This is a genomic window from Roseibium sp. RKSG952 (assembly GCF_009711355.1).
Map to the genome: position 1 here is coordinate 1 of NZ_SMMF01000935.1, position 49351 is coordinate 49351.

The following is a 49351-nucleotide window of genomic DNA, read 5'->3' on the forward strand; positions in this document are numbered from 1 at the left end:
CTATGCGACCTGGTGGATTCGTCAGGCGATTACGCGCTCCATCGCGGATCAGGCCCGTACCATCCGTATTCCGGTTCACATGATCGAAACGATCAACAAGTTGGTCCGGACCGGCCGTCAGATGCTGCACGAAATCGGCCGCGAACCGACACCGGAAGAACTGGCCGAAAAGCTGCAGATGCCGCTGGAGAAGGTTCGCAAGGTGATGAAAATCGCCAAGGAGCCAATCTCGCTCGAAACGCCAATTGGTGACGAAGAAGACAGCCAGCTGGGCGATTTCATCGAGGACAAGAATGCCGTGCTGCCACTGGACAGCGCTATTCAGGAAAACCTCAAGGAAACGACCACACGGGTTCTGGCCTCACTTACTCCGCGTGAAGAACGGGTTCTGCGGATGCGCTTTGGCATCGGCATGAACACCGACCATACGCTGGAAGAAGTTGGTCAACAGTTCAGCGTGACCCGCGAGCGTATCCGTCAGATCGAGGCGAAGGCGCTCCGCAAGCTGAAGCACCCCAGCCGGTCGCGCAAATTACGATCTTTCCTGGATCAGTAAAAACAAAGGCGCCTCATCTGAGGCGCCTTTTTTTTGTTGGCCAAACACCAACATGTGGCCATCTGTGACATCACTTTGGCGAGATTTCACAAGGCATTGAGTTGTCCCGGTTTTATGTCTCTCCTGTCCACTCATGGGGCTGGCCGGGGCGAGGCATTCTAGCTGATGACCCCCGGTTACCGTTTCGACACATTGATGGGGTGGCTAACCCGTTTTTTGAATGTGCTCGGTGCTTGTCCAGTCCACCGTTTAAAGGCATTCGAAAACGCTGCTTGATCAGCGTATCCAAGCGAGTATGAGATCTCGGACAATGTCATTCCGTTTTTGATAAAGGTTTGAGCCAGATCGCATCGCAGGTCTTCTACGACCTCGCGATAGCCGGTCCCCTCGGATTGCAGGCGGCGTGTCAGTGTTCTCGGGCTCATTCCCAAGCGGGCTGCTGCTTCTTCGGCGGGAATGACATGACCCGGCATTGAGCGTGTGATCAGACCCTCGACTTGTGCACGTACCATGTTCTTGGTCGATTGGCTTTCGGCAAGCAGGCGTTCCCCGTAGTCCAACAGATGCGCGCGCAAGCTGGGGTCATATGTGGGAATACCAATGTCGAGGGCAGAGAGCGGTAGGACAATCTCCATTTTTTCCGCACCAAACACCACCGGGAAGCCGTCGATTTTTTGGTAAATCGCTTCGTGATGTCCGATCTCATGCTGAAAGCGAATCTCAATCGGGTAGATTTTAGATTGTGTGAGCGTGCGCATGCGCGCCAGCGCAGCAAACATCAGAAATTCAGTTCTCCGATGATACCGGGCAAAGCTCGGGTCTTTCCAGTCAGCCTCCAGCGATGCGAAGTTCCCTGAAACACGCAGGCTAAAAACAATGGCCGGATCAATGAACTTGTGAAACCGGCCTGCATTCTCCATGGCCTGGCGAAGATCGCGCGAGTATTTGCTGATATAGGCTGTCAGGCTGGAGGAGGAGGAAACCAACAAACCAGACCTGGCGCCGAATGTAATGTCATCCAATGCATCGCATGCGTATCGGACAAACAATGCTTCGCCATGGGCGCTGTAGACAGTTGCGGGTGGGGCAATGTCTTCCTGTTTCAGGCCACTGTTTTTCATGACCTGACTAATAAGTGGCCGATCCTGCGCCTGCTCATTCAGCGCCTTGATCAGCATATGGATTCTGGAAACATCGACATCCATCGTGAAGTCTGAACCCTGTTTAACCAGATATCATATTAGCAAGTTTGAAAAATTTGGACACATGGCTTTGTTGGAGGTGGTTTTTCCTCCCTCTGAACCGCAGAACGTCAGCCTCGGTAATCATGCGTCTGCGCCATTTTGACCGATACTCACAAATCATTGTCAGTTTCGAGAAAGAGAATCCACGGGCAGGTTCCTAAATGACAGGATGTGTCGGGTCGGTGCCTTTTGGGGATTAGGCTGAGCTCTGGACATCACCGGTCCGAAGCTCCCCGACACGTCTCCACTCTGAAAGAAACAATGCCTTGGCAGCCCTACTTGTCGCATTGCCGGGTGCAGACCGGCGTGGCAGTTTTGACTGAGTGTGTAGTGCAGCAGAGATCAGGATTGCCGGAAAGTTCATCTCTCATAACGGGTTATGAAGACGACCTCATCGTATTCGATGGCGAATGCGTTTTGTGTTCGCGCTTTTTCCGCTTCATGCTGAATCATGACCGGAACCAACGGTTCAGCTTTGCCACGGCGCAATCCCCGGTTGGACAGAAACTCTATTCAGAGCTCGGCTTGCCAATGGATGATTTCGAAACCAATCTCGTGATCGTTAGGGGCGTTGTTTATCAAAAGCTGGATGCATTTGCCGCTGCCATGAGGGTTCTGCCGGGCCCTTGGCCGGTGCTTTCTATTTGTCGCTTCTTGCCGTCAATTCTCAAAGATCCATTGTATAATTTCATTGCCCGAAATCGTTATGAGTTCTTCGGTCGATACGACGCCTGTATGGTGCCCGATCAGGCGATCAGGTCCCGATTTTTGCCGCAAGGGTTCTGAAGAATGCCTGATCCGTTTCTAGTGTCTCTTGCAACAGGAGAACCTGTCCCACCTGCCGTCAGACAATTGCACAGTGGGGCGGGCGCTTATGTTGGGCGTTGCCGGATTGAACGTGGTGAGAGGGGGATGATCTCACTATTGCTCAGACTTGGCGGTTTCCCGGCAGCATCAGAGGACGCGCCAGTCTCACTCGAGGTTGTAAGCAAGGAAAAGAACTGGATCTGGGAGCGGAAGTTCGGCACGCATTTAACCCGATCTCAGCTGACCTATGACCCACGCCTTGACTGTGTGCATGAGCGGATCGGGGCTTTGTCTATCTGGTTGAAGCCCGTCATGCGTGGTGAGAAACTGAGTATAGAAATTCTGCGTCTTCACGTTCTTGGGGTGCCGTGTCCGCGATTTCTTCTGCCGCGCTCCAATACTGTTGAATGGCAAGATGATGAGGGACGATTTCGGTTTGATGTTTCAGCCGATGTGCCCGGATTGGGCATGCTGATAAGATATCAGGGATGGTTGTCTCCGGTTCACGCGGAACTGGTCGACGTTTGAAATGATTGTGAACTTCACTGTCCTGATAATTGCGACATACTAGTCTTTGTTTCAGGTCAACATAGGAAAGATGTTAATGATGAAACAGATTGTTAGAGTTTCAGTTCTCACAGCGGTGGCGCTGAGCGCAGCTATCGAGGTAAGTGCAGCCCCGAACGGTTATCGGACCGAGGCGATCAACAGCACCGATTTTGAAGTTATTCCAAGAACTCGAAGAGATGTGGATGGCTATTGGTGTGCTGCCGCTGATTTCGCACGGCGAACCCTAGGTGCCGGATGGCAGCAGAGGATATACGTACTGAGAGGTTACGGCCCCAGTGTTACCACCGGCCGCCGCACGGCTGTTCAGTTTACGCTTAAGGCCCCAACTGGTGGCACACCTCAACAGGGCAGTTTCGTCTCTGCCGGTTTTCAACCCGGTGACAGCATGTCGGTACAAGGGGCAAACGGGCGTTGCAATCTCCGGCCCTTCATAGACAGATAAATCATTGGTAAAAGGCTGAAATGCAGACCGAGTTCATTGTTCAAACGCGCGGTTCAAGACTCTATGAGTTTACTGCGGAAATTCGTGCTTGGCTGGACTCGGTCGGTGGGGACGGGCTGTTGACGCTGTTCGTCCGCCATACTTCGTGTTCATTGCTGATACAGGAAAACGCTGACCCTGAGGTTCAGACGGACTTGAAGGCATTTTTTGAGCGTCTGGTCCCGCCTTCGGATCATCCTTCAATGTCTTATCTGCGGCACACCTATGAAGGTCCTGATGATATGCCCGCCCATATCAAAGCGGCAATGATGCCGGTTTCGTTGTCGATTCCTGTTGTCAAAGGGCAGCCGGTATTGGGCACATGGCAAGGCATCTATCTGTTTGAACACCGCAGCGCACCTCATGCGCGCAAGGTGGCAGCGCACCTCGCCTGACCCCTTTATCTTGCGTTGAAAAATTCCGACTACCCAAATCCTAGCGGGTCGCCTATAGTTGTGGATAAGTCAGCCGTAGTGCTTACAAAAAGAGGCGGAACAAGGGACGAGGAGACGGCGGATGCGCTGCCCGTTTTGCGGAAATATCGATACTCAGGTCAAGGATTCACGCCCGGCAGAGGATCACGTCGCGATCCGCAGGCGCCGGTTCTGCCCCGCTTGCGGAGGCCGCTTCACGACCTATGAACGCGTTCAACTGCGCGATCTGGTTGTGATAAAAACAAACGGTAAGCGCGAAGATTTTGATCGCGACAAGCTGGAACGATCAATCCGCATTTCCATGCAGAAACGCCCGGTTGAGCCGGACCGGATTGATCAGATGATCTCTGGTATCGTGCGCCGTCTTGAAAGCATGGGCGATACGGATATTCCATCCAACAAAATCGGTGAAATCGTCATGGAGGCGCTGGCGCGGATCGATACCGTAGCCTATGTTCGCTTTGCGAGTGTCTACAAGAATTTCCAGGCGGCCGATGACTTCGAGGAGTTTGTCCACGAACTGCGTCCGCCGCAGCCTTCGACGGACGAGTGAGCGAAACTGATAAGCGATATATGGCGTTGGCCCTTTCATTAGGGCGGCGCGGGCAAGGCACGTGTTGGCCCAATCCGTCCGTCGGGTGCGTACTCGTTCGTGATGGTCGGATTATCGGACGTGGTTGGACGCAGCCAGGTGGTCGTCCACATGCCGAGACCGAGGCCTTGGCACAGGCGGGCGAAGCTGCGCGTGGTGCAACCGCCTACGTCTCACTCGAGCCCTGCTCGCATCATGGACAGACACCTCCCTGTGCGCAGGCCCTGATTGATGCTGGGGTGGCGCGTGTTGTCTCTGCCATCGAAGACAGTGATCCGCGTGTAGCCGGGCAGGGCTTTACGATGCTACGCGATGCTGGCATCGAGGTCACAACGGGCGTCTTGATGGAGCAAGCCGCATGGGATCTTGCAGGCTTTTTCCTCAAGACCGAACAGGGGCGTCCGTTCGTCACGCTAAAACTGGCAAGCAGCTTTGACGGCAGGATCGCTACCTCCACTGGTCATAGCCAATGGATCACCGGACCTCAGGCCAGGCGTGCCGTACATGCGATGCGTGCGCGGCATGATGCTGTGATGGTTGGTGCGGGGACTGCTCGTGCGGATGACCCGTCGCTGACGGTGCGTGATCTCGGCGTGTCTCAGCAACCCGTGCGGGTCGTGGTTTCACGGCATCTGGATCTGCCTTTGATGGGACAACTCGCTCGCACAGCCAAGGAAACTCCGGTCTGGTTATGCCATGGGCCGGCACCTGATGCTGAACGCGCACGTGCATGGGAAGGGCTGGGCGCACGTCTGATACCCTGTGCTCTGAGCGATCATCACATAGATGCCTCTGATCTCTTGCAACAGCTCGGGCAAGCTGGATTGACCCGATTGTTCTGCGAGGGTGGGGCAGCGTTGGCCGCGTCTCTACTGGCTGATGACCTTGTCGATGAGTTGGTCGGTTTCAGCGCTGGTTTGACCATCGGTGCAGAGGGTCTGCCTGCGGTCGGATCACTCGGTCTGGAGACGCTTGAAAGCGCCCCTCGCTTTGAGTTGATTGAAACACAGGCAATCGGTGGGGATATCCTGCATCGCTGGCGGCGCGCATCGCGCTGAGCACCAGTTTAGCGCCAGATATGCGCGTGTGTGGCCATTGCACCCTGTAGCTTAGACAGAAGCCGGTTCAGCGGACCTGCCTGAGGCGAATGTCCTTCTGCAAGATGATCCACAGCCACCTCGACAGGGCACGGTTGACGGGTAACGGGATCATAGTAGCGCGGATAGTCGATCAGGGATGCATGAACCAACCCCATTAAAGAGGGACGAGCACCTCGTCGGGCGGGAACTGATCCAAGATCAGTTGTAAGACCCCAGCCAGCGTAAAATGGAGCGCCCAAAGTTGTCACCTTGACGCCGCGCAGTAACGCTTCGAACCCCAACAGCGAGGTCATGGTCCATACTTCGTGAACCTCGGGCAACAATAACGCCGGATCGACATCGGTCGCGATAACATCCGCCCAATCATGAGCTTCAACTTTTCCGTCGCGCAGACCAGCCTCAACGTCGGGATGGGGTTTGTAGATCAGGACCGCATCAGGGTTCGCTTCGCGCGCAGTGCGCAGCAGATCTAAATTTGTGCGTACTGTACTGGTGCCCAGCAGAATGGATGCGTCATCCTCCACTTGACCCGCCACAAGAATGCGATGCCCTTCGGGCAATGAAGGAATTGAACTGCCGATGTTGTATTTGCTTAAGCCCAATGACGTCAGGCGGGTGATAAGCCGCTCAGCGCGCTGTTCTTGATCCGGGCGAAGCGTTTCCCGGGCGGATATCAATTCTTCAAGCCGGCTGGGCCGGGTCGGGTCGTAGTAGATGCCAAGATCATCTGTGACCAGAGAAAGGGGGGGTACAAGACTGGCACCCAGACCGCGAGATCGCAGAAAGCCATCTTCGATGCGAACGATATCTTCTGCATCACGATCCTGACTGGCCCAAACCATATGCGGCTTTTCGGAAGATCTAGTTGGACCGCTGGTGAAGCGAAGCTTGTGGTACCGTCCAAACATCTTTTGGAGGTGTTTACGCTTCCACAGTCTCATTCCGGACGCAGTCCAGCCCTTGTGGTCTTGCCGCCAGGCACCTGTTTGCGCCTCCAGTGTGTTCAATACGGTTTCGATTTCGCAAAGCTGGTCCCGATAGGGATCGTACCAGGTCGGGTACAAAATCATGGCCGCCGCAAATAGCTGCGCTCGAGTCAGAGTGCGTCGGCGGTTCGGTAAAGTATCCTGATCCTGTGTCAGTCCCAAACCGGCGTAAAACGGCTGTCCGAATACGCGGGGCTTATGACCGGCCAGTATTGCTTCGAAACCGAGTTGAGAAGAAAGGGTGTAAACCCCAACAGCACCTTCCAGCAGTGACCATGGGCTAATTGGATCGCGTAACAGCGACACGCGATCAGACAGATCCTGATCCGAGAAATACCCCGTGCGATGTCCAGCAAGTGTTTCCGGGTGTGATTTGATGATCACGCGCGCACCGGGGTTCTCCTCTTGAGCGATGACCAGCATTTCGCGAAACTTCGCGTGATCACCTCCGCTCGCAGTGACAGCTGCATCGCCCTGCGTCTGGTCCACAACCAGAACATAACCCGGGGCAGGAGGGGCGAGGTTCAGGTCAAAGGCTGAATACTTGCTAAGATGAAACTCACCTATTCTCTCCATCGCCTCGCGTGCACGATTAAGCAGGGCCGTGTCATCAAGCGGGTGTTTTGATAACAGGTTTTCGAGATCAGACGGGCTGGTTGGATCAAAGTGCACGCCTTCTCGGTCAAGCAGCAAACCAAGTGGAGCTTCTCCGTCTCGTCCCGGATGCAGTGACCTGAGAAAGGCATCCTCAACACGGAGAATTGGGCTTGTGTACTTTTGCGCGACATTCAATCCACGATACGCGGTCGGGCTGTTGCCCCAAACACCTACCATATCGCCGTCTTTTGGCAGGCCCAACCGAACATCGTATCCTGCCAGTGCCAGTATTCGGCGAACCCGGCGTTGCTTCAGAAAGCCGCCATTATAAACAAACAACCGAGAGCGTTCACTCCCGGCCGACTGTTCCAACTCTGGGTGCATCCATCAATTACCTGTCAGCGTTTTAACATTCGCCAGCGGCGTCAATCCACCTGCAATGAGTGAGATGGATTTGGTCCACTGTGCATAAGGCGCTTCGGTTACATAGATGGTGTCGTCGTCGCGAATTACGAAATCGCGTGCAACAAACAGACCATTGGGTGCTGTCAGATTCAGCAGGTAGATCATGCGTTGCTCTCCCTGCAGGTCGGGTCGTCCCATAACTTTTCGTGCGATATCCTGACGTTCGTCTCGCAAGACAAAGATACCGGTTGGGTCAGAAGACAACGATTGCAGACCGCCGACCTGTGCCAGAGCTTCCAGCGCGGACAAATCCTGACTTTCAAAGGCAACGCGGGACTGACCGCCGGTCGCACCCAAGGCAATGTACGAACGGGAATCCTGTTCAACAAGAATACGATCACCGCCGCGTAAGGCGATATCGCTCTTGGGGTTTCGGAACAGGTCATTATACCAGATGGTACCGCGTTGATTGCCGCGGATCACGGTGACCAAGGCAATGTCTGAGGCGACTGCCACGCCCCCTGCCTGCGCCAGCATACCCGACAAAGTGCGGCTCGGGCGCTCGATCGGGTAGATGCCGGGCGCACCGATCGTTCCCGACAAAGATACCGTTGATCCGTCGCCTGCAATGCGGCGTACCTGAACCTGTGGATCTGGTGTTTGTTCATCCAGTTTGCTGGAAATCAGGGCACGCAGCTGCTCGGGCGTATTGCCCGCTGCACGGAGACGGCCTGCGTAGGGGACAAAAATGAATCCATCGCTGTCCACCTGAACCTGATCGAGGATGGTTGCCCCGCCCAGATCGCTGGTCAGCAAACCGTCGTCGACGTTTTCCCAGATTGAAAGCCCCAACACGTCACCGGGACGAACTGTATCTGCGGTAAGACTTTGCGCGCTTGTAAATGTGGAAGAAAAACCAAATTGCGGGATTGCAGAAGTTGCTTCCGCGACCCTGTCATCCACTTCGACCACAAATGCATTTCCACCATTTGCAGTGGAGCCCGCTAGGATTTCATTCTTGTTTGGACCTGACTTTGGAAGCTGGCACGCCGCCAGCAAGCCACATACGGCGACAAAGGATACTCCCCGTACCCAACGGATTGCAAAGCGCTGCACTGCCGATATTCCTCAAACGTCTTTGGTTGCCTGTTTTGGGCAGGCTAACTGTTTCAGCCCACAACATCCAGCGACAGGTTGCCAATGTCACTCAACGATTTTCAACTGTGGCGTCATGGCCGCTGTATCGTTCATCATGGATTGATATGGGTCGTTTGCGCGCAGCATCATATCTGTGGCGCGACGCAGCAACTGTCGCCGACCGCGCCGGGAGTAGAAGCCACCCGGCACCTGGCTGGTTTCCAAAAGAAACTGTCGATAACGCTTGTATGCATCGCTGTCAGGAGCTGCGGGGGTCGCAAAGAACTCTGCCACTGACTGCTGAGATACAAACTCGGGCTTGTCATAAACGGACCGGCCAAAGATGCGTAACGGAATGCCGCGCCACAACACCTGTTGCCCGGCGGTCGAGTTGACAGTGACTGCCGAACTTGCGTCATCAAGCAGTTTGGCGAGCTTGCCGCCCGGCACATAATGCACCCGGTTGGATATGCCATGTGCTGTTGCCATTTCGCGAACGCGTTTTCTCAGCGGTTCGCGGTGGTTTTCCAAAGGGTGCTCTTTGACGACCAGGTGGTGGTGAAGCGGGGCACCTTCTGCGAACCCGGAAATGACCTGCTCAAGAAAATCGGACATGCCAGAATAGTCTGAATGCGCTTGAACCGAGCTGTCGTGCCCCAGTTGCAACAACACGAGGTGATAGGGAAAACCGCCTCGCCTGACACGGGCAGTCGCCCAGCTGCGCTGTAAGCGATGAATGGGCATCAGGGCCAGGCGTTTGAAATATAACCTGAATTCTTTGGATACAGGCAGTTCGCGATGCGGGCGAAAGCTTCGGTACCTGTGATTCAGGAACATGACTAATCCATGGTACAAAGCACCGTAAAAGATGTGCTGGCGCATGTCCCCCCAATGAGAAGGCGGCGGGGGCGTCTGCGTGTCGGATTGTTCAAGAGCGAGCTGCATCTGTTCGACGCTCAGGTCCATAAGGCGCGAATTGCCGTTCGATCCACCTCGCTCATAAGTTATCCACCAAGGGCGTAGGTACCCTTCTTCGAAAACGTGAACGGTTATGCCCCGTGACTTCGCAGTTTCGATAGCGCGTGCGTGAATGGGACGGATGTCGCCATATAGAACAATATCAGTCACGTCATTCGCGATGATGAGATCCGTCAACGTCGCGGGCCAGTCTTCGGGTGGGTTCCGGTATGGGATGTAGGTATCTCGATCAAACCAGAATGCCTCGTCACCCGCGTTGAATCCGACACGTAACACTTTTGCACCGGTGGTACGCAGCGATCGTCCAAGCTTGCTGAAAAACGGACCATGTGGTCCCTGCAAGAACAGAAACACGCGGCTGTCCGGATTGATCTGTGCAAAGGGCATTTCTGCTGCTCGAACTCTGATCTTTTCGTGTTTATTAATAAAATTATGCCTGTTTACGGCATTCCGGGCAAGCCGGGGCTTGCTCAGTGCGTGCCATGGCCTTACCTCGGCGTTGATATCGGGAACAAGCTAGGCTCAGAGGGTTAACAGAATGTTTACAGGGATCGTCACCGACATCGGTACAATCGTCGAGCTGGAACAGCAGGGCGATCTTCGAGCTCGGATCCGAACCGACTATGACACGGCAACGATTGATATCGGCGCGTCAATTGCCAGCGATGGCGTCTGTTTGACTGTCATCGCACTGGGTGATGACTGGTACGACGTGCAGATCAGTGCCGAAACGGTTTCAAAAACCAATCTCGACAAATGGCAGGTTGGAAAGCGGGTAAACCTCGAACGCGCCCTGAAGGTTGGCGACGAACTTGGGGGGCATATCGTTTCAGGCCACGTGGACGGCGTAGCTGATGTGGTGTCGGTAGAGGACGAGGGGGACAGTACACGGGTTGTGCTGCGGGCCCCCGCTGATCTGGCCCGCTTTATCGCCCCCAAGGGATCTGTGGCGTTGAACGGAACATCCCTTACTGTGAACGACGTGGAAGGCCGCGAGTTTGGCATCAACTTTATTCCACACACCAAAGAGGTCACAACCTGGGGCGATGTCGCGGTCGGTGATCGGATCAATTTGGAGATTGACACTCTGGCACGTTATGTCGCGCGGCTTGCAAGTGCTAACGCAGGCGCAGAATAATACCTTTTGGTCAACGCGTTGGCGAGCCACCAGCACGCCAACGCGATTATCGCTCCGAGATAGCCATCGACAGCATAGTGCCACGCTAGGTGGACCGATCCGATCTGGATCATGATGGCGAAAATCGAAAATGCCCAGCCCAGCCAGCGCGAATATTGGAATGCGAAAAGCGCCATTAGCACGCTGGATGCCACGTGCATGCTGGGCATGGCAGATATGCCCTTTATCACGCCCCCACCGCTGAATTCGGCCAATAATCTTTCCTGAACCTGCAGGGCCCAGACGGGGCTTATCCGATCAAGGTCATACAGATTTTGCATTTGCTGGACGTAGGTGTCCCCAAATCCGAAATGCTCGTAGTAGACTGGACCGACTGATGCAAAGACTGTGGCCAGCAAGTTGCCTCCAACAATGAACACCAAAGCAAAGGCCACCAGATAGGTCATTCCGCGCTGAGTGTCGCGCTTGTCAAAACAGGCGGCAAACAAGGTCAGATAGATCAGCGCGAACCAGAGATGATAGGCGACATTCAGCACCGTCGTCAGAGTGGTGTTCCCGAACACCGGCCACAACAGCAGCCAAACGTCATAGCCACCGTGCAGGGTTCGATCCAGTTCAGCAAAGAATGGGTCCCACGAAAACGGGTTTATCAGGACGATGATGTTTTTCAGGCAGGTGAAGCTGGTAATCAAAAAGCCGATGGACAAAAAACACACGGTGCCGTCGACCAGAGTTATGTTCCTTGCGATGTACTTGCGTGTATCCTGCATCATCCATTGAATGGGTTTTGCGGGTCTGATCCAAATCGCGGCGTATACGAACCTGAAGACAAAGAATATGGCCCCAATAACGATGGCATATTTGATCAGGCGTCCCACGATCTCGACAAGACTAAAGCCCAATACGGTCCAGTAGGGCAGGCCTGCAAAGTGGCTTATGACGGCACCTCCGATGACGTGGAGGGCTATTATGATCAATAGCAACCTGTTCCGCAGGATAGATGAGAACAGACCATTTGCCTGAGATGGCTGGTTAAAGACATCAGCACTATTCATCTATTATGCCCACACATGACGACCGAGTTTGAACGCCTGCCTAAGGTGCGTTCATACTTTGGCCCGGCGAGGGCCAGAGTTGGGCTATTCTGGGGCATGCGAGAACGCTGTGTTTCCATTTCGAACACAGTACTGCGGGCACTAGCTATTGCACCCAGAGTATTTCATGCGTCGCCAATTCTGGGTTGAGACATGTTTCAGTACGCGGTTGCTATTTGCCGGGACTGTTCCGCTTGTGGGGTGTTCGGCTTGTCCGGTGGGGGCCTGTCCGATGCCCATGCCTCTGGTCGCGTGATGATGGCATCGGTTGGAAACAATGATCATATGCCGCCGTTGCGTCTGTGGTCTGGTGTTTGGCGCCGTACTGGTCTATCCCGCGCAGCAACACCTGCTCTGCGAAAGGCTGCCCAATGAGCTTTGAAACACCCGGACCGGTCGAGGCCCAGCTGCGTGATGCGATCAGCCCGATCGAAGAGATCATCGAAGAGGCACGCAAAGGCCGTATGTACATTCTGGTCGATCATGAGGATCGTGAGAACGAAGGCGATCTGGTCATTGCCGCAGAGTTTGCGGATGCGGATGCCATCAACTTCATGGCTACCCATGGCCGGGGGCTCATCTGCCTGCCGATGACAGCGGAGCGGATTGATAGTCTGGGATTGCCGATGATGGCTGTGAACAACTCGTCGCGCCATGAGACCGCGTTCACCGTTTCCATCGAGGCCCGTGAAGGCGTGTCTACGGGCATCTCGGCTGCCGACCGGGCGCTGACTGTTGCGACCGCCATCAATGAGCAGAACACCATGGCTCAAATCGCAACGCCCGGACATATTTTCCCGCTTCGTGCCAAGCGGGGCGGGGTACTGGTTCGGGCCGGACATACCGAAGCTGCGGTAGATATCTCGCGGCTGGCGGGGCTGAACCCCTCGGGTGTGATCTGCGAGATCATGAAGCCTGACGGCACCATGGCGCGTTTGCCCGATCTGGTTGCTTTTGCCAAAGAACACGACATGAAGATCGGCACGATCAGCGATCTGATCAGCTATCGGTCCCGCAACGACAATCTCGTGGTTGAGACATCGCGTGAGATGGTGACCTCGGAATATGGCGGCGAGTGGGAGATGCGGCTGTTCACCGATCAGACACACGGCATTGAGCATGTGGTCATGATCAAGGGCGACATCACCACGCCCGAGCCGGTACTGACCCGGACACACGCGCTACATGAAGCGCCGGATATTCTGGGGCTCGGGCCGAAATCCCCGCAGGAATTGCCGCGGGCGATGGAAAAGATTGCTGCCGAAGGCCGCGGCGTTGTTTGCCTTTTCCGCCAACCGCGCAACTCGCTCTATGCAGCTGATGACGAAGGACCGCGCACTATCAAACAAACCGGTCTGGGTGCGCAGATTCTGTCGAAGATGGGCATTCAGGAACTCGTATTGCTGACCGACTCGCCGGAAACCGTATATCTGGGCCTAGATGCCTTTGGGCTGTCGATTGTGGGGACCCGCTCAATTCTCAAGGATGACTGATCGTGGCTGAACAAGACAAACACGGCGTGCTGCCGACACCAACATTCGACAAGCCGGTGAAACTGCTGATCGTTGTGGCACCGTTCTATCGTGCTGTTGCGGACAATCTGGTAGCTGGTGCCAAGGCCGAGATCGAAGCGGCAGGCGGCACATGCGAAGTGGTTGAGGTGCCCGGTGCGCTGGAAATCCCCACTGCCATCGCGATGGCTGATCGCCAGTGCAACTTCGACGGCTATGTCGCGCTGGGCTGCGTCATTCGCGGTGAGACCACGCATTACGAGACGGTCTGCAACGATTCTAGCCGTGCGATCCAGTTGATGGGTCTTCAGGGGCTGTGTATCGGCAATGGTATCTTAACCGTCGAAAATGACGATCAGGCTGAAGTCCGCGCAAATCCTAAAAAGATGAATAAAGGTGGCGGAGCCGCTGCTGCGGCCTTGCATCTGATCGCGCTCAGCCGTAAGTGGGGCTCTTCCAAAAAGGGCGTCGGATTCAAGCCGCCGTCCGAGTCCATCCTTGTGGCGGGCGATAGCAACGGACCCACGACAGCATGACCCAGACAGACGCGCCGAAGCCGGCCAATCAGAAACGACTTATGAAGTCTGCCGCGCGGCTCTATGCCGTGCAGGCCCTGTTCCAGATGGAGCAGTCCGGGCAAACGATCGAGCAGGTTGTAAACGAGTTTCTGGATCACCGGTTCGGCGCTGTCTATGAGGGTGAGGAAATGCTGGATGGTGACATCAGCGTTTTCCGCAAACTCGTGGATGATGCAGTGAACTATCAGGCGCCGATCGATCAGATGACCGACCGAGCGCTGGTGGCGAAATGGCCGATTTCCCGGATTGATCCGACTTTGCGCGCACTGTTCCGGGCAGCCGGGGCCGAGCTGACACAGAGCGACACGCCCCCCAAGGTAGTCATCACCGAATTCGTCGACGTCGCACGCGCGTTTTTCCCTGAAGGGAAAGAGCCGAAATTCGTCAACGCAGTGCTGGATCACATGGCGCGTGAGGCGCAACCCGAGGCATTCTGACGCCTTTACCCGAACCAGATATGCGCTAACCTGAATGTCATAGCGCAATGAGGTTCATCATGCCCAAACTGATCCGCCTATACATCACGCAAGTCGCCTGGGGTTTTGTTATCTCGGCTGTGTTTGTCGGGGTGCTACTGGCCCTGAACGTCGCAAATCTACGCCACCTGATCACCAGCTCTGAAATCGGCCTGATCGCGTTGGCGATGATCTGGTTCATGAACGGGATCGTTTTTGCTGGCGTTCAGTTCGGCTACAAGATCATGAGCATGGCCGAAAAGCCCGGCGGACCGCGTCGTGGATCGCCTGTTGTGCACAGCTTTGAACCGGCTGTCGTCAAACAAGAGGCGAAATCAGCGCGCTGATTTTCAAGGAAAATGTGGCGGGACCACCAGTCAACCGTGGGGCTTTGATTCCCGAGGACCTGTATATACAGGTGGGCGCCAGGTAATCAGGCCAGGACCTGAACAGAGCCAGCTCCCTCGGAATTGCTTAAGGCCACCGGAATGCTGCCTGTCACGAGAAGGGCAGAACCCGCCACGCGCCTAAGTAGGGTGTGCGGCGGGTTTGCACAAGGGGTCACGCATCAACGGTTTCGTGTAGGGCAGTGCGCATTTTGACGAAATGCTCATCCCAGCCACTATCCAGCGACAGTATCAGACCAAATGCGTCTGCGCCCTGAGGCAGACCTTCGTGCACCAATCCTAGGCGCGTACCTCCAGCCACGGGCTCCAGTGTCCATTTGACGGTGCTAACGGCGTCGCCCATCGGTTTAACTGTGAAGGTATATTCCAGATATTCGGGCGGTCGCGCCTCGCGTACTTCACCCCAAATCAGAAGGTCGCCGCTGGTTGTTCCGTACATCTCAAGCTTTTGTCCTGTCGCAAGTGGGCGCTCCGGTTTGTGAAACCACTCGGCCAACCGCTCGGGCTTTGTCAGATAGTCCCATACCGTTTCCGGAGTGGCGCGTAAAAAGATCGATTTCTGCAATACTGCTTGGGTCATTTCTGGGTTCCTTCAATAGCTTTCTTGAGATCGGCCAGGCGTTCATCCCAGAACTGGTCAAAGTAGCTGAGCCAGTCCAGAACAGGGGCCATGCCCTTTGGTTCAAGTCGGTTGATGCGTTCCCGGCCTCTTGCTTCAACCGAAATAAGCCCGCCGTCCGACAGTACCGTCAGGTGCTTTTTGACAGCGGCACGGGTCATATCGAAACGATCTGTCAGTTGCGCGATGGTCATATCCTCGACCGCAAGCATCTGAACTATGTCCCGACGGGTTGGATCGGCAAGAGCGCGGAACGCGTTTTGGGTCTGTGTATTCATGGTAAACCTCATTGAGATACCATTTGGTATCATATTAATGAGATACTAAATGGTATCATGTCAAGAGGGTGTCGAGACTTGATTTTTGTTCACTAATTGTTCACATTCGTGGGATGATGCTAGATCTGCAACCCGGACAAAAACTGGCCCGAGGTGTTTCACGACACCTGACGACCCATGGTTATGTTTCGATTGAAGAATTCGTTCCTGCCCGCGGCTTGCGCGTGGACGTAATGGGCCTGGGTCCCAAAGGCGAGCTATGGGTGATTGAATGTAAATCCGGTCGAGCTGATTATCAGTCGGATTCCAAATGGCAGGGCTATCTGGAATGGTGTGACCGATTCTTTTGGGCCGTCGATACCGAGTTTCCGGTGGACCTGCTGCCGCCTGAAACAGGTCTGATCATTGCGGATGCCTATGACGCAGAGATAATCCGTATGGGACCAGAGGCCAAAGTGGCCCCGGCGCGCCGAAAGAAAATGATTCAGAAGTTTGCAACAGATGCGGCACGCAGGTTGCAAACACTGCGAGATCCCCGCGTCTAAGAGGTCAGTCTTTAACGGCCCGCGCTGCCTGAGCAGCCGCACGAATTTCCTCGGCGATTTCTTCGGCCTCTTCGGGGTCGAAATCCATGGGGATTTCAAGATTGTCCGCTTCGATGAACAGGCGCACCATGCCATGGTCAGTTGGACCAATCTGCAGGTTTGCTTCGATGTCGCGTTCGGTGTTGATGCTCATGTTCGCCTCCGGGGACTGAGCGTTCCTGCTAGCGCGCAACGGGTTGAGAATCAAGCGGCCTATGGGGTCTGATGGGAACATGGATGACATCGTACTCAGACCATTTCGTGCCGATGATGCGCCTTGGCTGGTTGAAAGGCACGGCACGCTTTATGCGCAGGATGAAGGATTTGACCATACATTCGGTCCGCTTGTTGCGCGTATTCTGGATGAGTTCATTGCAGATCATGACCCCAAGCGAGAACAAGGATGGATCGCTGAGCGGGCAGGGGAGCGGCTGGGCAGCATTTTCTGCGTCGCACTCGGTAAGAATACCGCGAAATTGAGGTTGTTCCTTTTGGTTCCCGAAGCGCGAGGATTGGGTTTGGGTAGGCGCCTGCTGGAGACCTGCATGAGATTTGCCCGACAGGCGGGATACCGTGAAATGGCCCTTTGGACACATGAAAGTCACCGGGCAGCTTGTGCATTATATAGGGCGAATGGTTGGCAGCTGATGGAGAGCAAACCGGTCCATTCCTTTGGTGTCGATCTTGTCGAACAAAGCTGGAAAATTCAGCTTTAATCCTCTTGCATTCCCCGTGCGCGTTGGGTACATCGCCCCTCACAAGTGCCGCCTTAGCTCAGTTGGTTAGAGCGCTGGATTGTGGATCCAGAGGTCCCCTGTTCAAGCCAGGGAGGCGGTACCATCTCACATATATCAACACTCTCACAAAGCTTCGTGGCTTTGATCGCTACAATTCTGCTTTTAGAGGGATTTGTGGGTGCTGCCTGATTTTCGAGGCAACGAATTACCGCGCCGCATCCTTGGATACGACGCGGTTGATGATGCATCAGACGAAACTGACGCCGTTTTCTGCCATTGGCAGGTTGGTCACCTGCACGCCTGACAGTTTAGCGATGGCATTGGCCAGAGCTGGTGCAGAAGGTGGAGTGCCCGGTTCTCCTACGCCAGTAGGAGCTTCGGCTGATGGGATAATATGCACGTCAATTGCAGCAATATCACCAATCCGCAGAGGCTCGTAATCAGGGAAGTTGAACTGATCCACAGAACCACCTGTCAGGGTGATTTGATCACGCATGACATGGCCGATTCCGTATCCGATGCCACCTTCCATCTGGGCACGCACGACATCAGGATTTACCGCGATTCCGCAATCGACGGCACAAGTCACTTTTTCGATGCGAATGCCTTCTTCCGCATCGCCAGAAACCTCGACCACCTCGGCGACATAAGAACCAAACGACTTATGCACGGCGATGCCCTGCGATCGCCCTTCGGGAACGTTGCCCCAATCGGCTTTTTCCGCTGCCAGTTTCAGGACACCAGCTTTGCGTTGCTGATCGGCATCACCGCTATCCGTCAGATGGGACAGACGGAATTCAACCGGATCACGGCCGGCCGCGTTTGCTGCCAGATCCATCATGGTCTCCATCACATAAGCTGTATGCGTGTGGCCCACCGATCTCCACCAAAGGACCGAAGTCGCCTTTGGGGTGTCGGTCAATCCCAACGCCATTCCGGGGATCTGATACGGGCTGTCTGCGATACCCTCGATCGAGCTGTGATCCACGCCGTCATGTACCGCGAACGACTCGAATGCGGTTCCTTTCATGATGGACTGTCCGGCGACCTGATGCTGCCATCCGACGATGTTCCCACCTTCATCAAGGCCGACGCGAACCTTATGGCCGAAGGCTGGGCGATAGTACCCGCTCCGGATATCGTCCTCACGCGTCCAGACGAGCTTGACCGGGCGAGAACGGTCGGTGACGACGAAAGCCAGCGCCGCTTCGACCTGGTAGTCCGCATCCGGCGTCGCGCGCCGGCCGAACGATCCGCCAGCCAGCATCGTATTGATCTGGATTTTCTCCGGCGGCAGACCAAAGATCTGCTGATACGCCATATGAGGGCCTGTCGGCATCTGGCTGCCGTCATGCAGTACGATGTTACCATCTGCAGTCTGTTCGATCGTGCAGTTGAGCGGCTCCATCGGTGCATGAGCCAGAAGCGGAAAGTAGAAGGTCTTTTCGACAACTGTATCCGCGCCATCAATGGCGGCTGTAACAGATGCTACATCAACGTTGTTCACATTGTAGGTTGGCTCGGCATCCAGTGCCGACATGATCTCGGCCTCAATCTGATCCGAGTCGCGCGTTTCGGCAGCGGATAAATCCCACTCTACTTCCAGCGCGTCTCGTGCCTGAATGGCGGCCCAGGTGTTTTCGGCGTAGACTGCAACACCGGCCTGATTGGGAAGCACAGCAGCGCTGATGTAGCCGTTAACATCTTTCGATGCACTGTCGTCGAAGCCGGTGACAAGACCACCGCGCGATTCCGGACGTTTGATCATGGCGACCATCTGATTTGGCAGATGAACATCCATGGCATACATCGCCTGACCGTTACCTTTGATCGCTGAATCCTTGCGGCGCACAGCTTCGTTCCCGATCAGTTTGAATTCTGTCGGGCCCTTCAGACGAGGTTCGGCCGGTGGCTCCAGCTGAGCTGCCGCAGCAACGAAGTCACCAATCGGGGCTGACTTGTCTCCTGCCTTGATGATGCCTTCCTCGATTGTGATGCCGGATGCATCGACGCCCCAATCGGCAGCAGCGGCAGCGATCAGCATTTCACGCGCTGCAGCGCCCGCCTGGCGATATTGCAACCACGAATTGGCCATCGCGGTTGAACCGCCGGTGCCCTGGAAGGGGCCGAACAGCAGGTTGTTGTAGACCTCGGGGTTGGACGGCGCGAATTCGTATTCGATCTGGTCCATACGCAGGCCGATTTCTTCGGCGATCAGTGTAGGCAGGCCGGTTGCCGGTCCCTGACCCTTTTCAAAGTGCTTTACGATCGCTGTCACAGTGCCATTAGCATCGATTTTCACGAATGGGTTTAGCTGCGCAGTCTCAGAAGAGGCGGCGGCCAATGCCCCGTCAGTGCGTGCACCGATCAGCAGGACAGCCCCCGCTGCAGCTGCGCCTTTCAAGAAACCGCGGCGAGATGTGTTGATGGTCATTGATCAGGCCTCCAGAATATCTGATGCGCGCTGAATGCCGGCGCGGATACGTTGATAGGTGGCACAACGGCAGGCGTTGCCGGACATGTACTCGTCGATTTCCTCTGCCGATGGTTTCGGGTTTTCGGACAAGAGACCAACGGCTGACATCACCTGACCAGACTGGCAGTAGCCACACTGGACGACGTCCAGTTCGACCCACGCCTGCTGTACGGCAGCGCCGATCTTGTCTTCACCCACGGCCTCGATGGTCGTGATTTCGGAACCTTCGACATCTTCGATGTAGGTCTGGCAGGATCTGATGGGTTCGCCATCCATATGAACGGTGCAGGCGCCGCACGAAGCTACGCCGCAGCCAAATTTTGTTCCGGTCAGCTTAAGCTCATCCCGGATCACCCAAAGCAGGGGCGTGCCGGGTTCGGCGTCAACCGTGTGGGTCTCGCCATTCAGTTTCAAAGTCAAAGCCATGAGGGGACTCTCCTGTTCGCGCTGGTTTCCTGAATCGGTAAACTGGCGCGTTTACAATAGCCCGGAATATGGGTTTGTAAACTGATAAGTTTACCACATGGTTTGACCAGCGAAGAGAATTGCGTCTATAGGTGGAGATCATGAACGAATGCAACGCTCCGAATGCGTCGAAACACGCGCAGATCATCGAAGCGGCTGTGGCAGAGTTCCAGGAAAAGGGGTTCGTCGCAGCCAGTATGGATCGCATTTCGGCACGGGCCGAAGTGTCGAAGCGCACGTTGTATAAGTACTTTGAAAGCAAGGAAAACCTGTTTCGATCGATCGTGATCGAGCTTTCTAATCGTTTTTCGGAAGTACTGGAGATTCGCTATCAGAAAGGGCGAGATGTTCGCGAGCAACTGACCGAGCTGGCCTGGGCCGAAGGGCGTGTTTTGATGTCTCCGGACGTGATGGCCATGTCACGTATGATCATCAGCGAAACCATGCGCAATCCTGAACTGGCGGCGGCTGCACAAGGCAAGCTGGACAAAACATCTATCTTCATTTCGATGCTGAAAGATGCGGCCGAAGACGGCCAACTGAGTATCGATGATCCGGAGCAGGCCGGGAAGGAATTCATTGGTCTTATCAAGGCCAAGGCTTTCTGGCCCATGGTCTTCAGCGGATCAGTTCTGAGCCATTCCGAGATGAAGGCGACAATAGACAGCAGCGTCGAAATGATGATGTGCCGGTATGGCACTGGCGCATGAAGCCACGGGATTGTTCGTTCTGCGTCATGAATACATGGCGAATTGCATCAACCTGCTTTGAACTACTTTCCGACCAGTTCTGTTCTCGCCGCAGTCAGTGTAGTTTTGTTTGAAGGTTCTGAAAGCTCTTGGAAATGCTGGACAATCTGAAAACCGTCGTGTCGAGGGCGAAGGAGCGCTCGCAAAAATGCGGCAGTAAACTTTGACTTTTTGAGCAGGAGGCGGGTGCTGTTGCCAGACCAGAACAATGCTGTGAACGGGAACCATCTGTAACATCAGATTGAGGTGCATTTATCGACGTGCGAAAGGATCGTACGGGCGCGCAGTCACTCATGATGCTGACCTGTATCCGTTTGGCCGGAGATTTGGCCGCTGTCTGGGGGAGGTGTCGAAGCTATTCCCCGCGCGGCGTGTGAGGCGTTTCAGCGGGCTTCAGAAATTGGCTTTGGAAAAACTGAAACAATCGGCCTTGGTACATCGCTTTATTCGATCGTGATTTCCTGTCTCTGACGACCTGTCGTTTTGTCAAATATGAGAATGCGGTTGTCATCTGTCACGACCGCGTACCAGTTGTTGCCAATGGTCAGTGCCTGCGCCTTGGCCCCATCCGGTAATTCGATCTGATCGGGCAGGGCGGGTGTCCGGTCCGATAGGCGGATGACAATCAAGGCAAATGTCACTAGAACGCCGCCAATCATCACCGCGGTCAATAACATGACCATGCGTCTCAGCAGGCGAAGCTGAGGCGTTTCCTGCGGTTCTTGGGGATCGGAAGGGACAGTCATGGGCACTCGCCAGATTGAATTTCATATCGCGGCCGCTCCGCCGCCCCGCCTTGATAAGGCGCTTTCGCGGGATGTGCCAGCCGAGGAAAGCCTGTCCAGGACGCGGTTGGTTCGCTTGATCGAAGATGGTGCGGTTTTTATCGACGGATCAGAGATCCGCGATCCCAAAGCAAAAATTGCCGAAGGGGCTTTGGTGGTAATCACAGTAGCCGAGGCAGAAGATAGCCATATCGGTCCCGAGAACATTCCTTTGGATATCGTGTTCGAAGACGCTGACCTGATCGTGGTCAATAAACCGGCTGGTATGGTGGTGCATCCTGCGCCCGGTTCACCAAATGGTACACTTGTAAACGCACTGCTGCATCATTGCGGTGAGGATCTTTCCGGTGTGGGCGGCGTAAAGCGGCCCGGTATTGTGCATCGTATCGATAAAGACACCAGCGGGTTGCTAGTGGTTGCCAAATCTGACGCGGCCCATCAGGGTCTGGCGGCTCAGTTTGAAGCACACACTGCTGAGCGCTATTATCGCGCCATTTGTTATGGTGTGCCGGATGCCAATGACCCTCGCTTGCGCGGTGTGAAGGGCGTCAGTTTCGAGCCCGGAAACATCATGCGTCTGACCACTCAGCTAGCGCGGCACAAGACCGACAGACAGAAACAGGCGGTATTGTTCCATGGTGGCCGCCATGCCGTCACACGAGCGCGCGTGGTCGAGACGTTTGGTGCTCCAGGTACCATATCGCTGATCGAATGCTGGCTTGAGACCGGTCGCACCCATCAAATACGCGTGCACATGGCCCATGCCGGTCATGGATTGATTGGTGATCCCGTCTATGGCGGTAAGCGAAAGTTGGCTGCCCGTGCCTTCAACACCGCCACTGCTGAGGCTGTGCGCGGGTTCCCTCGACAGGCCTTGCATGCCGCCGTTTTGGGCTTTGAGCATCCAGTAACTGGCGAGGTTTTGCGATTTGAGGCCGAACTTCCTGCGGATATGGAAAATCTGATTGCTCAGTTGCGTGAACCACTGTCATAATTCGCAAACAGACGTGAGTAAGAGTTTCTTATCTTTCCTTTACCAAAGCTTAATTTCAGACTGTTAAGCAGCACCTCTTGAACGGACCGGGTATGACACCCATATCCTATGTTAAAGCTATAAACATTTGTCGGAGGGACATGAAACATGGCAAATTACGCAAATCTCCCCGCGCCGACGCCTGAGGGCGGCCTGAACCGCTATATGCAGGAAATTCGCAAGTTTCCCCTGCTGGAGCCGGAAGAAGAATACATGCTGGCCAAGCGCTGGGTCGAAGAGCAAGACACTGAATCCGCGCATAAAATGGTCACGTCGCACCTGCGATTGGCGGCCAAGATCGCTATGGGCTATCGCGGCTATGGCCTGCCACAGGCCGAGGTGATTTCCGAGGCCAACGTGGGCCTGATGCAGGCCGTGAAACGTTTTGATCCGGAAAAGGGTTTCCGTCTGGCGACCTATGCGATGTGGTGGATCCGCGCCTCGATTCAGGAATACATCCTGCGGTCTTGGTCATTGGTCAAACTGGGCACCACGTCGGCACAGAAGAAGCTGTTCTTCAACCTGCGCAAAGCCAAGGCTCGCATTGGTGCCTTGGAAGAGGGTGACCTGCGTCCTGAGAACGTCGCGCAGATCGCGAATGATCTGGGCGTGACCGAGGATGAAGTCATCAGCATGAACCGCCGTATGTCCGGTGGGGACGCTTCGCTGAACGCGACTGTAGGGTCCGAAGGTGAAGGCACCATGCAGTGGCAGGATTGGCTTGAAGATGAAGATGCTGATCAGGCTGGTGACTACGAGGCGCGCGATGAACTGGATGCACGTCGCGAGTTGCTGACTGCTGCACTGGATGTGCTGAACGACCGCGAAAAGGACATTTTGACTCAGCGTCGTCTGATGGATCAGCCTGTCACACTGGAAGAGCTGAGCAACCAGTACAACGTCAGTCGCGAGCGGATTCGCCAGATCGAAGTTCGTGCTTTTGAAAAGCTTCAGAAAAAGATGCGCGAACTTGCACGTGAAAAAGGTATGCTCGGCACTGTCTGAGATATCTCCCAAATTGAGAAACCGGCCTGATGTTTCAGGCCGGTTTTCTTATGCGCAAATGTAATGGGAAGGTGGGGTCAGTTGAGCTGCTGGCGAAAGACCCGAACCATGTTTGCCCCCATGACTTTGCGAACCTGATCTCCGGTCAGGCCTTCGTCCAACAGGGCCGAAGTCAGGGCAGCAAGTTCAGAAGTATCAAAGGCCGTCTCGACCGACCCGTCGTAATCTGATCCGAGTGAAACGTGATCTTCCCCAACCGTTTCGATGGCTGCTTTGATCATCTTTGCAATTCCAGCTGGGGCAATATCCCCGCAAGTTACATCCGCCCAGTATCCCATGCCGATAACACCGCCGGTTGCTGCAATTTCCTGCATCAGTTCATCCGGATAGTTGCGTTTGACTGGGCAGAAACCATGCAACCCGCCATGACTAACGATCAGCGGAACATCTGTCATATCCAACACATCCTGCGCCACTTGTGGGCTTGAGTGAGCGAGATCGATGACAACAGGTCGTTGCGCAAGCTCAGCAACAACCTCGCGCCCGAATTCAGTTAGCCCCGAATTCGCTTGCCCATGCAGGGATCCTCCGAGTTCGTTGTCAAAAAAGTGCTGCAGACCGAATACACGATGACCGGCGTCGAAGATCGGGTCGAGGTTGTTCAAATCGCCCTCAAGCGGATGGGCGCCTTCAATTCCCAGAATGCCTCCGACAACCTGTTCTCCGTTGGCGCGCGCCTGCAGAACCTCCTCCAGATCTGCGCGGGTCTTGATGACTTTCAGGTGACCATCGGATGCTTCTTCGAATTTGTGCAGTTTTTCCGCCTGATAAATCGCACGTTCTTTCAGGCTGTCCCAAGTGCGCAGGGGCCAAAGCTGGCCGATGGCCAACAGGGTGATGTTGTCGAACGCCTCTGCTGAATTTGCCTCGTAGTTTTGCCCAGCCGGAGATTTGGTAACTGCAGTAAATACCTGCAGCGCTACATTGCCTTCGATCAGGCGTGGAATATCAACCTGTCCCCGTGTTCCACGCTCGGTCAGATCGCGACTCCACAGGAGCGGATCTGCGTGCAAATCGCCGACAATCAGTGTTTCGTGCAGCGCGTTGGCATCATCGGATACAGGATAGGGATCGTGATCAATCACATTGTTCCGGGCGCCTTCGATGTAAGGTGGCAGAAACACGAAGAATATGATCGCTCCGGCGGCCACAGCCAAGATGACAATGGCTGCCAACCATTTCAGAAATTTGCGCATCTGTTTTCCCTCCCAATACGTAAAGGCAGCTTACGACTGAAGATTTTCGAGAAAAGCCTGACTTGGCGTCGGTTGGTTGATAGAGAGGTTTCGACGCAGCGTCCTTTTCCAATCTCTTAAAAGGAAGCAGCGAAAAACTTTGCCAGCGTACGTGGGAGAATATCATGCAAAAACCGGTTCAGTGGGGCATTCTTGGCGCAGCTAAATTTGCCCGTCAGTTCATGGCACCAGCAATCCACGCCGCAAGTGGCGCACGGTTGGCAGGACTGGCAACTTCCGATCCCGTAAAGGCCGAACCATTCCTCGACTTCTGTCCTGATTTGCAGGTGCATGACAGCTATGAAGCCTTGTTGGCTGACCCTGAAATCGAAGCTGTCTACATTCCGCTGCCCAATCACCTGCATGTTGAATGGAGCCTGAAGGCGCTTGAGGCGGGAAAACATGTTCTGTGTGAAAAACCAATGACCATGACGGCGCCGGAGTTTGACACGCTGATCGCAAAGCGGAACCAGACCGGTCTGCTCGCAGCAGAAGCATACATGATCGTGCACCATCCACAGTGGCAGTTGGTGAGAAAACTGATTGCAGACGGCGCAATCGGCAAGCTGGTACACGTCACTGGAGCCTTTAGTTTCGATAATCGGGCAGATACCGGAAACATCCGCAACCGCGCTGAAACTGGTGGGGGCGGATTGAGAGACATTGGTGTCTATGTGATCGGCGGTACACGTTTTGCTACGGGGCAAGAGCCGGTTTCGGTACAATCAGCAATCCGCTGGCAGGATGACATCGACATCTTTACTGAAATTCGCGCGCAGTTCCCCGATTTTACCTATTCCAGCTACGTCTCCATCCGAATGCACCCGCATCAGGAAATGGTGTTTCATGGTGAAGGCGGGGTGATCCGTCTGACAGCACCTTTCAACGCACGTGTCTTTGGCGAGGCGCGGGTTGAACTGCATCGCCCAGGTTTGGAGGTTCTGGTGACGCGCTTCCCCGGCGATGATCACTACAAACTGCAGGTCGAGGCGTTTTGCAGGTCGGTTCGCGAGGGGGAGGAGTATCCATGCCCACTTGAGTTCTCGCGTGGAACGCAAGAAATGATCGATCAGGTTTTCAGTCAGGCAGTATCGCTCTGATCCACTCACTTGCGCTAGATGGCAAGGCTCGGCTAGCCTGTCGGGTACCTATTCAGGAGGTGCCCTATGGCTGGCGGTTGGGCGCGCGATGGCGCGGTAAGTGAACAGATTGAGGCGTCAATTTCCGATGAGCTTGCACGGATGCAGGCGCAAAAACGCCCTGTGGGCGAAAGCCTTACCCATTGTGCTGAATGCGAAGAGCCAATTCCCGAGAAGCGGCGCAATGCGATCCCCGGTGTGAAACTGTGTCTGGACTGTCAGCAGGAACGCGACGGAACATTCAAAGCCCGCAGCGGCATCAATCGGCGCGGGTCAAAAGACAGCCAGTTGAAGTAAATTCCAGCGGAGCGGCTCTTTGCAAGATAACCCTGCCAAGCACGTATCCTTCCTGCAAAACGGTTTGGTTCTTGGTTTTTTGGCTGCGTTCCTGTGGGGCACTCACAGCGTCATCGTTCGCTACCTGACCAGCGATTTGGGTGGAATGCAGATCGCAACGACCCGGCTGTTCATCGCCGCACTTGCAATCTACTGCATGTTGCGTGCGATGGGGGCGTCAGTTTCGATCCGGTTTGGGGATTGGAATTTTCGTCTGGCTGTGTTGTCGACGGTGGTGAACTACATTCTGTTCCACATCGGATTGGAGCATACCGGTGCCGCTAACGCGATGGTGCTCGAAAATACAGCGCCTTTCTTCGTTCTGGTATTTCTCTATTTCTTTGCGGACACACCAGTTGGCAGAACGGATGTGTTGGCGACTGGGCTGGCCATAATCGGGGTGTTTCTGACCGTATTTCGCGATTTTCAGGGAGGGGGAGAGCCCTTGTTTGGCGACCTCATGGAAATCGGTGCGGGATTGAGCTGGGCCGTGTTCCTGATTTCCAGCAGCCGGGCCATGAGAGCCTCTGAATCCACTCCTGAACGTTTGAATTTCCTGTTTGGGATATTCATCTGTTCAGGTGTTATTTTGTTGCCGCTTTCCCTGCTCGGATTTCAGATGCCGACGGTAAACGATATTGTTTTTCTGGTGCTTCTTGGCGTGTTGCCGACAGCGCTGGCTTATTATCTTTGGTACGAAGCGGCAGCGCGGGTATCGACCCTGACCGCAACTTTGATGTTCGCCGCTTCGGTGGTGTTCACCTTCATCAATTCAGCACTGTTTCTGGGGGCATCCATCACGCCAATGGCTGCAATAGGTGCTGTGCTGATCGTCTTGGCCATATTCCTCACGACCAAATTCAAAGAGAAAAACTAGAGAATCTTAGCGAGATTTCCGACGCCATCGCCGGTACAGGTTGATGTCCATGGCTGCCACCATGATGCCCAATGGGATCATCCAGAAACCCAAAATGGGGAGAAATCCGAACACACCGCCGATCATCAACAGAATACCCACAACGATCCGCCATCCCCTAGGCACGGTTCGGCGAATTCGGTTTAGGGCAGGGCGCAGGCGCGACTTCAATGCGGCCCAACGCCCTGTGGATTGGGTGTTCACCCCTCCATCGCCTCAAGCTCATCAATGAAGCCAGAGATCATGGACAGGCCCTTATCCCAGAACCTGGGATCACTGGCATCAAGGCCAAACGGAGCAAGCAGTTCCTTGTGGTGCTTTGATCCACCGGCGCGCAGCATTTCGAAATACTTGTCTTCGAACCCTTCCGAGCCGCTGGCGTAAACGGAATAGAGCGCGTTCACCAAGCCGTCGCCAAACGCATACGCATAGACGTAGAAGGGCGAGTGGACGAAGTGTGGGATATAGGCCCAGAAAGTCTCATACCCATCCATGAATTCGAACGCGGGCCCAAGGCTTTCGGCCTGAACGCTCATCCACAATGCGTTGATGTCGTCTGGCGTCAGTTCGCCCTCCCGACGCGCCGCGTGCAGCTTGCATTCGAAATCGTAGAAAGCGATCTGGCGGACAACCGTGTTGATCATGTCTTCGACTTTGCCTGCCAACAGCACTTTGCGCTGTTCCGGGGTTTCAGCCTGATCCAGCATTTTGCGGAAAGTCAGCATTTCGCCGAACACAGATGCTGTTTCAGCCAGCGTTAGCGGCGTCGATGACAGCATCTCGCCCTGATCAGCGGCCAGAACCTGATGGACACCGTGGCCCAGTTCATGCGCCAGTGTCATCACGTCGCGAGGTTTGCCCAGGTAGTTGAGCATCACATAGGGGTGCACCTCGGTGACCGTTGGATGCGCAAATGCGCCCGGTGCCTTGCCCGGTTTTACAGCCGCGTCGATCCAGCCTTTCGAAAAGAACGGCGCTGCGATTTCGCCCATGCGCGGGTCGAACGCATTATAGGCGTCCATCACGGTTTTCTCGGCTTCGTCCCAGCCCACGATGCGGGTGTCTTCCATCGGAAGCGGCGCGTTGCGATCCCAGACCTGCATCACGTCCAGACCAAGCCACTTACGCTTCAGTTCGTAGTAGCGATGGCTGAGCTTTGGGTAGGCGGCAACGACGGCCTCGCGCAGGGCTTCGACCACCTCGGGTTCGACATCGTTAGACAAGTGACGACCGGTCTGCGCGGTTGGCATATTGCGCCAGCGGTCGACGATTTCCTTTTCCTTAGCCTGCGTGTTGTGGACACGGGCAAAGGTCTTGATGTTGTCCTGAAACACGCTGGCCAGCTCGCGAGAGGCGGCCTCACGTTTGGCGCGGTCCTGCTCGGTCAGCAGGTTCAGGGTGCCTTCGATATTCAGCTCTTCGCCATCCACTGTGAAAGTCAGGCCAGCGATGGTCTCGTCAAACAGGCGTTCCCATGCGTCGCCAACAACGCCGAGGTCGTGCAGGAATTTCTCAAGCTCATCCGAGAGCTGGTAGGGCTTCATCGCGCGGATGCGGCGGAAGACAGGCTCATAGCGTGCGAGGTCTGAATTTGCTTCGAAATTGGCCTTCAGAACGTCATCGTCGATGCGGTTGATCTCGAGCGTGAAGAACACCAGCGGAGTGGTGAAGATCGTGATCTTTTCCTGCATGTCCGACAGGAATTTGGCACGTTCGGCATCCGTGGTCAGCTGGTAATAGCGCAGACCAGCAAACGACATGATGCGGCCGGCGATGGAATTGATTTTCTCATTGCGCTGAACGCAGGTCAGCAGACCTTCGGCATCCAGATCGGCCAGTTTGCCCTCGTAATCTGCGGCAAACGATGCGCATTCCTGTTCCAGCCAATCCAGATCGCGTGACAGTTCGGGCGCGTCTTCCGATGTATAGAGATCTGTCAGGTCCCATTCCGGCAGGTTGCCAAGATTGTCGGCGCCCCCGGCGGCATTTGCGTCACGGACGGGAAAGGGAAGGTCGCGCATGGATCACCTCGAAAAATTGCTTTGGGCAACATCTAGGCACAGGACGCAAGGATCACAAGCGGCCTGTCGATTTGTGCTGACTTGTAGCCGGGTTAGCGTGCCGCCGCCCCCTCAGGCTGACTTTCAGACCGGCTGGAGAGGAAATGAGATGCCAACTCCTCAAAGACGGGGCCGCGCACCTCGGGAGCTTCCATCATGACTTCATGCTCGCCATTTGGAATTTCGATCAACCGGCCGAGAGGCCAGTTTGCCATGCGCGCACGGATCGCTTTTCGATCCACGATCTGTTCGTGACTGCCCAGATAGGTCAGGCAAGACATATTGGGGGCAGGCTGGGCCATCAGATAGGCGCATTCATCCAATGCCTCACGCAACCAGATGGTAGATGGAGCACCAAGGGCCAACTCAGGGTGCGCGGCCAGCTGATCCTGCATCATTTTGTACATCTCCGGATCGCGGGTCAGTACGTTTCCTTCGAAAGGCTGTGAAACGACATAGCTTTCCAAAGAAGTCGTCGGTGGAGTTCGTTCACCCAATCCAAAACGTGGCCCCCAATAGGCGGTCAGCCGACTGAGCGGCCTCATGATGGGGGTAAAAAAGATACCCCACATCGGGCCAGTAAAGGCACAAGCCGAGAAGCAATCGTTTTCGAGAATCGCGCGCATCCCGATGGCCCCACCCATCGAATGCCCGATGACGTACCATGGCTTTGGCAAATCCAGATTGCGTGCCAAACCCAATACAGCCTGAACGTCTTTCTGATAGTCGGGGAAATGTTCAACGTGGCCGATACGATTATCGTTCAAAAGTCGGTCAGCAAGACCCTGACCGCGCCAGTCTATCGATAGAAATGCAAATCCCCGACCAGTGAACTCACCAGCGGCGTTGCCATATTTCTCGACATATTCCGTACGGCCCGGGAACATCATCACCGTGCCTTGGACTTCACCCTGGGGCATCCAATGGCCCACACGGATGCGCTTTCCGTCCGATGTCGTCAGCCAATGGGCTTTGCCACCGGCAGGACCGCCGGCCACATCTTCAAAAAAGGGGGCCGGCGACAATTCCATCAGGCCAGCACCGAGGCGAGTTTCATGGCGATTCCCATGTCTCCGTCAACGCTCAGCTTGCCGGACATGAACGCGCCAGTCGGGTTCAGGTCACCGCTGAGGATTTGTTCGAATGTATCCGCGTCCGCGCTCAGGGTTACGTCTGCTTCTTCGTCGCTCACGCGGGCGCCGTTCGCATCCAGAACGATAGCGCCCAGATCCGCGATGGCGAATTTGGCAGATGCGTCGAAATCACCGCCTGCCAGTTTTTCGTTCAGCGCGGCTGCCGCCTTTTCAAGAATCTCGCTCATGGTCTTCCTCATTTTGTTTGTGCGCCGTGAATGGACATCCCCGGTCGCAACGCTACACTGAACATTGTTATGAGCATTGCAATCTCCAATCTCAAAGGTACCGTTGCGGCACTTGCCGTCATAGTCACGTTTTCCACCAGTTGTTTCGCGCAACAGGCGGATTCGCGGGACGAGACCGCGCTGTTGGAACAACTCTCACAAGCCACGCCCGAACAGGCTATCAGCATTGACCGGCAGTTACAGGCCCTATGGTCGCAATCCGGTTCCGCATCGGCGGATCTGTTACTGGAAAGAGGGCGTGAGGCGCTGAATGATGGGGATATTGACGCCGCGCTTGACCATCTGACCGCGCTTACCGACCACGCCCCTGAGTTTGCCGAAGGTTGGCATGTTAGGGCATCAGCATTCTTTGGTTTGGAGCGGTTCGGCATGGCCGTTGCTGATCTTGAGTACGCTCTGACGCTAAACCCCAATAATTATGAAGCTATCTATGGCCTCGGTTTGATTTTCGAAGTGATCGGCCAGCCTGAAGAGGCGTACGAAGCCTATTCGCGTGCATTGTCTATACATCCTCATCACGAAGAAGTAACCAATGCCGTGAATCGGCTGAAGCCTCAGATCGAAGGCAAAGCACTCTAAAGGTCCGGGGCAGGGGGCAAAGGTGAACGGGTCATCCCGAATCGTGGCCGTTCTCGGCCCGACAAACACAGGTAAAACCCATTACGCGATTGAGCGGATGCTGGGGCACCGAACAGGTGTGATCGGCCTGCCGCTGCGTCTTTTGGCGCGCGAGGTGTATGACAAGATTGTTGCCATCCGAGGGCCGTCTGTCGTCGCTTTGGTTACGGGCGAAGAGCGGATCGTTCCACCTCGCACCCAATATTGGGTGTGTACCGTCGAAGCGATGCCCGAGGGTATGGGCGCTGATTTTGTAGCTATCGACGAAATCCAGCTATGTACCGATCCTGAACGCGGCCATGTCTTTACTGACCGCCTGTTGCGTGCACGCGGCACAAACGAGACGCTGTTTTTGGGGTCTGACACGATGCGCGGCCCAATCGCAGCACTGGTGCCTGAGGCACAGTTTGTTCGCCGCGAACGCATGTCTCAGTTGGTTTATGCCGGTTCAAAAAAGATCAGCCGAATGCCACCGCGCAGCGCGATTGTCGGTTTCTCCGTGGAAAACGTATATGCCATCGCTGAATTGCTGCGTCGCCAAAAGGGCGGGGCGGCAGTCGTCATGGGGGCGCTTAGCCCGCGGACGCGGAACGCACAGGTTGATCTCTATCAGAATGGCGAGGTCGACTATCTTGTTGCCACCGATGCCATCGGGATGGGTCTTAACCTCGATGTGAATCATGTGGCGTTCTCGTCCCTAACCAAGTTCGACGGACGACGGATGCGTCCGCTTGCCCCGAATGAGTTGGCACAAATCGCCGGTCGGGCAGGGCGCGGCATGTCTGATGGTACCTTTGGCGTGACGGGCGAGGCACCTCCGTTGGATGAAGGTGTTGCACAGGCCATCATGGACAGCCGGTTCACGCCGATGAAAAAGCTGAACTGGCGGAATGCCGCTTTGCGATTTGGTTCGATCGATGCGTTGATCGACTCGCTTGAGATCAGTCCGAATGATGAACATTTGATCAAAGCGCGGCCCGCTGATGACCTGAATGCGCTTAAATCGCTGTCGCAGATAACCGAGGTCGCTGCGCGTGCCAGCGATGGCCCATCGATCCGTTTGCTGTGGGATGTGTGCCGAATCCCCGATTTTCGCGGCATCAGCCATGCCGAACACGCCGGTTTGCTCGAGGTGATCTATGGGCACCTGCACGAACGTGGCTCGATTCCCGATGATTTCATGGCGCGGCAAATCCGCCGAATCGACAGAACCGACGGAGATATCGATGCTTTGTCTAAAAGGTTGGCATATATTCGCACCTGGACATATGTTGCGCAACGAAATGGTTGGGTGCGTGACGAATCTCATTGGCGTGATGAAACGCGCACTGTAGAAGACAGGCTGTCAGACGCTCTTCACGAACGTTTGACTCAAAGATTTGTGGACCGGCGCACGTCCGTTTTGTTGCGCCGGCTCAAACAGAAGGAGGCCCTTTTGGCCGAAGTAAATGACAAGGGTGAAGTGACCGTCGAAGGTGAATTCGTCGGTCGTCTGGAAGGGTTCCGGTTTAGTCCGGACAAAAGCGCGCAAGGAACCGAGGCGAAAGCGCTCAAATCGGCGTCCCTGCAAGCACTCGCGCCGCAATTCCATCTGCGTGCCGATCGCTTCTACAATGCACCCGATACCGAAATTGATTTCACTGATCAGGGCGGCCTGATGTGGGGCGAATACGCAGTCGGGAAACTGGTTGCTGGTGCCGAACCGCTCAAGCCCGTGGTTGAAGTATTTGTGGATGAGGCTGCGGGCCCGGAAGTTGAACAGAAGGTTCAGCGGCGCCTGCAACATTTCATCGATCGCAAGATCGCCGCACTTTTTGAGCCGCTGTTGAACCTGTCGCGAGATGAGGAGCTGAGCGGTCTGGCCAAGGGATTTGCATTCCGAATGGTCGAGGCGCTGGGCGTGCTGCCGCGTGCAGGTGTCGCGCAAGAGGTCAAAGATCTGGATCAGGATGCCCGCGGTGCGCTGCGCAAGCATGGCATTCGGTTTGGACAATTCACGATCTTCATGCCGCTGCTGCTGAAACCCGCTCCGACACGCCTGCGTTTGGTGCTGTGGGCGCTGGCTGGCGGTTTGCAGGAGTTCCCCGAAGCACCGCCTCCGGGTCTGGTCACAGTGCCGGTCGCCAAAGGTGCGCCCGAGGGTTACGACACAATGTGCGGCTACCGCGATGCGGGAGAACGTTCGATCCGTATCGACATGCTGGAACGCCTGGCAGACATGCTGCGCGCCGAAGACAGCCGGGGTGGGTTCGAAGCCAAGCCCGACATGCTGTCCATCACTGGTATGACTTTGGAGCAGTTCGCTGACCTGATGCAGGGGCTTGGCTACAAGGCCGAACGGGGCGAGCGTGAGAAGGCCAGAGCGGTACCGGCTGAAGTGGCCGCGACAACCGAACCCGCTGCAGACGAAGCTGCGGAGCAACCCGCAGTCGCGGAAACACCGGCAGCTGAATCCGTGAGCGATGAAGTCGTTTCACCCGCTGAGGTACTAGCCGAGACTACCGAAAGCGTCGAAGCTCCAGCTGAGGCTCCCGCATCCGATGAGCCTGAGGTCGAAGTGTTCTACACCTTTACCTGGGGCCGTCAGCGTCAGGCCAACCGTGGTCCGCGCCGCGAACCGCGGCAGGGCAAAGGCAAACCGCGCGGCAAACCTCAGGAAGGGCGTGGTAAACCGCAGGGCAAGAAGGGTGGTAAGCCTCAAGGCGCCAAGACTTTCTCGTCGCGGCCTCCCAAAAAGGAAAAGGCTATCGACCCTGACAACCCCTTCGCCGCGGCGCTTATGGGTTTGAAAGAAGGAAACTAACCTACTATGGCCGAAGCACAGGCCAAGCTGCGAATTGACAAATGGTTGTGGCAGGCGCGGTTCTTCAAGACCCGCAGCCTGGCTGCCAAACAGGTTAGCAGCGGTCATGTGCGTGTAAACGGAAACCGGGTGCTGAAGCCAGCTCAGGCTGTGGCGCCCGGCGACGTTCTGACCTTTCCGCAAGGACGCATCGTCCGGGTCGTGCGCGTCGAAAAACTAGGGGAACGACGAGGTCCAGCGCCCGAAGCGCAAACGTTGTACTTCGATATGACGGAAAAGAAGGACACGCCGCCCAAGAATCCGGGGTTTGAGGGAAAAGGTCGTCCAACCAAGAAAGATCGGCGGGCACTTGATCTTTCTCGCACCCAGGAAGGCTGATCCTATCTTGAAGACAGGGTCATACTGGATTAGCTAAACGCCAAACCGCAAACTGGAAATAACCATGACTTATGTTGTCACCGAAAACTGCATCGCCTGCAAATACACCGACTGCGTCGAAGTTTGCCCGGTGGACTGTTTCTACGAAGGTGAAAACACACTGGTCATTCATCCCGATGAATGCATTGATTGCGGAGTATGCGAACCGGAATGCCCGGCAGATGCGATCCGTCCCGATACCGAGCCTGGGATGGAAACGTGGGTCGAGTTCAACCGCAAATTCGCTGAACAGTGGCCTGTCATCGTTACCAAAAAGGATCCTCTGCCAGAAGCTGAGGAACGTGATGGCGAAGAAGGTAAGATGGAGAAGTACTTCTCCGAAGCGCCGGGCGAGGGCGGCTGAGCGATTCGCCAGGTCAAATTGACCTAAATCTGGCACGATTGTGCTGTAACCCGTTGGAAACGTGGCGATTGTCTAAAAGTGCCGGTGCGTAACCTTTCGGGTGTCGCTTTTTTGTGATATACTTAACTCTTACATGATGACCGAGATGGGATGCGCTCCGTAAGTATGCTCGCTTTGGGGTTCTAAATTTTTGACAATATAGCCGCCTGACGGGGCCTGACCGGTCCCGCTTGTGGTTTTTTGTCGCCTCTGTCCCGCTCTTCAACCAAGGATACACGTGAATGACAAAGTCGAAAAAGCTTGAGTTCCGCCCGAACGACTATGTTGTCTACCCCGCACATGGCGTGGGTCAGATCATCTCGATCGAAGAACAAGAAGTTGCGGGATTCTCGCTTGAGCTATTCGTCATCTCTTTTGAGAAAGACAAGATGACGTTGCGCGTACCGACCAACAAGGTGACCGAATCCGGCCTTCGCTCGCTGAGCTCACCGGATGTGATCAGCCAGGCGATGAAAACGCTCAAGGGCAAGGCCAAGGTCAAACGCGCAATGTGGTCGCGTCGTGCTCAGGAATATGAGCAGAAGATCAACTCGGGCGATCTGATCTCGATTGCCGAAGTGGTCCGTGATCTGCACCGCACCGATGACCAGCGCGAACAGAGCTATTCCGAGCGCCAGTTGTACGAAGCCGCTCTGGAGCGTTTGACGCGTGAAGTGGCTGCCGTTTCCGGCGCCGACGAAATCTCTGCTGCCAAGCAGGTCGACGAAGTACTGATGTCGCGCGCTGCCGCCTGATATCGCTGCACTTTAGTTTGAGGCCGCTCCAGTTTTGGGGCGGCCTTTTTTGTACCGTGTCGCTTGGTCTGAAAACGGTTTTTCGTTATTTTCCAGAAAGGTGAAGCCGAAATCGGATCTTGGATGAAGCAAACGGTCAAATTCCTGTACATAGGTAAGGAACCGATCTCGATCCGGTTCCGATACCTTCTGATCCTGTTTGACGCAGCGACGATCGTATTCTTTGTTGCAACCGCGCATGTGCCGCACGGCCCTGGCTTGATCGCAGCAAGTTGGGCTGTAGGGCTGGTAATCCTCTTGGATTTTTCTGCAAGAATGTGGATCGCCAAAGACAGATGGAAACTGTTGCGGCAGATTTATACGCTTGCTGACATCGTGGTAATTGTTTCCCTGATCCTGGACCCGTTCCTTACTGGAAGCTTGGCGTTCCTCAGGATATTGCGTGCCCTGCGGCTGATCCATTCCTATCATCTGCTCAGAGATCTTCGGAGGGACAGCAGTTTTTTCAGAACTCACGAAGACGCTGTGATAGCTGCGATAAACCTGCTCGTTTTTGTATTTTCTACTTCAACAGCAGTGCTGGTGTTTTTCATTCCGGAAGATAGCAAGACGCCTTATATCGACGCCCTGTATTTTACGATGGCGACGCTGACGACAACAGGGTTCGGGGACATCACGCTGCCCAGCCCGGGGGGTAAACTGTTCTCGGTGTTCATCATGGTGGTCGGCGTTGCGCTATTCGTACGCCTCGCGCAGGCAATATTCATGCCTCAAAAGGTTCGTCACAAATGCCCCAGCTGCGGGCTTTACCGGCATGATCCGGATGCCGTGCATTGCAAACACTGTGGCGAGACCTTGCGTATTGAAACCGGCGGGGCGGCTTAGATCAGTGCTGCCAGGGCAAGCAGAAACGTGATTTCACTAACCTGCTGGGATGCGCCGAGAATATCGCCAGTCTGACCGCCAATCTTAACCTTAGCGATGACTGCCAGAATACCGGCTGCCAAGAACGCGCATAGGGCAGGCAACAATGCGAGTGTTCCAATTAGCAACAATGCCAGAATTACGGCTATCCCCAACCCAGAAACAACGGCAAGGGATGAGGGCGCGCCCACGCTGTGACTCAGTCCCGATTTCCGGGCGTTTGGCAATGCGCTCATCAGCAGGGGCATCGAGGCGCGGGAAACAACGCAAGCTGCCAGTATGCCGGTCAAAGCGCCATTACTCAGCAAAACCATGACCGCTGATATACGCAGCAATTGCGCGATACCCAACGCCAGCACGCCATACGTACCAATATGGCTGTCTTTCATGATCTCAAGACGGCGTTCGGCGGCGAAACCGCCCCATAACCCGTCGAAGGTATCCGCCAGCCCGTCTTCATGCATGGCCCCGGTCGTGGCAACCAGTACTGCGACCAATAAGGTCGCGCATGCCAGAACAGGTAGGTTCAAGGCCATCGCCAACCAGCCGATGGCGCAGGCAATCAAACCAACGAACAGGCCGCTTAGGGGAAAGGCCCATGCCGCTTGTGCCTGACGGGTAAAAACCTGCTCAGGCAAACGTGGCAGCGGCAAGCGCGTCAGCAGAACCAGCGCCAGCGGAATATCCCACGCGGAAAACGGGGTGGTGTCGTTTTTGTGCACTCCCAGGCCTTTCAGGGTCTTGTCGGTTTGCTTGCTTCGGTTAAACACGCAGGACCACTCTGATGCAACGAGGCTTTGAATGCTGCCCGAACTGAATGATCTGAATACGTTCCGGGAAGCCCTGAAAGGGGCGCCTGGACCTTACGAGTCCGCCCTGCAGGGCGCAATAGACCGTAATGGTCAATTGACCAAGCCGCCCGGAGCATTGGGCAGGCTTGAGGATCTGGCGATCTGGTATGCAGGCTGGCGTGGGGATGCCCGGCCGCAGATCTCGTCGCCACAAGTCATCGTGTTTGCAGGAAACCACGGAGTGACGGCGCAAGGGGTGTCTGCGTTTCCGTCAGAAGTGACAGTGCAGATGGTCATGAACTTCCAGCACGGTGGTGCGGCGATCAATCAACTTGCGAAAGCCGCAGGTGCCAAGATGGATGTGCATGCGCTTGAACTGGATCGCCCGACTGCTGATTTCACCAAAGAAGCGGCGATGAGCGAGCAGGAGTTGCTCGAAGCGCTGCGAACCGGCTGGAACGCCGTGGATGCCGGGGCGGATCTTCTGGTCGTTGGTGAAATGGGCATCGGCAATACCACCCCCGCAGCGGCAATCGCGTGTGCGTTGTTCGGCGGTGATGCTGCTGATTGGACCGGGCGTGGTACTGGTGTCGATGATGCAGGTCTTGCCAATAAGACGCGTGTTGTGGCCGAAGGTGTGGCGCTGCATGGCAGCTCTGATGGGCTGGAAGTTCTTCGCTGTCTTGGCGGGCGCGAGATTGCAGCCATGGCAGGAGCAATTGCTGCGGCACGCGTGTTGCGTATCCCTGTTGTTCTTGATGGCTTCATATGTTCTGCGGCTGCGGCGTGTTTGGCGCAGGTTTCAGACAACGCTCTGAATCACACTGTAGCAGGTCATCAGAGCGCCGAGGGCGCCCATGGTGCAGTATTGGCCAAACTAGGTAAGGAACCCCTTCTGAGCCTTGGTTTGCGTCTGGGCGAAGGATCGGGTGGAGCCTTGGCCATCAACATCGTCAAAAGCGCGGTCGCCTGCCATTCAGGCATGGCAACGTTTGCTGAAGCAGGTGTTTCAGACGGATAAACGCCAGTTCTGATCCAAGGAACGCCTTGGGTCAGGCAGACTTTTTGGCGTGTTCTTCGGCCAGCTCCAGCAACGCGGTTTCCAGATCCTTTTCAAGTTTCTGGGCGCGCTCAATGTACTTCTTGTTCTCAGCCGTAGGCATTCCGGGAATCCATAGTTCCGCCAGATCACGGATCGATTTCCGGTCATGATGGTAGAAGGTCTGCTCGGCCTGAGCGGCTTCGTATTCACTGAGACCAATATTCTCGAGAACATAGCGCCCCGCACGCAATGAGCTGTCAAACATCTCGCGAACAATGTCATTCGCGCCGGCCTGATACAGTTCATAGACGTGGTTACGATCATGTGCCCGCGCTACGATATGCAGATCGGGTCGTTGGCGCCGCGCATAGCCGACAAGGCGGGTGACCTGCTTGCGATCATCCATCGCTGCAACCAGTACCGCAGCCTTTTCAATGCCTGCTGCGCGCAATAGTTCTGGGCGGGTGGGATCGCCCAGAAACCCTTTGACCCCAAAACGCCGCATCAACTGGATCGTCTCGATGTTGTGGTCGAGAACAACGGTTTTGAAGCCACTCGCCTGTACCAGCCGGTTTACGATCTGACCGAAACGACCAATACCTGCGATGATCACGGGTCCCTTTTCGTCGATAGTGTCTGCCTCGACCTTAGGGCTGCTGTCTCCGATATAACGAGAAACCATATCGTAGATGATGAACAGCAGAGGCGTGATCAGCATTGTCAGTGCGATGATCATCAGCAGCTTTTGTGACAGTCCGGGCGGAATGACATTCTGTTGTGTCGAGAAGGCGAGCAGCACAAATCCAAATTCACCAGCCTGCGCAAGCCCAAGCGTAAAGAGCCAATGATCCCGCCCTCGCAGCTTGAACGCACGGCCAACGATGAACAGGATGATGCCCTTGGCCAGAATGACCAACAAGGCCAAACCGATCAGGTCGAACGGGTCGGCAAAGAAGTAACCGACGTCGATACCGGCCCCGACGGTAATGAAAAATAACCCGAGCAGCAGGCCTTTGAACGGCTCAAGGTCACTCTCCATTTCGTGCCGGAATTCAGAGCTCGCCAGAACGACACCCGCCAAGAAAGCGCCCAAAGCCGGTGAGAGCCCCACCAGGGTCATCAGGAACGAGATGCCGACCACGATTACCAGAGCGAGTGCGGTATACATTTCGCGCAGGTGGGTGGCGTGGATGAAACGAAAAAGGGGGCGGGTCAGATAGATGCCAGCAAGCACAACAAAAGCGACGGCACCGATCGTGACCAAAGTAACGGCCCACCCGGGCAGGCCTTCGACCAGCGAAAGGGCGTGATGTGCGTCTGCGCCATGCGCCGCATCGCCACCGCGGTCGATCGAGCCATCATCCTCGATATGAATGCTGGCAGGCAGCGCCAGCAATGGCAGAAATGCAAGGATCGGAATGACCGCAATGTCCTGTGTCAGCAGCACTGAAAAGGTTGCTCGACCGCCGTTTGTTTGCATCAGACCCTTTTCTGAAAGGGTTTGAAGAACGATTGCAGTTGATGAGAGTGAGAGAGTTAAGCCTACCGCCAACGCAACAGACCAGGGTTGTCCGGTATAGATCGCAACGGCTGCGATCACGATGGTAGACATAGCCACCTGCAGCCCGCCCAAGCCCAACAACTTGTCACGCATGTCCCATAAGGCGCGCGGTTCAAGCTCCAGACCAATCAGGAACAGCATCATGACGACGCCGAATTCAGCAACATGCTGCAGGCTTTCGGTTTCTGCGCCTACCAAGCCAAGAATAGGTCCAATCGCGATACCCGCCGCCAGATACCCCAGCACGGACCCCAATCCCAAGCGCGCCGACAAAGGTACGGCTATGACTGCCGCTGCCAGGTAAATCGTGGCTTGGTAGAGGAATTCTTCCATAGTGGTTCTTTCTTGATTTTCAGGTCGGCAACGGGGCGTCGCGCTTGAGTTGGTCCATGACGATCTGGCTTTGCACACGCGCCACTGCAGGATGCGGTAGGATCACCTCATGAAGCAAGCGGTTGAGGGCGGAAAGGTCGTCGCAGTAGACGTGCAGCAGATAATCTGCCTCACCTGTCATCGTCCAGGCGCTCGTAATCTCGCTGCGGCTGTCGACCATGCGGGCAAAGCTTGCGGATTGGTCAGGGCCATGCGTGCCGAGGTGTACCTGAATGAAGCCCTGAACCTGCAAGCCCAGCTTGAGTGGGTCCAGACGGGCGGCATATCCAGTGATGTAACCATCGGCCTCAAGCCTTTGTCTTCGGCGGCCCGCCTGACTGGGCGAGAGATTCAGTAATTCGCCCAATTGATGTGCCGTCAGGTGAGCGTCTTTTTGAAGTGCTGACAGCAGACGTGTATCGGTGGCATCCAGCATATGCGGAGAATTCCCGGTTTTCGATCAAAGCGTGCGGCAATCGCGCGCGCAAACATAGTTTACACGAAAACAATGCGCAGAAACAGCACCAGTTAAAGCGTATTTTTGAATCAGCAAAGAAATTCCTGTTTTGGAGGAGACGCGCCATGGGTCCTTTCCCGCATAACGCCCCGAAATCAACGATCAGTGAAGAAAACCCAGCCGGCACCGATGGCTTTGAATTTGTCGAGTTCGCGCACCCGGAACCGCAGGAACTGCGTGACCTGTTTGCAAAGATGGGATTCGAACTGGTTGCGCATCACAAGGATAAGCCAGCCGTTGAGCTTTGGCAGCAGGGTGATGTGACTTACATCCTGAATGCCGACCCCGAGAGCTTTGCCGCAAAGTTCGTCGCAGAGCATGGTCCTTGCGCCCCGGCGATGGGCTGGCGAGTTGTCGACGCCCAAAAGGCTTATGAGCACGCAATTTCAAAAGGGGCGGAACCATATGATGGCGCGGATAAGACCATCCATGTTCCAGCGATCAAAGGTATCGGTGGTTCGCTGATCTACTTCATCGATCAGTATTATGAAACGTCACCCTACAATCAGGAATTCGAGTGGCTCAAGCAATCCAAGCCACGCGGGGACGGTTTCTACTATCTCGATCACCTGACCCATAACGTCTACAAAGGAAACATGGACAAGTGGTTCCGTTTCTATGGCGATCTGTTCAACTTCCGCGAAATCCGGTTCTTTGACATTCAGGGCAAATTCACGGGTCTATACAGCCGTGCCTTGACCTCGCCGTGTGGTCGTATCCGAATTCCAATTAATGAGGATCGGGGTGAAACCGGGCAAATCGTGTCGTATCTCAAAAAGTACAACGGCGAGGGCATTCAGCATATCGCGGTTGGTAGCGACGATATCTATGAATCCACCGATGCGATTGCGGAGAAGGGTCTGAAGTTCATGCCCGGTCCGAACGAAGCCTACTATGACATGTCGTTCGACCGGGTTTCGGGTCATGACGAACCCAAAGACCGCATGATGAAGCACGGTATCCTGATCGATGGCGAAGGTGTCGTTGATGGAGGCGAGACCAAGATTCTGCTCCAGATCTTTTCGAAGACCGTGATTGGTCCGATCTTCTTTGAATTCATCCAGCGCAAGGGCGATGACGGTTTCGGTGAAGGTAACTTCAAAGCCCTTTTCGAATCCATCGAGCGCGAGCAGATTGAATCGGGTGAAATCTCGGCTGCTTAACAGCCTGCCTTCAAATCAAACTCCGGCGCGTCCAACACCAGCCAGGTCCAAGTGACCCCGGCGCGCCGGTTTGCCGACTGGATAGATTCAGTCTCAGACCGATGGCGTACGTCAAAGCCGCTTTGCACCGCTACTTCCGTGATCAGATCCGCCGATACTGAGAACCCGGGACGAGATGCAGGGCAGGGACCATGTCGAAGAGACAGGATCATGCGTCCGGATGGTTTCAGTAGGCTTGCGAGCGTTTCGATGGCAACTGCTTGATCGGTAGGTACCAAATGATGAAGTACCCCGATGGCAAGTACGGTATCGAAGTACCCTTTGCTGAAACCTATGCCACTAAGCGTCGGCAGTCGGCCATCGTGCCATAACACGTTCTTGCTCGGATAGCCGTTTTGCCCATGATCCCGGAATGTCTTGGCAGGTTCTACCGCTGCCACCTGACATCCGCGCGAAGCCAGCCATACGGCGTTTGTGCCGATACCCGCGCCGACATCAAGCACTTTGCCTGTGTCAGGTAGAAACTCAGCGACTGGTGCCAGAACATCTTCGGGACATAGCTGCCCATAAGCCTCAATCAGGTAAGGCGCTTCGACCTCGTAACCATGGATGATCTGATCCGCGAAATCAGCCACGGGGCATTTTCAACGTCACATTACGCCCGCGTTTCTGGTAGCGCAGTTCGCTGTCACCGATGGCGATTACTTTGCCACCATCGACCCGGTCCCCAACTTTCAGCTTTTTGTAGCGCCCACTGGGAAGCCGGACCAATGCGCGTCGATTTGCAGGTGTGCCATACACCCCGATCAGGTTGAGTTTTCGCAGGTTAAGCGCGTTATCCAACGTCGCCTGTCGGGCAACCGAGGCTGTTGTCGGAATTTTGGGTGCAACGGATTTCGGTTGAAATGTTCCAGCTTCTTCACTCGATTGTGCAACAGCAGCCGTCGAACCCAACGGGGCTGTACCTATGTTTGCTTTCCAAGAGGCAATCACTGCGATTGAGGCTGGTCGGATCTTAGGTCGAGGGACTCTTACAACGGCCAAGGCTGTTGGGGTATGGTCAACCTTTGGCGTATCTTGCAGTGATTTGGGGCGTAACTTGGGGCGTAGCACGGCCAGTTCTTCGAGAGACCGCCCACCAAGTTGCTGCCGCTCAAATTGCTCAATCAAATCACCAGGGCGGGCCCGGGGACGTGTGTCTGCCAAAACGTCGACTTCTTCGATCACGTCAGGATCGGTCTCGAAACGCACCGGTACTTCTGGCGGGACTTTGGAAGGGCGACCAAGATACACAACGATGCCATCCGGGTTCAGCGTGCCCTCGGCCGTAGGTATCACCAAGCCCCGATCGTCAAATTCGAAACGGGTACCTGCGACGCTAGATTGCCCGGCTTGCTCGAACGGAAGATCGGTATCAAAGCTTTCAACCGGAGGCAGGGCGACAGCGTCCTGGGACAGGTCCGAACGATCAATCGAGGCAAGGTAAAGCTCTTCGGGTTGCTCCAGCGATGGCGCAGCTGGTGCTTGCGGAGATGTAGGAGCCAACCCGGTGACTTCATAAAAGACCTCTTCACTCTCGGGATCCCGAGCGACCTGTTCGACCGGTTGAGGTTCGATATTCAAGGCTTCCAGAATCGCAGTGTCAGTCGCGGTCAGTTCCAGCTCTTCATCGGGTGCGACGTTTTCTGGCTCTGTTTCCGTCGGCAGAGCGATTTGCGTTTCAGGTTCGGGGACGGGGGGTGAAGTGATTTCTTGGGGCTCGGTGGTTGTGACGACCGTTTCCTGAGGCGTCTCTTCCTGCGATAAATCCGAAATCGCTACTGTTTCGTCGCCTTCGGAGCCTGTCAAAGTCCATGCGCCTACGGCCACACCAACTGCGACGACAGCAGCGGCCAAAGGGATCAGGTGCTTTGGACGTTTGGTTGATGTCCCGGCAGATGCAGGAACATCAGAAGTAATCTCTGGCGATCGAAACACGTCTGGGTCGGCAGTTCCTACGATTGGGTGAGCAGTTGGGGCAGCCGGATCTTCTGAATCAGTGCTTTCGACTTCCAACACAGGCGATGCTTTTGTGGTTTCGGTCGGTTCGGACGGAATGACCGGCACGGTTTCAGTTGGTTCGGGTGAGGTTTCCGACTCGATTGATTCCGCGCTTGCCTCCGTCAGCCTTGCAGCATCAGAAAGCAGATACTCTGATATGGAATCCTCTTTCGATTCCAGGTCGTTGGCGGTGAAGGTTGTTGGGATAAATCCATGACCCATCGCGAAGGAACGGGCTTCTTCGATTGTTTCCTTGGCCACCGTCGCAATCCGGACCGAGTCTCCCTGCTGCTGTGTCGCAAACTCCAATTCAGCCAGCGAATATGGTGTTTCGGACGTCAGGGTTTTTGCCACCTTCTGATCCAGATCTTCAGGGCCTAAGCCCTCAGCATCCAAGGTGAGATACTTTACCTGATCTGAAGGAATGACCACTTTGCAGCTCAGGTCATTTTCCAGTGCGAATCCCTGTTCGCGCAGCGCCTGCATGCGGTCATTCAGATCAGGTGCATCAACCGGAACAGTTCCCACACAAAACCATTCGCCATCCGAGTGATGGTGTAAGGTAATCCCGGTATCATCAAAAGACAGCGCGAAGGCGGGTTTCATAATCTGGCAGAACCATATTTGTCAGAATTCGCGCAAACGCGCTTGCGTCTGCCCTCTGAGATTAAAGCAGGAACCCGCCGAGGGAAAGGAAAAGGCAAAATCTCCCCTTGTCCGGCAAAGGCTTGCCAACCCATGTATAGGATAAGGCAAAAGGAGGGATCACCTTGAAGACACTTGCTTTTCTGGCCGCGATGATGGCGGCGACCTCGGTTGGGATGGCGCATGCGGAAGAACGTCGCATCACCGTTAGCGGAACGGGAACTGCGTTGGCGGAACCAGATATGGCGACCATCACCCTGGGCGTGACGAATGAAAATGCGCAGGCATCTGATGCAATGAAGGCGACGTCTGACGCAGTCGCTCAGATTTTGGCACGGCTGAATGACATGGGGATCGAGGCGCGCGATGTGCAAACCCGTGATCTGTCATTGTCGCCGGTTTGGGCAGGGCGTCACAATCCAGACGGTGAGGCCCCGAAAATCTCTGGGTTTGTCGCGTCCAATCGCGTTTTTGTCCGGGTGCGGGATCTGAGCAACCTGGGTGAGATCATGGATGCCGTGATTCGGGACGGTGCCAACGATTTTGGCGGCCTCAGCTTTGATGTGCAGGAGCCGAAACCGTTGGAGGCCAAAGCGCGTGCCGAGGCGGTGGCCGATGCAACCGCCAAGGCAGAACAGCTTGCGCAAGCAGCCGGGATCACATTGGGGTCTGTTGTTTCGATCACAGATCAGGGCGGCGGTGCGCGCCCAATGATGCAGATGCGCGAAATGAGCTTTGCCGATGCCGGATCAGTTCCGGTGGCGGGCGGCGAAGTTGGGGTTTCGGTCAATATCTCGATGGTCTTCGAGATATCCGAATAAACTTACGTCTATGTGCGGGCCATCAATGACTGACGTTGTTGGCCCGACGCATCAAAGTTGTCGGGCTCAAGCCATGTTTCGAACGCATCCCGGACACGTGGCCATTCACTATCGATGATCGAATACCAGGCAGTATCTCTGTTGCGACCTTTATAGTGTGTCGCCTGACGGAATGTGCCCTCGAAGGTAAAGCCCAAACGCTCTGCCGCGTTGCGAGACGGGGCATTCAACGCATCACACTTCCACTCGTACCGACGATAGCCCAGTTCATCAAAAACCCGGCGCATCATCAGATACATGGTTTCGGTCGACATAGGAGTGCGTTGGAGGAGGGGTGAGAAATGGATGTGGCCAACTTCGATCGAGCCAGCTGCCGGTGCAATTCTGAGAAACGACGCAAGACCAACAGGCGTCTCGTCTCGATCCAGTACCGTATGAAACATCGGGTCAGCATCGGCACAGTTGGCTCGGACCCAGTCTTCAAACTCAAGTTCAGTACCGAATGGCCCATAAGGCAGGTAGGTCCAATTGTGACCGTCAGCGTCTTGCGCAAACGCCCGGTAAAGTCCGGGCGAATGCCGATTTATGTCCAGTGGCACAACAGTGCAGAACCGGCCTTCCATCGGTGTATATGGTGGCGTCGGGCGCGGGAAATCTCCCGATACCGGCAACCCGATAGGTTGACCCAGTTCGTTGGTGTCGTGCTTTGCCATCGTATCAGGCGCTGGCTTTGGATAGGGCCTGATCCAGATCGGCGATCAGGTCATCTGCATCTTCGATGCCAATCGATACGCGAACCACATTCGGGCCTGCGCCTGCAGCTTCTTGCTGTTCCGGTGACAACTGGCGGTGCGTCGTTGATGCAGAGTGAATGATCAGCGACCGGGCATCACCCAAATTGGCCACATGGCTGAAGATTTCGAGCGCGTTCACCAGTTTGACGCAAGAGTCGTAACCACCTTTGACGGCGAAGGTGAACAAAGCGCCCGCGCCTTTGGGGTAATTCTTTTTGACCCGATCATGATAGGGCGAGGATGGCAGGCCCGCATAGGTTACATAATCGACACGATCATCTGCTTCGAGCCAGGCCGCGATTTTCTGAGCATTCTCTACGTGACGCTCCATCCGCAGGCTTAGAGTTTCGATGCCCATCAATGTATAATGGGCCGCTTGCGGGTTCATGGTCATCCCAAGATCGCGCAATCCGATCGCGATACCATGGAAGGTGAATGCAAGCGGGCCAAAGGTCTCGTGAAACTTGAGGCCGTGATAGGCCGTTTCAGGCTCGCTGAGGGATGGGAACTTGTCGTTGGCCGACCAGTCGAACTTGCCCGAATCCACGATGCAGCCGCCGGTAACGGTGCCATTGCCGGTCAGGTATTTTGTGGTCGAATGCACTACCAATGTCGCGCCGTGTTCGATCGGGCGGCACAGATATGGTGTGGCCGAGGTGTTGTCGACGATCAGCGGAATTCCGGCATCGTCGGCCACATCTGCCAGTGAACGAATGTCGGTGACATACCCGCCCGGGTTGGCGATGGATTCGCAGAACACCGCACGCGTGTTTTCGTCAATTGCGGCTTTCACGGCATCCAGATCGTCCGTGTCCACGAACTTGGCTTCCCATCCGAACCGTTTGATGGTCTGGCTGAACTGCGTGACCGTGCCCCCGTATAGACGGGTCGAGGCGACCACATTGCATCCCGGACCCATCAGCGGGAACAGGGCCATGATTTGCGCAGCATGACCTGAGGAACAACAGACCGCACCAACGCCCCCTTCAAGTGTCGCCACACGTTCCTGCAATACTGCGACGGTCGGGTTGGTCAGGCGGGAATAGATGTATCCAACTTCCTGCAGGTTGAACAACGCGGCTGCGTGTTCGGCATCACGGAAGACATACGCTGTCGTCTGATAGATGGGTGTCTGCCGCGCTCCGGTCGCCGGATCAGGGCGGGCACCGGCGTGGATTTGCAGGGTATCAAAGCCGTAAGTGGGGCCATCAGACATATTTTAATCTCCCGTTGGATTCTTCGCGTTGCTGAATCTCTAGGGCATTGCTGGTCCGCGCACAACGATCCCGTCAGCGCAGCCAAAGCCCCTTGGCCTTGATCGCCTTTCGGATGACCTGCTCTCGCTGAGGCAGATTGTTGCGATCGAACATGTCTCTGATCTTTGAACCCTTGCCCTGTATCACCAGCCGCTTCATCGGGTCATAGTTCTTGAGAACCTTCTTGATCTTGTTCGGTGCGGCGACGGTTTCCAGTACATCAATTACGTGATCGCTTTCGCGAGCATAGAGCAAAGGGAATAGCCGATAGTGGCAACTCACAGATCCATCGAGAAGACCGGGGGGCAGGGCGTCTCGCCCGCCGCCAAAGGAATGGATGACCATAGGCAATGCAGCCTGATCCAGCCATGGGTCTAGGTTCTGTCCGGTCAATTCGGGAATGTTCTCATCGCGAATGGCGCGGGCATATTCCAGAAAGCGCTCTCCGAACAAGCGCGGGCATTTATAGAAGAAATAGCCTGCGTTGAAATACAGATAGCGCCGCCAGTAGTCCTCGGGCTGATCGGTATCCAACGAGCTTTCCAGATCCAGCCCGAACCTGCGATACAACGCGCTCCAGATGCCCTCATAGCTTGGCCCATACAGGGTCGGCTTGGGCCAGCTCCCCTCGACCTTCAGAGACGCACCAGGGCGATCAAAGTCAAAGGGTACGTCGGCCAATTCACCCGTGATCAACGTGTCGGTGTCGAAAAACACAAATGGCTCGCCTTCGGGAAGCGCGCTGAGAGCTTCGATCTTGTTTCCGTATGGATAGCTTTCCCCGAATACCTGCGATTCAAATGGCAGTATCTCGGCATCCAGTTGTTTCAGCGCTTTGAGGACATCGGGATTCTGGATGCTTGGATCGTGATGCCAGCGCGGCCCGAGTTGTGGAACGGCGACAAACAGCCGGCCTTGGAAGTTCGGCGAAGAATAACGCAATGAGGCCGCAAACAGGACTGCCTCATATTGCAGTCGGTTGTTTTGCCCGACGATAATAATGTTAAACTTCGGGGGTTGCGCCTGCATTCACGTGCTTTCCGATTGGGTGCTTGTTGTTGCACTTAACTGCTCAAACGGGACTACAGCAACCTGCTCGGGGCGTCAAAACCCGTATTTCGAAACGGATTGATAATCGTAAATTTTGGGACATGTATTAACCAAGCCAATGATCAGGAGGTCGACCATGCGGGTCAACGCGGATTTCAGCAAACGAGTGGCAGTTCATTTCGACGACAATGAGTGGGTCGCTTCACCGGCTGCAGGCGTCGAACGAAAGATGCTGGATCGTATAGGGGATGAAGTGGCGCGCGCGACTACGATCGTAAGGTTTGCACCCGGCAGTGCCTTTGCGGCGCACACCCACGATGGGGGAGAAGAGTTTCTTGTCCTCGATGGTGTTTTTCAGGACGAAACCGGAGATTTCCCCGTCGGCAGCTATGTCCGCAATCCCCCCACCACCTCTCATACCCCGTCTGCAAGTGAAGGGGCGACAATTCTG

At 55.3% G+C, this 49351-nt stretch carries 52 protein-coding genes, 1 tRNA gene and 1 pseudogene; 30 read left to right on the plus strand and 24 right to left on the minus strand.

Going from position 1 to position 49351, the window contains the following annotated elements:
• The coding region (locus E1297_RS26035; RefSeq protein WP_155143417.1) for a sigma-70 family RNA polymerase sigma factor at positions 1-556 on the plus strand (556 nt) is incomplete at its 5' end.
• A 176-nt stretch (positions 557-732) separates the two neighbouring features.
• On the opposite strand, the gene E1297_RS26040 is transcribed toward E1297_RS26035, so the two are convergent.
• Positions 733-1761: an AraC family transcriptional regulator gene (locus E1297_RS26040; RefSeq protein ID WP_155143418.1), complete on the minus strand. Its 1029-nt coding sequence runs from the start codon at positions 1759-1761 to the stop codon at positions 733-735.
• 369 nt (positions 1762-2130) lie between these two features.
• On the opposite strand from E1297_RS26040, the gene E1297_RS26045 reads away from it, so the two are divergent.
• The 5 genes from E1297_RS26045 (at position 2131) to ribD (ending at position 5742) form a co-directional block, all read left to right on the plus strand.
• The gene (locus E1297_RS26045) at positions 2131-2586 is read left to right on the plus strand and encodes a thiol-disulfide oxidoreductase DCC family protein (RefSeq protein ID WP_368669680.1); all 456 of its coding nucleotides are present in this window, start codon (positions 2131-2133) and stop codon (positions 2584-2586) included.
• A 3-nt stretch (positions 2587-2589) separates the two neighbouring features.
• On the plus strand, positions 2590-3135 hold the full coding sequence (locus E1297_RS26050; protein ID WP_155143422.1) for a DUF4166 domain-containing protein: 546 nt from the start codon (positions 2590-2592) through the stop codon (positions 3133-3135).
• Between the two features lie 504 nt (positions 3136-3639).
• Positions 3640-4053, plus strand: coding sequence for a secondary thiamine-phosphate synthase enzyme YjbQ (locus tag E1297_RS26055; protein WP_155143424.1), 414 nt, complete (start codon positions 3640-3642; stop codon positions 4051-4053).
• A 121-nt stretch (positions 4054-4174) separates the two neighbouring features.
• Positions 4175-4645, plus strand: coding sequence for a transcriptional regulator NrdR (gene nrdR, locus E1297_RS26060; RefSeq protein WP_155143426.1), 471 nt, complete (start codon positions 4175-4177; stop codon positions 4643-4645).
• Complete coding sequence (gene ribD / locus E1297_RS26065; protein WP_170332801.1) at positions 4642-5742, plus strand: bifunctional diaminohydroxyphosphoribosylaminopyrimidine deaminase/5-amino-6-(5-phosphoribosylamino)uracil reductase RibD; 1101 nt, start codon at positions 4642-4644, stop codon at positions 5740-5742. Before nrdR ends, ribD begins: the two co-directional genes overlap by 4 nt.
• An 8-nt stretch (positions 5743-5750) precedes the next feature.
• On the opposite strand, the gene E1297_RS26070 is transcribed toward ribD, so the two are convergent.
• From E1297_RS26070 to E1297_RS26080, 3 genes are all read right to left on the minus strand, one after another.
• A complete protein-coding gene (locus tag E1297_RS26070; protein ID WP_155143428.1) occupies positions 5751-7751 on the minus strand; it encodes a capsular polysaccharide biosynthesis protein in 2001 nt (666 codons plus the stop codon).
• 3 nt (positions 7752-7754) lie between these two features.
• Positions 7755-8888 carry a polysaccharide biosynthesis/export family protein gene (locus tag E1297_RS26075; RefSeq protein ID WP_209016005.1) on the minus strand — a complete coding sequence of 378 codons (1134 nt, stop codon included), beginning with the start codon at positions 8886-8888 and terminating at the stop codon, positions 7755-7757.
• Between the two features lie 87 nt (positions 8889-8975).
• Entirely contained in the window at positions 8976-10274 is a 1299-nt protein-coding gene (locus E1297_RS26080) for a capsule biosynthesis protein (RefSeq protein ID WP_155143429.1), read from the minus strand.
• A gap of 151 nt (positions 10275-10425) precedes the next feature.
• Here E1297_RS26080 and E1297_RS26085 point away from each other — a divergent pair, with 151 nt between their 5' ends.
• Positions 10426-11025: a riboflavin synthase gene (locus tag E1297_RS26085; RefSeq protein ID WP_155143431.1), complete on the plus strand. Its 600-nt coding sequence runs from the start codon at positions 10426-10428 to the stop codon at positions 11023-11025.
• Here the strand turns inward: E1297_RS26085 and E1297_RS26090 are convergent.
• Complete coding sequence (locus E1297_RS26090) at positions 10983-12080, minus strand: phosphatase PAP2 family protein (RefSeq protein ID WP_209016006.1); 1098 nt, start codon at positions 12078-12080, stop codon at positions 10983-10985. The two genes, E1297_RS26085 and E1297_RS26090, sit on opposite strands and share 43 nt — an antisense overlap.
• 410 nt (positions 12081-12490) lie before the next feature.
• Here E1297_RS26090 and ribB point away from each other — a divergent pair, with 410 nt between their 5' ends.
• From ribB to E1297_RS26110, 4 genes and pseudogenes are all read left to right on the plus strand, one after another.
• The gene (ribB, locus tag E1297_RS26095) at positions 12491-13612 is read left to right on the plus strand and encodes a 3,4-dihydroxy-2-butanone-4-phosphate synthase (protein WP_155143433.1); all 1122 of its coding nucleotides are present in this window, start codon (positions 12491-12493) and stop codon (positions 13610-13612) included.
• Positions 13613-13614: 2 nt separating this feature from the next.
• A pseudogene (locus E1297_RS26100) lies at positions 13615-14091 on the plus strand (6,7-dimethyl-8-ribityllumazine synthase); the annotation flags it as partial.
• A gap of 71 nt (positions 14092-14162) precedes the next feature.
• A complete protein-coding gene (gene nusB, locus E1297_RS26105) occupies positions 14163-14645 on the plus strand; it encodes a transcription antitermination factor NusB (protein WP_155143437.1) in 483 nt (160 codons plus the stop codon).
• 59 nt (positions 14646-14704) lie between these two features.
• Positions 14705-15010, plus strand: coding sequence for a hypothetical protein (locus E1297_RS26110; RefSeq protein WP_155143439.1), 306 nt, complete (start codon positions 14705-14707; stop codon positions 15008-15010).
• A 214-nt stretch (positions 15011-15224) separates the two neighbouring features.
• On the opposite strand, the gene E1297_RS26115 is transcribed toward E1297_RS26110, so the two are convergent.
• Both E1297_RS26115 and E1297_RS26120 read right to left on the minus strand, forming a co-directional pair.
• On the minus strand, positions 15225-15650 hold the full coding sequence (locus E1297_RS26115) for an SRPBCC domain-containing protein (RefSeq protein WP_155143441.1): 426 nt from the start codon (positions 15648-15650) through the stop codon (positions 15225-15227).
• Positions 15647-15967 carry a helix-turn-helix transcriptional regulator gene (locus tag E1297_RS26120; protein ID WP_155143443.1) on the minus strand — a complete coding sequence of 107 codons (321 nt, stop codon included), beginning with the start codon at positions 15965-15967 and terminating at the stop codon, positions 15647-15649. Before E1297_RS26120 ends, E1297_RS26115 begins: the two co-directional genes overlap by 4 nt.
• A 116-nt stretch (positions 15968-16083) precedes the next feature.
• On the opposite strand from E1297_RS26120, the gene E1297_RS26125 reads away from it, so the two are divergent.
• Positions 16084-16512 (plus strand): MmcB family DNA repair protein, encoded by a 429-nt coding sequence (locus tag E1297_RS26125; RefSeq protein ID WP_209016007.1) that lies wholly within the window; start codon positions 16084-16086, stop codon positions 16510-16512.
• Between the two features lie 4 nt (positions 16513-16516).
• On the opposite strand, the gene E1297_RS26130 is transcribed toward E1297_RS26125, so the two are convergent.
• The gene (locus E1297_RS26130; RefSeq protein WP_155143447.1) at positions 16517-16705 is read right to left on the minus strand and encodes a DUF6324 family protein; all 189 of its coding nucleotides are present in this window, start codon (positions 16703-16705) and stop codon (positions 16517-16519) included.
• A 79-nt stretch (positions 16706-16784) separates the two neighbouring features.
• Between E1297_RS26130 and E1297_RS26135 the strand changes: the two genes are divergently transcribed.
• Both E1297_RS26135 and E1297_RS26140 read left to right on the plus strand, forming a co-directional pair.
• Positions 16785-17267: a GNAT family N-acetyltransferase gene (locus E1297_RS26135; RefSeq protein ID WP_155143449.1), complete on the plus strand. Its 483-nt coding sequence runs from the start codon at positions 16785-16787 to the stop codon at positions 17265-17267.
• Positions 17268-17314: 47 nt separating this feature from the next.
• Positions 17315-17391, plus strand: a tRNA-His gene (locus E1297_RS26140).
• Between the two features lie 144 nt (positions 17392-17535).
• Here E1297_RS26140 and E1297_RS26145 read toward each other — a convergent pair.
• Positions 17536-19722 carry a xanthine dehydrogenase family protein molybdopterin-binding subunit gene (locus E1297_RS26145; RefSeq protein ID WP_155143451.1) on the minus strand — a complete coding sequence of 729 codons (2187 nt, stop codon included), beginning with the start codon at positions 19720-19722 and terminating at the stop codon, positions 17536-17538.
• Between the two features lie 3 nt (positions 19723-19725).
• A complete protein-coding gene (locus tag E1297_RS26150) occupies positions 19726-20190 on the minus strand; it encodes a (2Fe-2S)-binding protein (protein WP_155143453.1) in 465 nt (154 codons plus the stop codon).
• 140 nt (positions 20191-20330) lie between these two features.
• Between E1297_RS26150 and E1297_RS26155 the strand changes: the two genes are divergently transcribed.
• Positions 20331-20939, plus strand: a complete 609-nt coding sequence (locus E1297_RS26155; RefSeq protein ID WP_155143455.1) for a TetR/AcrR family transcriptional regulator — start codon at positions 20331-20333, stop codon at positions 20937-20939.
• Between the two features lie 482 nt (positions 20940-21421).
• Here E1297_RS26155 and E1297_RS26160 read toward each other — a convergent pair whose 3' ends face one another.
• Entirely contained in the window at positions 21422-21724 is a 303-nt protein-coding gene (locus tag E1297_RS26160) for a DUF6476 family protein (protein WP_155143457.1), read from the minus strand.
• Here E1297_RS26160 and E1297_RS26165 point away from each other — a divergent pair.
• Together E1297_RS26165 and rpoH are read left to right on the plus strand one after the other, a co-directional pair.
• Entirely contained in the window at positions 21723-22757 is a 1035-nt protein-coding gene (locus E1297_RS26165; RefSeq protein WP_155143459.1) for an RluA family pseudouridine synthase, read from the plus strand. The two genes, E1297_RS26160 and E1297_RS26165, sit on opposite strands and share 2 nt — an antisense overlap.
• Before the next feature lie 147 nt (positions 22758-22904).
• Positions 22905-23801 carry an RNA polymerase sigma factor RpoH gene (gene rpoH / locus E1297_RS26170; RefSeq protein WP_155143460.1) on the plus strand — a complete coding sequence of 299 codons (897 nt, stop codon included), beginning with the start codon at positions 22905-22907 and terminating at the stop codon, positions 23799-23801.
• A 77-nt stretch (positions 23802-23878) separates the two neighbouring features.
• Here rpoH and E1297_RS26175 read toward each other — a convergent pair whose 3' ends face one another.
• Positions 23879-25057: a dipeptidase gene (locus tag E1297_RS26175; RefSeq protein ID WP_155143462.1), complete on the minus strand. Its 1179-nt coding sequence runs from the start codon at positions 25055-25057 to the stop codon at positions 23879-23881.
• A gap of 164 nt (positions 25058-25221) precedes the next feature.
• On the opposite strand from E1297_RS26175, the gene E1297_RS26180 reads away from it, so the two are divergent.
• The 3 genes from E1297_RS26180 (at position 25222) to E1297_RS26190 (ending at position 27448) form a co-directional block, all read left to right on the plus strand.
• Positions 25222-26196, plus strand: a complete 975-nt coding sequence (locus tag E1297_RS26180) for a Gfo/Idh/MocA family protein (RefSeq protein WP_155143464.1) — start codon at positions 25222-25224, stop codon at positions 26194-26196.
• A gap of 66 nt (positions 26197-26262) precedes the next feature.
• On the plus strand, positions 26263-26532 hold the full coding sequence (locus E1297_RS26185) for a DksA/TraR family C4-type zinc finger protein (protein ID WP_155143466.1): 270 nt from the start codon (positions 26263-26265) through the stop codon (positions 26530-26532).
• Positions 26533-26551: 19 nt separating this feature from the next.
• Positions 26552-27448, plus strand: coding sequence for a DMT family transporter (locus E1297_RS26190; RefSeq protein WP_155143468.1), 897 nt, complete (start codon positions 26552-26554; stop codon positions 27446-27448).
• A 6-nt stretch (positions 27449-27454) separates the two neighbouring features.
• Here E1297_RS26190 and E1297_RS26195 read toward each other — a convergent pair whose 3' ends face one another.
• The 4 genes from E1297_RS26195 to E1297_RS26210 all read right to left on the minus strand — a co-directional run bounded on the left by E1297_RS26195 (position 27455) and on the right by E1297_RS26210 (position 30868).
• Entirely contained in the window at positions 27455-27691 is a 237-nt protein-coding gene (locus E1297_RS26195) for a hypothetical protein (protein WP_368669681.1), read from the minus strand.
• Entirely contained in the window at positions 27688-29508 is a 1821-nt protein-coding gene (locus E1297_RS26200) for a M3 family oligoendopeptidase (RefSeq protein WP_155143470.1), read from the minus strand. Before E1297_RS26200 ends, E1297_RS26195 begins: the two co-directional genes overlap by 4 nt.
• Before the next feature lie 92 nt (positions 29509-29600).
• Positions 29601-30578, minus strand: coding sequence for an alpha/beta fold hydrolase (locus E1297_RS26205; protein ID WP_155143471.1), 978 nt, complete (start codon positions 30576-30578; stop codon positions 29601-29603).
• Positions 30578-30868 (minus strand): SCP2 sterol-binding domain-containing protein, encoded by a 291-nt coding sequence (locus E1297_RS26210; RefSeq protein ID WP_155143473.1) that lies wholly within the window; start codon positions 30866-30868, stop codon positions 30578-30580. The genes E1297_RS26205 and E1297_RS26210 overlap by 1 nt, the downstream gene beginning before the upstream one ends.
• Before the next feature lie 69 nt (positions 30869-30937).
• Between E1297_RS26210 and E1297_RS26215 the strand changes: the two genes are divergently transcribed.
• From E1297_RS26215 to E1297_RS26240, 6 genes are all read left to right on the plus strand, one after another.
• Positions 30938-31507 (plus strand): tetratricopeptide repeat protein, encoded by a 570-nt coding sequence (locus E1297_RS26215; protein ID WP_209016008.1) that lies wholly within the window; start codon positions 30938-30940, stop codon positions 31505-31507.
• 22 nt (positions 31508-31529) lie between these two features.
• A complete protein-coding gene (locus tag E1297_RS26220; RefSeq protein ID WP_368669682.1) occupies positions 31530-34349 on the plus strand; it encodes a helicase-related protein in 2820 nt (939 codons plus the stop codon).
• Positions 34350-34355: 6 nt separating this feature from the next.
• A complete protein-coding gene (locus E1297_RS26225; RefSeq protein ID WP_155143477.1) occupies positions 34356-34727 on the plus strand; it encodes an RNA-binding S4 domain-containing protein in 372 nt (123 codons plus the stop codon).
• Positions 34728-34791: 64 nt separating this feature from the next.
• A complete protein-coding gene (gene fdxA / locus E1297_RS26230) occupies positions 34792-35130 on the plus strand; it encodes a ferredoxin FdxA (RefSeq protein ID WP_155143479.1) in 339 nt (112 codons plus the stop codon).
• A 281-nt stretch (positions 35131-35411) separates the two neighbouring features.
• The gene (locus E1297_RS26235; protein ID WP_155143480.1) at positions 35412-35924 is read left to right on the plus strand and encodes a CarD family transcriptional regulator; all 513 of its coding nucleotides are present in this window, start codon (positions 35412-35414) and stop codon (positions 35922-35924) included.
• Positions 35925-36047: 123 nt separating this feature from the next.
• The gene (locus E1297_RS26240) at positions 36048-36809 is read left to right on the plus strand and encodes an ion channel (protein ID WP_155143482.1); all 762 of its coding nucleotides are present in this window, start codon (positions 36048-36050) and stop codon (positions 36807-36809) included.
• On the opposite strand, the gene cobS is transcribed toward E1297_RS26240, so the two are convergent.
• Positions 36806-37618 carry an adenosylcobinamide-GDP ribazoletransferase gene (cobS, locus tag E1297_RS26245; protein ID WP_209016009.1) on the minus strand — a complete coding sequence of 271 codons (813 nt, stop codon included), beginning with the start codon at positions 37616-37618 and terminating at the stop codon, positions 36806-36808. The genes E1297_RS26240 and cobS overlap by 4 nt on opposite strands.
• Positions 37619-37649: 31 nt before the next feature.
• Between cobS and cobT the strand changes: the two genes are divergently transcribed.
• Positions 37650-38660, plus strand: coding sequence for a nicotinate-nucleotide--dimethylbenzimidazole phosphoribosyltransferase (cobT, locus tag E1297_RS26250; protein WP_155143484.1), 1011 nt, complete (start codon positions 37650-37652; stop codon positions 38658-38660).
• A 31-nt stretch (positions 38661-38691) separates the two neighbouring features.
• On the opposite strand, the gene E1297_RS26255 is transcribed toward cobT, so the two are convergent.
• Positions 38692-40575, minus strand: coding sequence for a monovalent cation:proton antiporter-2 (CPA2) family protein (locus E1297_RS26255; RefSeq protein WP_155143486.1), 1884 nt, complete (start codon positions 40573-40575; stop codon positions 38692-38694).
• Between the two features lie 19 nt (positions 40576-40594).
• Complete coding sequence (locus tag E1297_RS26260) at positions 40595-41050, minus strand: Lrp/AsnC family transcriptional regulator (RefSeq protein WP_155143488.1); 456 nt, start codon at positions 41048-41050, stop codon at positions 40595-40597.
• Between the two features lie 146 nt (positions 41051-41196).
• On the opposite strand from E1297_RS26260, the gene hppD reads away from it, so the two are divergent.
• The gene (gene hppD / locus E1297_RS26265) at positions 41197-42294 is read left to right on the plus strand and encodes a 4-hydroxyphenylpyruvate dioxygenase (protein WP_155143490.1); all 1098 of its coding nucleotides are present in this window, start codon (positions 41197-41199) and stop codon (positions 42292-42294) included.
• Here hppD and E1297_RS26270 read toward each other — a convergent pair.
• Entirely contained in the window at positions 42291-42929 is a 639-nt protein-coding gene (locus E1297_RS26270; protein WP_155143491.1) for a class I SAM-dependent methyltransferase, read from the minus strand. The two genes, hppD and E1297_RS26270, sit on opposite strands and share 4 nt — an antisense overlap.
• A complete protein-coding gene (locus E1297_RS26275; RefSeq protein ID WP_155143493.1) occupies positions 42922-44940 on the minus strand; it encodes a hypothetical protein in 2019 nt (672 codons plus the stop codon). Before E1297_RS26275 ends, E1297_RS26270 begins: the two co-directional genes overlap by 8 nt.
• Before the next feature lie 164 nt (positions 44941-45104).
• Between E1297_RS26275 and E1297_RS26280 the strand changes: the two genes are divergently transcribed.
• Entirely contained in the window at positions 45105-45800 is a 696-nt protein-coding gene (locus tag E1297_RS26280) for an SIMPL domain-containing protein (RefSeq protein ID WP_155143495.1), read from the plus strand.
• 8 nt (positions 45801-45808) lie between these two features.
• On the opposite strand, the gene E1297_RS26285 is transcribed toward E1297_RS26280, so the two are convergent.
• The 3 genes from E1297_RS26285 to E1297_RS26295 form a co-directional block, all read right to left on the minus strand.
• Positions 45809-46513, minus strand: coding sequence for a GNAT family N-acetyltransferase (locus tag E1297_RS26285; protein ID WP_155143496.1), 705 nt, complete (start codon positions 46511-46513; stop codon positions 45809-45811).
• Between the two features lie 4 nt (positions 46514-46517).
• Complete coding sequence (locus E1297_RS26290; RefSeq protein ID WP_155143498.1) at positions 46518-47810, minus strand: O-acetylhomoserine aminocarboxypropyltransferase/cysteine synthase family protein; 1293 nt, start codon at positions 47808-47810, stop codon at positions 46518-46520.
• A gap of 73 nt (positions 47811-47883) precedes the next feature.
• Positions 47884-48879 (minus strand): hypothetical protein, encoded by a 996-nt coding sequence (locus E1297_RS26295; protein WP_155143500.1) that lies wholly within the window; start codon positions 48877-48879, stop codon positions 47884-47886.
• 157 nt (positions 48880-49036) lie between these two features.
• Between E1297_RS26295 and E1297_RS26300 the strand changes: the two genes are divergently transcribed.
• The coding region (locus tag E1297_RS26300; RefSeq protein WP_196223411.1) for a cupin domain-containing protein at positions 49037-49351 on the plus strand (315 nt) is incomplete at its 3' end.

Excerpts from the sequence above, each read along its gene's own strand:
- E1297_RS26115 (WP_155143441.1), bottom strand. The coding sequence starts at position 15,650 with ATGACCCAAGCAGTATTGCAGAAATCGATCTTTTTACGCGCCACTCCG.
- rpoH (WP_155143460.1), top strand. The coding sequence starts at position 22,905 with ATGGCAAATTACGCAAATCTCCCCGCGCCGACGCCTGAGGGCGGCCTG.
- E1297_RS26155 (WP_155143455.1), top strand. The coding sequence starts at position 20,331 with ATGAACGAATGCAACGCTCCGAATGCGTCGAAACACGCGCAGATCATC.
- E1297_RS26135 (WP_155143449.1), top strand. The coding sequence starts at position 16,785 with ATGGATGACATCGTACTCAGACCATTTCGTGCCGATGATGCGCCTTGG.
- nrdR (WP_155143426.1), top strand. The coding sequence starts at position 4,175 with ATGCGCTGCCCGTTTTGCGGAAATATCGATACTCAGGTCAAGGATTCA.
- nusB (WP_155143437.1), top strand. The coding sequence starts at position 14,163 with ATGACCCAGACAGACGCGCCGAAGCCGGCCAATCAGAAACGACTTATG.
- E1297_RS26275 (WP_155143493.1), bottom strand. The coding sequence starts at position 44,940 with ATGAAACCCGCCTTCGCGCTGTCTTTTGATGATACCGGGATTACCTTA.
- E1297_RS26225 (WP_155143477.1), top strand. The coding sequence starts at position 34,356 with ATGGCCGAAGCACAGGCCAAGCTGCGAATTGACAAATGGTTGTGGCAG.
- E1297_RS26150 (WP_155143453.1), bottom strand. The coding sequence starts at position 20,190 with ATGGCTTTGACTTTGAAACTGAATGGCGAGACCCACACGGTTGACGCC.
- E1297_RS26185 (WP_155143466.1), top strand. The coding sequence starts at position 26,263 with ATGGCTGGCGGTTGGGCGCGCGATGGCGCGGTAAGTGAACAGATTGAG.
- E1297_RS26090 (WP_209016006.1), bottom strand. The coding sequence starts at position 12,080 with ATGAATAGTGCTGATGTCTTTAACCAGCCATCTCAGGCAAATGGTCTG.
- ribB (WP_155143433.1), top strand. The coding sequence starts at position 12,491 with ATGAGCTTTGAAACACCCGGACCGGTCGAGGCCCAGCTGCGTGATGCG.
- E1297_RS26040 (WP_155143418.1), bottom strand. The coding sequence starts at position 1,761 with ATGGATGTCGATGTTTCCAGAATCCATATGCTGATCAAGGCGCTGAAT.
- E1297_RS26180 (WP_155143464.1), top strand. The coding sequence starts at position 25,222 with ATGCAAAAACCGGTTCAGTGGGGCATTCTTGGCGCAGCTAAATTTGCC.
- fdxA (WP_155143479.1), top strand. The coding sequence starts at position 34,792 with ATGACTTATGTTGTCACCGAAAACTGCATCGCCTGCAAATACACCGAC.
- cobT (WP_155143484.1), top strand. The coding sequence starts at position 37,650 with ATGCTGCCCGAACTGAATGATCTGAATACGTTCCGGGAAGCCCTGAAA.
- E1297_RS26255 (WP_155143486.1), bottom strand. The coding sequence starts at position 40,575 with ATGGAAGAATTCCTCTACCAAGCCACGATTTACCTGGCAGCGGCAGTC.
- E1297_RS26055 (WP_155143424.1), top strand. The coding sequence starts at position 3,640 with ATGCAGACCGAGTTCATTGTTCAAACGCGCGGTTCAAGACTCTATGAG.
- E1297_RS26085 (WP_155143431.1), top strand. The coding sequence starts at position 10,426 with ATGTTTACAGGGATCGTCACCGACATCGGTACAATCGTCGAGCTGGAA.
- E1297_RS26050 (WP_155143422.1), top strand. The coding sequence starts at position 2,590 with ATGCCTGATCCGTTTCTAGTGTCTCTTGCAACAGGAGAACCTGTCCCA.
- E1297_RS26165 (WP_155143459.1), top strand. The coding sequence starts at position 21,723 with ATGGGCACTCGCCAGATTGAATTTCATATCGCGGCCGCTCCGCCGCCC.
- E1297_RS26160 (WP_155143457.1), bottom strand. The coding sequence starts at position 21,724 with ATGACTGTCCCTTCCGATCCCCAAGAACCGCAGGAAACGCCTCAGCTT.
- E1297_RS26145 (WP_155143451.1), bottom strand. The coding sequence starts at position 19,722 with ATGACCATCAACACATCTCGCCGCGGTTTCTTGAAAGGCGCAGCTGCA.
- E1297_RS26235 (WP_155143480.1), top strand. The coding sequence starts at position 35,412 with ATGACAAAGTCGAAAAAGCTTGAGTTCCGCCCGAACGACTATGTTGTC.
- E1297_RS26070 (WP_155143428.1), bottom strand. The coding sequence starts at position 7,751 with ATGCACCCAGAGTTGGAACAGTCGGCCGGGAGTGAACGCTCTCGGTTG.
- hppD (WP_155143490.1), top strand. The coding sequence starts at position 41,197 with ATGGGTCCTTTCCCGCATAACGCCCCGAAATCAACGATCAGTGAAGAA.
- E1297_RS26240 (WP_155143482.1), top strand. The coding sequence starts at position 36,048 with ATGAAGCAAACGGTCAAATTCCTGTACATAGGTAAGGAACCGATCTCG.
- E1297_RS26215 (WP_209016008.1), top strand. The coding sequence starts at position 30,938 with ATGAGCATTGCAATCTCCAATCTCAAAGGTACCGTTGCGGCACTTGCC.
- E1297_RS26080 (WP_155143429.1), bottom strand. The coding sequence starts at position 10,274 with ATGCCCTTTGCACAGATCAATCCGGACAGCCGCGTGTTTCTGTTCTTG.
- E1297_RS26210 (WP_155143473.1), bottom strand. The coding sequence starts at position 30,868 with ATGAGCGAGATTCTTGAAAAGGCGGCAGCCGCGCTGAACGAAAAACTG.
- E1297_RS26120 (WP_155143443.1), bottom strand. The coding sequence starts at position 15,967 with ATGAATACACAGACCCAAAACGCGTTCCGCGCTCTTGCCGATCCAACC.
- E1297_RS26285 (WP_155143496.1), bottom strand. The coding sequence starts at position 46,513 with ATGGCAAAGCACGACACCAACGAACTGGGTCAACCTATCGGGTTGCCG.
- E1297_RS26110 (WP_155143439.1), top strand. The coding sequence starts at position 14,705 with ATGCCCAAACTGATCCGCCTATACATCACGCAAGTCGCCTGGGGTTTT.
- E1297_RS26295 (WP_155143500.1), bottom strand. The coding sequence starts at position 48,879 with ATGCAGGCGCAACCCCCGAAGTTTAACATTATTATCGTCGGGCAAAAC.
- E1297_RS26175 (WP_155143462.1), bottom strand. The coding sequence starts at position 25,057 with ATGCGCAAATTTCTGAAATGGTTGGCAGCCATTGTCATCTTGGCTGTG.
- E1297_RS26205 (WP_155143471.1), bottom strand. The coding sequence starts at position 30,578 with ATGGAATTGTCGCCGGCCCCCTTTTTTGAAGATGTGGCCGGCGGTCCT.
- E1297_RS26260 (WP_155143488.1), bottom strand. The coding sequence starts at position 41,050 with ATGCTGGATGCCACCGATACACGTCTGCTGTCAGCACTTCAAAAAGAC.
- E1297_RS26130 (WP_155143447.1), bottom strand. The coding sequence starts at position 16,705 with ATGAGCATCAACACCGAACGCGACATCGAAGCAAACCTGCAGATTGGT.
- E1297_RS26125 (WP_209016007.1), top strand. The coding sequence starts at position 16,084 with ATGCTAGATCTGCAACCCGGACAAAAACTGGCCCGAGGTGTTTCACGA.
- E1297_RS26290 (WP_155143498.1), bottom strand. The coding sequence starts at position 47,810 with ATGTCTGATGGCCCCACTTACGGCTTTGATACCCTGCAAATCCACGCC.
- E1297_RS26200 (WP_155143470.1), bottom strand. The coding sequence starts at position 29,508 with ATGCGCGACCTTCCCTTTCCCGTCCGTGACGCAAATGCCGCCGGGGGC.